Source organism: Acetobacteroides hydrogenigenes, assembly GCF_004340205.1.
Lineage (GTDB): Bacteria > Bacteroidota > Bacteroidia > Bacteroidales > ZOR0009 > Acetobacteroides > Acetobacteroides hydrogenigenes.
In genome coordinates this window covers 57,672-115,342 of the sequence record NZ_SLWB01000012.1, presented here as the reverse complement: position 1 = coordinate 115,342, position 57,671 = coordinate 57,672, and the positions used below count along the sequence as shown (strand labels likewise).

46 protein-coding genes (2 of these 46 cut by a window edge) are annotated in these 57,671 nt (G+C 45.3%); 25 read left to right on the top strand and 21 right to left on the bottom strand.

Annotated elements, in window-relative coordinates; genetic code table 11:
• From CLV25_RS11990 to CLV25_RS11955, 8 genes are all read right to left on the bottom strand, one after another.
• A protein-coding gene (locus CLV25_RS11990; RefSeq protein ID WP_131839896.1) for a 4Fe-4S binding protein crosses the window boundary here: on the bottom strand, window positions 1-8 show its start. It extends 1,249 nt beyond the left edge of the window; the window shows 8 of its 1,257 coding nt (coding positions 1-8); the start codon lies at window positions 6-8; its stop codon lies off the left edge, out of view.
• A 172-nt stretch (window positions 9-180) separates the two neighbouring features.
• The gene (locus CLV25_RS11985) at window positions 181-2,373 is read right to left on the bottom strand and encodes a S46 family peptidase (protein ID WP_131839895.1); all 2,193 of its coding nucleotides are present in this window, start codon (window positions 2,371-2,373) and stop codon (window positions 181-183) included.
• Window positions 2,374-2,459: 86 nt separating this feature from the next.
• Window positions 2,460-4,817, bottom strand: a complete 2,358-nt coding sequence (locus CLV25_RS11980) for a zinc-dependent metalloprotease (RefSeq protein WP_131839894.1) — start codon at window positions 4,815-4,817, stop codon at window positions 2,460-2,462.
• Window positions 4,818-4,823: 6 nt separating this feature from the next.
• Window positions 4,824-6,356 (bottom strand): hypothetical protein, encoded by a 1,533-nt coding sequence (locus tag CLV25_RS11975; protein ID WP_131839893.1) that lies wholly within the window; start codon window positions 6,354-6,356, stop codon window positions 4,824-4,826.
• A gap of 12 nt (window positions 6,357-6,368) precedes the next feature.
• Window positions 6,369-7,781: a RagB/SusD family nutrient uptake outer membrane protein gene (locus tag CLV25_RS11970; protein ID WP_131839892.1), complete on the bottom strand. Its 1,413-nt coding sequence runs from the start codon at window positions 7,779-7,781 to the stop codon at window positions 6,369-6,371.
• A gap of 12 nt (window positions 7,782-7,793) precedes the next feature.
• Window positions 7,794-10,802: a SusC/RagA family TonB-linked outer membrane protein gene (locus CLV25_RS11965; protein WP_131839891.1), complete on the bottom strand. Its 3,009-nt coding sequence runs from the start codon at window positions 10,800-10,802 to the stop codon at window positions 7,794-7,796.
• 21 nt (window positions 10,803-10,823) lie between these two features.
• Entirely contained in the window at window positions 10,824-11,951 is a 1,128-nt protein-coding gene (locus tag CLV25_RS11960) for a hypothetical protein (RefSeq protein ID WP_131839890.1), read from the bottom strand.
• 408 nt (window positions 11,952-12,359) lie between these two features.
• On the bottom strand, window positions 12,360-13,505 hold the full coding sequence (locus CLV25_RS11955; protein WP_131839889.1) for a helix-turn-helix domain-containing protein: 1,146 nt from the start codon (window positions 13,503-13,505) through the stop codon (window positions 12,360-12,362).
• A gap of 303 nt (window positions 13,506-13,808) precedes the next feature.
• Here CLV25_RS11955 and CLV25_RS11950 point away from each other — a divergent pair, with 303 nt between their 5' ends.
• The 5 genes from CLV25_RS11950 (at window position 13,809) to CLV25_RS11930 (ending at window position 16,825) form a co-directional block, all read left to right on the top strand.
• Window positions 13,809-14,390 (top strand): RNA polymerase sigma factor, encoded by a 582-nt coding sequence (locus CLV25_RS11950; protein ID WP_131839888.1) that lies wholly within the window; start codon window positions 13,809-13,811, stop codon window positions 14,388-14,390.
• 58 nt (window positions 14,391-14,448) lie between these two features.
• Entirely contained in the window at window positions 14,449-14,865 is a 417-nt protein-coding gene (locus CLV25_RS11945; RefSeq protein ID WP_131839887.1) for an anti-sigma factor family protein, read from the top strand.
• Between the two features lie 11 nt (window positions 14,866-14,876).
• Window positions 14,877-15,428: a Spy/CpxP family protein refolding chaperone gene (locus tag CLV25_RS11940; RefSeq protein ID WP_131839886.1), complete on the top strand. Its 552-nt coding sequence runs from the start codon at window positions 14,877-14,879 to the stop codon at window positions 15,426-15,428.
• Window positions 15,429-15,524: 96 nt separating this feature from the next.
• Entirely contained in the window at window positions 15,525-15,863 is a 339-nt protein-coding gene (locus CLV25_RS11935) for a hypothetical protein (RefSeq protein WP_131839885.1), read from the top strand.
• 233 nt (window positions 15,864-16,096) lie between these two features.
• Entirely contained in the window at window positions 16,097-16,825 is a 729-nt protein-coding gene (locus tag CLV25_RS11930) for a DUF2202 domain-containing protein (RefSeq protein WP_131839884.1), read from the top strand.
• A 264-nt stretch (window positions 16,826-17,089) separates the two neighbouring features.
• Here CLV25_RS11930 and CLV25_RS11925 read toward each other — a convergent pair whose 3' ends face one another.
• Window positions 17,090-17,890 carry a glycoside hydrolase family 16 protein gene (locus CLV25_RS11925; protein ID WP_131839883.1) on the bottom strand — a complete coding sequence of 267 codons (801 nt, stop codon included), beginning with the start codon at window positions 17,888-17,890 and terminating at the stop codon, window positions 17,090-17,092.
• 292 nt (window positions 17,891-18,182) lie between these two features.
• On the opposite strand from CLV25_RS11925, the gene CLV25_RS11920 reads away from it, so the two are divergent.
• Together CLV25_RS11920 and CLV25_RS11915 are read left to right on the top strand one after the other, a co-directional pair.
• The gene (locus CLV25_RS11920) at window positions 18,183-19,799 is read left to right on the top strand and encodes an ABC-F family ATP-binding cassette domain-containing protein (protein ID WP_131839882.1); all 1,617 of its coding nucleotides are present in this window, start codon (window positions 18,183-18,185) and stop codon (window positions 19,797-19,799) included.
• A gap of 141 nt (window positions 19,800-19,940) precedes the next feature.
• Entirely contained in the window at window positions 19,941-22,277 is a 2,337-nt protein-coding gene (locus CLV25_RS11915) for a GH92 family glycosyl hydrolase (protein WP_131839881.1), read from the top strand.
• A gap of 114 nt (window positions 22,278-22,391) precedes the next feature.
• Here CLV25_RS11915 and CLV25_RS11910 read toward each other — a convergent pair whose 3' ends face one another.
• From CLV25_RS11910 to CLV25_RS11895, 4 genes are all read right to left on the bottom strand, one after another.
• On the bottom strand, window positions 22,392-22,799 hold the full coding sequence (locus CLV25_RS11910; protein WP_131839880.1) for an endonuclease domain-containing protein: 408 nt from the start codon (window positions 22,797-22,799) through the stop codon (window positions 22,392-22,394).
• A 109-nt stretch (window positions 22,800-22,908) separates the two neighbouring features.
• A complete protein-coding gene (locus tag CLV25_RS11905) occupies window positions 22,909-23,280 on the bottom strand; it encodes a helix-turn-helix domain-containing protein (protein ID WP_131839879.1) in 372 nt (123 codons plus the stop codon).
• A 602-nt stretch (window positions 23,281-23,882) separates the two neighbouring features.
• Window positions 23,883-25,046, bottom strand: coding sequence for a MalY/PatB family protein (locus CLV25_RS11900; protein WP_131839878.1), 1,164 nt, complete (start codon window positions 25,044-25,046; stop codon window positions 23,883-23,885).
• A 205-nt stretch (window positions 25,047-25,251) separates the two neighbouring features.
• Window positions 25,252-25,533 carry a hypothetical protein gene (locus CLV25_RS11895; RefSeq protein WP_131839877.1) on the bottom strand — a complete coding sequence of 94 codons (282 nt, stop codon included), beginning with the start codon at window positions 25,531-25,533 and terminating at the stop codon, window positions 25,252-25,254.
• A gap of 167 nt (window positions 25,534-25,700) precedes the next feature.
• Between CLV25_RS11895 and CLV25_RS11890 the strand changes: the two genes are divergently transcribed.
• Window positions 25,701-27,527, top strand: a complete 1,827-nt coding sequence (locus CLV25_RS11890) for a TrkH family potassium uptake protein (protein WP_131839876.1) — start codon at window positions 25,701-25,703, stop codon at window positions 27,525-27,527.
• A 14-nt stretch (window positions 27,528-27,541) separates the two neighbouring features.
• Window positions 27,542-28,231: a potassium channel family protein gene (locus tag CLV25_RS11885; protein ID WP_131839875.1), complete on the top strand. Its 690-nt coding sequence runs from the start codon at window positions 27,542-27,544 to the stop codon at window positions 28,229-28,231.
• Here the strand turns inward: CLV25_RS11885 and CLV25_RS11880 are convergent, their stop codons facing one another.
• Complete coding sequence (locus CLV25_RS11880) at window positions 28,232-28,600, bottom strand: DMT family protein (protein ID WP_131839874.1); 369 nt, start codon at window positions 28,598-28,600, stop codon at window positions 28,232-28,234.
• A gap of 99 nt (window positions 28,601-28,699) precedes the next feature.
• On the opposite strand from CLV25_RS11880, the gene CLV25_RS11875 reads away from it, so the two are divergent.
• On the top strand, window positions 28,700-29,149 hold the full coding sequence (locus CLV25_RS11875) for a YhcH/YjgK/YiaL family protein (RefSeq protein ID WP_131839873.1): 450 nt from the start codon (window positions 28,700-28,702) through the stop codon (window positions 29,147-29,149).
• Between the two features lie 77 nt (window positions 29,150-29,226).
• Window positions 29,227-30,390 carry a serine hydrolase gene (locus tag CLV25_RS11870; protein ID WP_131839872.1) on the top strand — a complete coding sequence of 388 codons (1,164 nt, stop codon included), beginning with the start codon at window positions 29,227-29,229 and terminating at the stop codon, window positions 30,388-30,390.
• 41 nt (window positions 30,391-30,431) lie between these two features.
• Here CLV25_RS11870 and CLV25_RS11865 read toward each other — a convergent pair whose 3' ends face one another.
• Window positions 30,432-30,767, bottom strand: a complete 336-nt coding sequence (locus CLV25_RS11865; RefSeq protein WP_131839871.1) for a VacJ — start codon at window positions 30,765-30,767, stop codon at window positions 30,432-30,434.
• Between the two features lie 229 nt (window positions 30,768-30,996).
• Between CLV25_RS11865 and CLV25_RS11860 the strand changes: the two genes are divergently transcribed.
• The 7 genes from CLV25_RS11860 to CLV25_RS11830 all read left to right on the top strand — a co-directional run bounded on the left by CLV25_RS11860 (window position 30,997) and on the right by CLV25_RS11830 (window position 37,805).
• Window positions 30,997-32,409, top strand: coding sequence for an inorganic phosphate transporter (locus CLV25_RS11860; protein ID WP_131839870.1), 1,413 nt, complete (start codon window positions 30,997-30,999; stop codon window positions 32,407-32,409).
• Window positions 32,410-32,612: 203 nt separating this feature from the next.
• A complete protein-coding gene (locus tag CLV25_RS11855) occupies window positions 32,613-33,284 on the top strand; it encodes a hypothetical protein (RefSeq protein ID WP_131839869.1) in 672 nt (223 codons plus the stop codon).
• Window positions 33,285-33,732: 448 nt separating this feature from the next.
• Window positions 33,733-35,076, top strand: coding sequence for an aminotransferase class I/II-fold pyridoxal phosphate-dependent enzyme (locus CLV25_RS11850; RefSeq protein WP_131839902.1), 1,344 nt, complete (start codon window positions 33,733-33,735; stop codon window positions 35,074-35,076).
• A 27-nt stretch (window positions 35,077-35,103) separates the two neighbouring features.
• Window positions 35,104-35,334, top strand: a complete 231-nt coding sequence (locus CLV25_RS11845) for a 4Fe-4S dicluster domain-containing protein (protein WP_131839868.1) — start codon at window positions 35,104-35,106, stop codon at window positions 35,332-35,334.
• 28 nt (window positions 35,335-35,362) lie between these two features.
• Entirely contained in the window at window positions 35,363-36,451 is a 1,089-nt protein-coding gene (locus CLV25_RS11840) for a 3-methyl-2-oxobutanoate dehydrogenase subunit VorB (RefSeq protein ID WP_131839867.1), read from the top strand.
• A gap of 2 nt (window positions 36,452-36,453) precedes the next feature.
• Window positions 36,454-37,224 carry a thiamine pyrophosphate-dependent enzyme gene (locus CLV25_RS11835; RefSeq protein ID WP_394345241.1) on the top strand — a complete coding sequence of 257 codons (771 nt, stop codon included), beginning with the start codon at window positions 36,454-36,456 and terminating at the stop codon, window positions 37,222-37,224.
• Window positions 37,225-37,253: 29 nt separating this feature from the next.
• Complete coding sequence (locus CLV25_RS11830; protein ID WP_131839866.1) at window positions 37,254-37,805, top strand: 2-oxoacid:acceptor oxidoreductase family protein; 552 nt, start codon at window positions 37,254-37,256, stop codon at window positions 37,803-37,805.
• Between the two features lie 462 nt (window positions 37,806-38,267).
• On the opposite strand, the gene CLV25_RS11825 is transcribed toward CLV25_RS11830, so the two are convergent.
• From CLV25_RS11825 to trmD, 4 genes are all read right to left on the bottom strand, one after another.
• Window positions 38,268-38,966: a head GIN domain-containing protein gene (locus tag CLV25_RS11825; RefSeq protein ID WP_131839865.1), complete on the bottom strand. Its 699-nt coding sequence runs from the start codon at window positions 38,964-38,966 to the stop codon at window positions 38,268-38,270.
• Between the two features lie 302 nt (window positions 38,967-39,268).
• Window positions 39,269-40,447: an MFS transporter gene (locus CLV25_RS11820; RefSeq protein ID WP_131839864.1), complete on the bottom strand. Its 1,179-nt coding sequence runs from the start codon at window positions 40,445-40,447 to the stop codon at window positions 39,269-39,271.
• 113 nt (window positions 40,448-40,560) lie between these two features.
• The gene (locus CLV25_RS11815) at window positions 40,561-41,514 is read right to left on the bottom strand and encodes an NADP-dependent oxidoreductase (RefSeq protein ID WP_131839863.1); all 954 of its coding nucleotides are present in this window, start codon (window positions 41,512-41,514) and stop codon (window positions 40,561-40,563) included.
• 97 nt (window positions 41,515-41,611) lie between these two features.
• On the bottom strand, window positions 41,612-42,289 hold the full coding sequence (gene trmD, locus CLV25_RS11810) for a tRNA (guanosine(37)-N1)-methyltransferase TrmD (protein WP_131839862.1): 678 nt from the start codon (window positions 42,287-42,289) through the stop codon (window positions 41,612-41,614).
• A 470-nt stretch (window positions 42,290-42,759) separates the two neighbouring features.
• Here trmD and CLV25_RS11805 point away from each other — a divergent pair, with 470 nt between their 5' ends.
• The 6 genes from CLV25_RS11805 to CLV25_RS11780 all read left to right on the top strand — a co-directional run bounded on the left by CLV25_RS11805 (window position 42,760) and on the right by CLV25_RS11780 (window position 53,357).
• A complete protein-coding gene (locus CLV25_RS11805) occupies window positions 42,760-44,694 on the top strand; it encodes a DUF349 domain-containing protein (protein WP_131839861.1) in 1,935 nt (644 codons plus the stop codon).
• A 17-nt stretch (window positions 44,695-44,711) separates the two neighbouring features.
• The gene (locus CLV25_RS11800; protein WP_131839860.1) at window positions 44,712-46,334 is read left to right on the top strand and encodes a CTP synthase; all 1,623 of its coding nucleotides are present in this window, start codon (window positions 44,712-44,714) and stop codon (window positions 46,332-46,334) included.
• 16 nt (window positions 46,335-46,350) lie between these two features.
• Entirely contained in the window at window positions 46,351-48,216 is a 1,866-nt protein-coding gene (gene yidC, locus CLV25_RS11795) for a membrane protein insertase YidC (RefSeq protein ID WP_131839859.1), read from the top strand.
• A 474-nt stretch (window positions 48,217-48,690) separates the two neighbouring features.
• The gene (locus CLV25_RS11790) at window positions 48,691-49,287 is read left to right on the top strand and encodes a TetR/AcrR family transcriptional regulator (RefSeq protein WP_131839858.1); all 597 of its coding nucleotides are present in this window, start codon (window positions 48,691-48,693) and stop codon (window positions 49,285-49,287) included.
• Between the two features lie 37 nt (window positions 49,288-49,324).
• Window positions 49,325-50,269 carry a 3-oxoacyl-ACP synthase III family protein gene (locus CLV25_RS11785; RefSeq protein WP_131839857.1) on the top strand — a complete coding sequence of 315 codons (945 nt, stop codon included), beginning with the start codon at window positions 49,325-49,327 and terminating at the stop codon, window positions 50,267-50,269.
• A 382-nt stretch (window positions 50,270-50,651) separates the two neighbouring features.
• Window positions 50,652-53,357, top strand: coding sequence for an outer membrane beta-barrel protein (locus CLV25_RS11780; protein ID WP_131839856.1), 2,706 nt, complete (start codon window positions 50,652-50,654; stop codon window positions 53,355-53,357).
• A 132-nt stretch (window positions 53,358-53,489) separates the two neighbouring features.
• On the opposite strand, the gene CLV25_RS11775 is transcribed toward CLV25_RS11780, so the two are convergent.
• Window positions 53,490-56,006 (bottom strand): outer membrane beta-barrel family protein, encoded by a 2,517-nt coding sequence (locus CLV25_RS11775; protein WP_131839855.1) that lies wholly within the window; start codon window positions 56,004-56,006, stop codon window positions 53,490-53,492.
• A 120-nt stretch (window positions 56,007-56,126) separates the two neighbouring features.
• On the opposite strand from CLV25_RS11775, the gene CLV25_RS11770 reads away from it, so the two are divergent.
• Window positions 56,127-56,393, top strand: a complete 267-nt coding sequence (locus tag CLV25_RS11770; RefSeq protein ID WP_131839854.1) for an acylphosphatase — start codon at window positions 56,127-56,129, stop codon at window positions 56,391-56,393.
• 73 nt (window positions 56,394-56,466) lie between these two features.
• Here CLV25_RS11770 and CLV25_RS11765 read toward each other — a convergent pair whose 3' ends face one another.
• Window positions 56,467-57,671, bottom strand: the 3' portion of a protein-coding gene (locus CLV25_RS11765; RefSeq protein WP_131839853.1) for an alpha-amylase family glycosyl hydrolase. Its footprint extends 49 nt past the window's final position; only the last 1,205 of its 1,254 coding nucleotides appear in the window; the start codon falls outside the window, past its right edge — the gene reads right to left on this strand; the stop codon is at window positions 56,467-56,469.

Sequence of the window (57,671 nt, the reverse complement as noted above, 5' to 3'; positions counted from 1 at the left end):
ATTTTCATGGAACGTTGTTGTTAGATGCAATCTGTATGTTGGGTAAAATAAAGGCTGTCGGAAAGTCAGAAGGCAAAGAAGCGTCAATTCTACTAACGGATAACGAAGAGTGTTAAAGTTTTATCTGCTGCTTTTCTCCTGATCTTTTCGAACAGCCTTTATTCTTTACAAACTGCTAGCTTATTTTACAACTATCTCGCTTAGGATATAGTCTGATTTTGCAAATTTCTCGAGGAAGAAAAGGATGAATCGGCTATCTACGCTAATGTTGCGGCAGTTCTCCTCGGTGAACTGGTAGTCGGAGTAAGCTCCCTGCCAAATTCTATCGAAGTTGATGCCAATAAACCTACCTTTGGCGTCGATAACCGGGCTTCCGGAGTTTCCGCTAGAGGTGTGAGCACTTGTAAGGAAGCAGATTGGCAGCTTGTCGCCCTTAAAGTATTTTCCAAAATCTTTTTCCTCAACTAGCTTCTTTAGCCTTGCGGGCATCTTATAGTCGGCATTATCCGAATTCTTAACTCGCTTTTCGTACATCCCATCGGCGGTTGTGCAGTAGCTGTAGTTGATGCCATTGCTTGGGCTTACACCCTTAACCTTACCGTAGGATATGCGCATGGTGCTATTGGCGTCGGGGTACAGGTTATCCATGCCGCGCATCTCAATAATGCCCGTAAGGTAGCGGGTGTAGTAGAAGCCATTCTCGTCTTGTGCCTTCGAGCGCTGGCGGATAATCTTGTTTACGTTGGTCATGTAAAGGCCAATGGCCATCTTGTAGATGGGGTCGTTGGTAAGTATGTCTATGCCCTTAGTGCCGACGCTATCGAGGAACGATGAAACCTTGCTCGAGTCGGTAAGGATGGTCGAACGGAAGGCATCTTCGGCAAACTTTTCGAAGTTGCCGTTGTACTTTTGGCCTACCTCCACCATGTATTCGGGGTGGAAGTAGCTGGGCAGATTCTTGTAGTACATGCCCAACAGCTTGCCAAACACCTTTTGGTCGATGTCCGTATTCCAGTTGCTGTATATCTGGGGCAGCAAGGTTTTAAGGTGGCGGGCTTCGCCTTCAGCGGCTTTAGCCGATGTTTTACGACCGCTTTTTACAATGCTTACCAGCTTCTCGAACTTTCCGGCATAGGGCACAACCTCGGCACCACTAATTCCAGCCTCGTTAAAGTAAAGGTCGGCACGGTTGTACATGGACAGAATATTGTACTTGGCCCTTAAGCTGTCGAGTACCCCACCGTATTTTGCAATTCGCTCGGGCGATGCGTTAACCCACTTGGTAAATGCCTCTTCTTCGGCTTGGCGATTCTTGTCGATCCCGTTGACGGTTATCCCGTAAAGCTCGCCCTTCCACTTAAGGAGCTTGTTCATCATGGAGCTCATGCGGGTGGTGTAGCGAAATTTTACGTTGGCATCTGTAGCCATAGCCTCGCTCATGATCTTCATCTTTGCCTCGTTAATGGCAATTCGGTGCTGGTTGTCGTCCTTAACAATTTGCTCGAGCGCAAACGAAGGAATGTATCGACGTGATGTTGATGGAAAGCCTACTACCATTGCAAAATCGTTCTCTTTAACACCATTAGCGCTAATCGGAAGAAAGTGGTTTGGCTTATAGGGTTGGTTGGATGTGCGCCATTTTGCGGGGTTGTTGTCGCTGTTGGCGTATACGCGTAGAAAGGCAAAGTCGCCAGTATGCCTTGGCCATTGCCAGTTGTCGGAATCGCCACCGAATTTACCAACCGAAATTGGTGGCACGCCCACCAAACGTACATCCTCGAATACTTTGTATAGGGCAAGTAGAAACTGGTTACCACCCATAAAAGAGGTGATTCCTCCTTCGAGTTTAGTTCCTTTGGTTGCTTTTGCTACGATCTCCTTACCACGAATGTCAAGCTGGCGGTTATACTCGGCAGCGGAAAGGTTTTCGAGTCCGGCGGTTATCTCCTTAGTAACATCGCGGATTTCTACAAGCTGGTTTACCTTAAGCTCGAAGCAGCGCAGCTCGCGGGTGGTGGTGTCTGCCCAATACCCGTTGGCAAGCAGGTCGTGCTCGGCATTAGAGTACTGCTCAATATAGCGCATTACGCAATGGTAGTTGGTAACTAAAAGTCCCTTACCAGATACGAACGATGCTGTACAGAAATTTTTGAACCCCATTCCTTCAGACGATAGACCAACAACAGCATCCTTAATGCACTTTTTGTTGATGCTGTATATGTCTTCCTTCGTTAGCTTAAAACCAGCCTTTTTGATATCCTCCATTCGGTATTTGCTTAGCAACGAAGGAACCCAGAATCCCTCATCAGCCTTTGAAGGAATACTGAAAAGCAGAAGCAGTAAGACGGATAGTCCAATGCTAAAATGTCTCATAGTTTGAAATTGTTTTGTGGAAGATTAGGGTAAAGCTGCCCTGCGTTTTGCAGGATGCAGCTTTACCGGTGTTGGTGTAATGAATACTACGATTTCAAAATTTGGAGAAGGTATGCGACATGCTTCTTCTCCGTTGCATTTGTCAATTTTTCAGCCCTTAACGTTAACATTCCCTTTACACCTATGATTTGTGCGTTTATGGCAGCAGAAAGTATCGTACCCTTTTGTTCCTTATTTTCAGAAAGTGCTTTTAGCTTTTGCACGTAGTAAATCTGCAGGTTTTGGATATACCTATCGTTGGCAGCCCCTGCTTTAAGAATGCTGCTCGAAAGATCGTTGAGGTAGTGCTCTATGGTATAGGAGCATCCCAACCCTTCGTTGGCAATGATTCGAGAAGGGATGAAATTGCCCAACAGATCATCTACCACATCGTTCTGCTTTTGGAAAAGCATATCGGCTTTAGAACCGATGTAGGGGATTAGCGACTTTTCGTTTAGCCAGCTTATGCTACGAATTTCGTTTACTGCAAAGGCAAGCGCTTGGCGCTGTTTTTCAGCATCAACCACCTTTTGCTTGGCTTGTAGGTTGCCTATTGTTCCCGAGAATTCGTAAGCTCCTCCGATATAGCTGAGCGTATGCCCGAGCTCTTTAGAGTACTGCTTAAAGATAGCCGCATAGGCGCTTTCGTATATCTCTGGAGTTTCTGTTTCCTTGTAAAGCCATTTTGCAGTATTCCGAACAATCACCTTTAGGTTTTTTATACCGTAAGTCGATGCTTTTACGGCATCATCGCCAAGCGCATCGGCTTGCGAAGATGGATCTGGCATAACCCTAGCAACTGTAGTCCCTCCATATAAGTATTTTGGGTCGCTTCCGTTGTCCTTAAACCATTGTTCCAGTGTAGGCACCTCCTCGGCAGTTGAGCTGGCGCTTAGGATTGGCTGGTAGCCGTACTTTATGGAGAAGTAGTCAAAATCGCCCAAAATAGGAGGGGTGAACTTTACGCCCTTATCCTCTGGTTGTGCCACATAGTTGTTTCGGGCATAGTCCATGATAGATGCAGTAGTGCCATACCTTTGTGTGAAGGTTGCCGAGCGTAAAGAGTCTACTGGATAGGCATAAGATGCACGCATATTGTGCTGCAATCCTAGTACATGTCCCATTTCGTGGGCAACTGCATAGCGGATAAGCTCGCCCATGGTCGCATCGTCGAGGTTGAGGGTGCGAGCCTTTGGATCGGCCGCTGCGGTTTGTACATATCTCCATTCCTGCAGCAGCCTTATAACGTTGTGGTACCAGAATATATCGCCACGTACGATCTCTCCAGATCGGGGGTCGTAGTATATTTCTCCGCTAGCGTTGGCTTCTTCTACGGGGAGGTATCGGAAGCAGTTGTAGCGAAAGCTAAACTCGTCGAACGAAGACTCGTTTTGAGGATAGTCTTTAGCCTCGATCGCATTTCTAAAACCAATTCTTTCAAAAGCCCTATTCCAATCCTCGATGCCTTGCTTAACATACGAGCGCCATTTGGCTGGCATTACCGGGTCGATGTAAAAAACGATAGGCTTGGCAGGAACTACTAATTCGCCCTTCTTGAACTTCTCGATATCCTCTGGCTTCGGCTCAATGCGCCAGCGGGCTATAAACTGTTGGGTAGATACGGGTTGTCCTGATTCGTATATACGTTTAGACTTTGAGAAGAACCCTATACGATCGTCGTTGGCACGAGCTAGCATGGGGACTTTGGGCAGCAGGTAAAGCGAATAGCGGAGGATGATTTTTGAGGCATCTCTATCACTAACAAATGGCAAAACGGTGCTAACCTCTAGGGTTTGATCGTTTACGCTCATTCGTGCTATCTGTACTCCTTTTGCTTCTAGGCGTCCCGATTTAATTTTGCCATCGAGCGGAGATACGTACGGTATCTCGTCAGTAAAGAACTTGGTTACATCAACAATGTAAGATCTGTCCTTTGTTGTTTCCTCTATGTCGAAGAGCTGAAACTCTGGGGTTATATTATTCTTATCAATAGCCTTTGCTATTGGATCTTTCTCGTTAACAATGCGGTAGTCTTGGGGGTATTCGATAACAATTCTATTCCCTTTTTTTTGAAAACGAACTAGAATTGGGTCCTTACGGATCTGTCCGGCTGAAATTTGTTTGTTATTGCTAATTTGCTCTACACGTCCGGCAAACAGGAGATCGCGACCAAGTATGCTATCTGGAATAGATAGGTAGTAGCTATCCTTTATTTTAAGTACATTGATAAACCCAGCCTCTACATGTGCTTTGTCTGTAATAGAGGTGGCCTTATTCTCTGTAATTTGCTCTAGTGAAGATGTTGTTGTGGATCTGCCTTTTTTGGGGTTAGAACCTTGAGCGTAGGAACCTACGCTCAAGGTAAATAGGGCAAGTGTCACAACAGCGAGTCTGTTGATTATCATTTAAAATTACTTGTTAGGAGTAAATTTGTATCGAATGGTGTACTTACCATCGGCCTTGCTGTAAACCGTTGCATCTGCTGGTGCAAAGTTGGTATCGGCAGAAGAAAGGGTTACATCAATCTGGATGGTTGCAGGAGTGGTTGTCAGATCGTAGGTGCCAACGGCATTTTCAACCTTAATAGTTACTGGCTCAACGTTTGTTGAAGCAGCCAAGTTGCCATTTGTTGCACGCGAATCGGCATACCAGTTATATACGTTTTTGGTAGAAACCACAGTGTACTCGAACCATTTGAATTCTGGTTTTGCCTTGTATACCGTAAGATCTTGTGTTGGAATTGTTACGACTCCTTTAAGCCCATCTTTTTGTGTTGGAATGAACTTTAGGAAGCAATTACCATTGCCAATCATGGCCGTAGTCTTGGCATACTCAGCAAGGTAGTTAGCAGGAAAACAGCTGGCGATATTTAGCAGGTCGCCTGTTTGGATTTCCCATCTTTCGAGTTCGGGAATCGTAATTGAAGTAGACCATCCTTGCTTTTTAAACCAGTTGTGTACTTCTACATCCCAAGCATTGCGAATGGTTTTATGCTTGTTTATGTAGGGTTGACCGCTTGCAGTAGCAAATGCGCTTGTGGTACCATTCCAGCGATACCCCTTCATGTTGTATGCCGTTTTTGCGTCATACTGAGTAGAAGTGCCGTTGCTTAAGAAGAAGAACTTGAAAAGGTTGGCATCGGTAAAGAACGATGAGCCAAAGTTAACCTCAGGATTTATCAGGGTAATCTTTGCGGCGTTCTTTGTTTTATCAACAATGTAGTTTGGTGTATCGCCAGATATGCTAATGTCTACTGCTTTTTCTGCAACAATATCGGCACTCTTAATTTTTACCTTAAAGGAAGCTTCTAGTGCATTTGCAGGAATACGAATGCTACCGCTCTCCAATCCTTCGGTGGTAAAGTCTACTCCTTCGGTTGCTCCTGTAATTGTAATTGGAACAACTATATCCTTGGTCGAAAGCTCGGTAAGGGCCACCTTAACCTCAATTGCTTCGGCAAGCAGAGGGTTTGTTATCACCTCGTTGGTGTTTGCGAATGACACCTTAGTCAAGTTCGACTTTTGAGAGTCGAGAATGGTTAGGGTGAAGGTGTTCTTTGTTGGATCTACAATAAAACCGGCCGCTTGCTTTAAGGTGATGGTTAGGGTGTAGTCTTCGCTTGTTGTCGAAATTTTGGGTTGAAGGATAACTTCTCCCAATAGAGCACCAGCATCAATAGTAACAAACTGTGTGTCGCCAATTTGGTAGTTGGTTCCGGCAACAGCAGTTCCTGTAACCTCGATTGGAATTTGTACCTGTTTTTGTGTTGGTTCCGATAGGTTAACCTTAACGCGGATTTCTCCACTTTGGTTTTCGTAAACCTGAAGGGAACTTTGCTCGAACGAAACGGTTGGTGTAGTTGGATCGTCGTCCTCCTTTTTACATCCAATTGCCAGCACTGCAAAGGTTAGTAGCAGTGCAAAGATTTGTTTGGTAGTCTTCATATCACTTAGAATTTATTTAAGGTTCGGGTTATGCTCTACGGCATTCTTTGGGAATGGTAGGTATAGCTTGCTGCTAGGGAAGGGTATGTCCTTGTTTTGAACCCCATTAAAATCGGTTCTGGTTATACCTTTCCCCTTGCGAATAAAGTCGTAGTAGGTATGCCCCTCGAATGCGAGTTCTTTTCGGCGTTCTAGCATTATGGCATCAATTAGAGCAGGACCCGAAGGGTAAATAGGGGTAGCCAAAACATCTGCGCGAAGCCTTATGGTGTTAAGGTCGTTACGTGCTTGAACAACATCTCCGTTTTCTGCCGAAGCTTCGGCACGGATAAGGTACATTTCGCTTAGACGTAGAAAGGATATGTAGCGTTCTTTAAGCCCAATCGCCTTATACTTAGTTGTAACCGTGTCACGGTTGTCGCTAGGTAGTGGTACTATCAGCTTAGCGCGAACATCCGAAGCGGAATAAAGCTTTTTCAAATCGTTGCTAACGCTGAAGTGGACTGATTTTTCGGTATCGGGAACTCCAAAATAGGTAGAGATATTCTTTTGTGTAATATTCGAAAAATCGAATACAAAAATATCCTCTGTATTAACGGATGTCGAATTCCACGCACTTTCGTAGTTAGCGTTCGTAAGAGGTGCATAGCTGCTATTGGCAATTACCTTGTTGGCGTATATGGCGGCATTTTCCCAATCGTTTTTGTAGAGGTAAACCCTTGCCAATAGGGCTTGTGCTGCAGCTTGCGATACCCATGCCTGCTTAATGCCTGTGGTACGGCTGTTGTTCGCTAAAAGTAGCTCAGCTTGCTTTAAATCGGAGATGATTAGGTCGTACACCTTATAAAGCTTGCTTCGGGTTGGGTACTCGAAGGTTGGAATAGCTTTGTCCATTAAGACAATGGAGAGCTCATTTCCTAAGTTCGATGCAATGTATGGTTGGGCATAAAGATTACAAAGTGTAAAGTGCGATAGAGCCCTAAAGAATAGCGCTTCTCCGTAGCAGTTGTCCCTGCTCTTAGCGTCGGGATAGTTTACCGTTTTGCATGCCTCAATGATATCATTGGCTTGATTGATGACTTCGTAAAAAGGTTCGTAAAGTCTATTGGCTGCATCGTCGGTGTCATCGTACAGGTTGTTGAATTCGTACGATGGTTGCATACGCGAAGCGTATGCGATAGTCATCGTTTTTGCAAGCTTTAGGTTGCCGCTACGCGCCTCCGAGTATGGAATTAATGGCCCATTAAATAGCGAGATGGCATTGCTGTACATTCCAATAGTAGCGTAGTTAAGCCCCTCCATGTCCTTGAACATTTCGCTCTTCGAAATGGACATTGTAGGTTCTCTGTCGAGAAAGCTTTCGCAAGATGTAGCACCTGACAAGATGATTGCTGCAATTGCAATTCTATATATGACTTTTTTCATTGCTCTTTTAGTTTAGAATTTAAGGTCAAGACCAAAAGTTATTTGGCGAGCTTCGGGGAATGAATAGCGGTATTCGGCAATACCGTTTCCGCTTCCTCCCTTCTTATCCTTATACCAGTAGCCAAGGTTGCTTATTTGGAAGTTGAAACTGGCATTTTCGAGAAGCACTTTCTTGGCAATTTCTGATGGTATCCTATAGCTTAACGAAATCGTTTTAAGGCAAACATTGGTCAAGTCGTATAGGTAGCGGGTTGAACCGTATCCAACGTAGTTGTCGGTCGAAAGCTTTGGAACATCGGTAATCTGACCAGGTGTTGTCCATCGGTTAAGCTGGTTGATCGACTGGTTTTGAATTAGAATCTGACGTCCGTCAGAGTTCATGTACAGGTAGTTGTATGGAATTGCCTTGTGGCCTCCAATGTTGAAGGTTGTAGCAATGGTAAGCGTTACCCTTTTATATTCGAAGTCGTTGGTAAAACCTCCAAAAAAATCGGGACTAGCTTTTCCTACATAAACCCTGTTTTCTATACTGTTTGCAAGCTTGGCATCGTTTGTAATTGAACCGTCCTTTAAGTACCATAAGGTTGTACCTGTTTGAGGGTCGACACCTGCATACCTAGCCGTGTAAATGCCGCTCACATCTTTTCCTACCTTTAAGCCGGTAAAGGTGTAGCCGCTTTGCGCGAGTTTATCCAAGTTGTTCGAAAGACGGGTAATCTTGTTGGAATTGCTAGAGATGTTAAAGTTGGTTCTCCACTTAAACTCCTTGTCAAAGTTTCTAGTTCTTATTGTTAGCTCAATACCCTTATTTACCATGTCGCTAGTATTGGCTGAAACGGAGCTAAATCCCGATTCAAGAGCTATGTATAGTGATTGTATAGCATCGTAAATATTGTTGCGGTAGTAGTCTACCGAAACGTTTACTTTCGATTTTAGAATGGAGAAATCAGCCCCGAGGTTTAGCTTGTAGTTCTTTTCCCAACCTAAAGCAGGGTTTGGAGCCGTGCTAGGGCGCGAACCTCCCATACCGTTGTAAACGTACGATCCGCTATAGTTATAGGTTCCACGAGCAGAATATGATCCTATGCGTGAGTTTCCGGTGCTACCGTACGAAGCACGAACGTTTGCATAGTTGATGTATTTTTTAGGGAACCAATCCTCCTTCGAAATATTCCAGGTAGCTCCTATCGATCCGAAGAGCTCTGCCTGAACATCCCCTCCAAAAATTGATGATGCATCGCGTCTTGCATTGATGCTAACATTATACTTTCCTCCGTAGCTATAACCCAAACGGCTAAAGTAGGATAGGGTTCCTTCCGAGGATTCGCTTGCGTACGCCGAGGTATTCTCATCCGAACCAATACCGATAATTGGTAGCTTTTCAATTGGCAGCTTGCTTTCTGTTGCTCTTAAGCCGTTCGATTTCTTATCGGTTAGTTCTATTCCCGCAAGAGCCGAGATGTTATGCTTTTCAGCAAGCTGCTTATTCCACTCTATGCTAGTTGAGTTTATCCAGTTAAACTGCATTTGGTAAACATCTTTAACCCTACCTCCTGAGTTGGCTCCAGCTGCATTCTTTTTAGAGTCGAATATGTAGCTACGATTATTTGTGTAGTCAACTCCAAACAAGCTTCTTATGCTCAGGTCTTTGCTAAAGTGATAGTTTAGGGTAGCACTACCATTGGTATAGTAATCTTTCTTCTGATTCTTATTCTGCGCTAGGGCAGCAAGAGGATTGGCAATCTTGTCGAACGGAGGATTGTTGTTGAATGTACCATCGGCATTGTAGGGCGATAGGTTTGGCTTAAAGGCAAAAGCAGTGCCATATATGCTAAACGCATCCTTGTCCGACATCGAGAATCCAAATACAAGGTCGAAATCTGTTTTTTCGGATAGCTTTGTGTTCAGGTTCAAACGCGATGTAATACGCGAGAGCTGGTTACCTAGCGTAATGGTTTTGGTATTGTTGTAGCCAGCCGAAAAGCGGTAGGTTGTACTTCCTGCACCTCCAGATACGCTAAGGTTTGTCTGCGATGTTTGCGATTGACGTGTTACCAAATCGTACCAGTTGGTGTTGATGTTGGTGGGGCCTGCTTTTTCGGTGGCAGTGGCAAGATCTACGCCTGCATTCGTCTGCGCCTCAATTGCCAGCTTAACGTACTGATCGGTATTAAGAAACTTCATTTCGTTGATAATGTTACCAACGCTCATCTGATGCGAAATGTTGAACGAGGCTTTGCCGGATTGGCCACGTTTGGTCGTGATAAGGATAACTCCGTTGGCAGCATTGGCACCATATATTGCCGCTGTAGCAGCATCCTTAAGCACGGTAAGGGTTTCGATATCCTCGGGGTTTATTAGCGAAAGAGGGTTAGTTTGGGTGACATCGTTATTAAACTTCTTATCCATGTTAGGGTTAGAGGCATCGTTCATAGGCACACCATCGATGATAATAAGCGGTTGACTTGATGATACGATGTCTGAACTAGATACCTTAGAGAGCGCACCCTGACCTCGAACCTGAATGTTAATAGAAGCGGTACCTGGATCTCCCGAAGTGTTTTCGATGTATACTCCAGCAATACGTCCCTCGAGCATCTTGTCAACGCTTTCGGTTACCCTATCAATCTTAAGCTCCTTTGCCGAGATCTGCTCTACGGCACCAACAACGCTTTCTCTCGATCTTTTTGTACCATATCCCATTACAATTGCTTCCTCGAGCTGTATGTTTTCATCCTCGAGGGTAACAACTACTTCGTTTTGCTTGCCAATGGCAAGTTCCTTGGTTTTATAGCCAATCATGCTTATAATAAGCGTGGTGTTGGCATCGGATACTTTAATAGAAAAATCTCCATTAATACCCGTTGAAGATCCTATTCTCGAGCCTTTTAGGAGCACGTGTGCTCCTGGGATAGGCTGCTTATTCTTGTCGAGCACCTTTCCCTTTACATTCCTGACTTGCGCAAATGCTGTAACGGTAGCTACCAGCATGAGCAAAAGCATCAATGATCGCTTAGTCATTTAGATTTTGATTGTAGTTGGTTAATTCTTCTTTGCAAAAACGTATGGGTTTTCCACAGCCTTTTTCTTACCCTTCGACATATGGGTGAAGGATGGTCGGTTTAGGAGCAAAAACAGCTTTTCCTTATCCGAAGGTCTTTTGCTCTCAAATACTATTTCAAGCTCAGGACCCCTTGTATTCGTTGCTTTTATGCTCTGAATATGGAATCGTTCGATTTCAATGTCATTACGAAATGATGAAAAAGTGAGCTTTCTTCCGAAAGGAAATTTCTTCATCGCTAGCTTCAGCGTATCTAGCCTTCTGCTATCAGAGATGGGGGTTGACGATTCAAAATCGTCTTTTATGAAGATCTTGTTTAAAATTCTGCCGCGTTGGCTATCGGCGTTGGTAATATCGACCGTATTTACGGCATAGTCGGTGCTCACCTCTGTGAGCTTTTTCTTTAAGGGCATTACAACCGTTGGGTTTTCTATCCTTGCCTTTAAGGAGTCAATGTTAAGCCCTTTGTTTCCGAAGATATCGACATAAAGATCATTTTTAAAGGTGGATTCGATGTAGTAAACCCCCTTCATTGATTGCAGCTTGTTCTTTAGTATGAGCCCATCGAACGAATCGTAGTAGTTCTCGATGGTTAGCCTGTACCTAAAGAGGTGTTTGGATGAATCATCTGGATAGCCAACTGCGCTTTTTGCTTTGGTGTGGAGTATCTTGCGAATGCTCTTCTCGGTTACGGCGCTGTCGTTTGCATAAACGGTTAGATGCCTTTTTTTGGGGTTATACTGGATGCCGTAGAACCCTTTTTTGCGCTTGAACTTGTCGGATAGCAACTCAAACCCTACCGAATTTTGAATGGTCTTGTAGCTGTCGAATTCAAATGCATCTACATTCTTGCTGAAGGCCAAAACTTGCCATACGTCTCGGTAGACGTAAAGGTTCTTTTGGGAGATAAAGTAAACGGAGACCAGTATAAACATTAGCGAAGCTGCCAAAATTAGAAGTCCTGTGCGCTTCTCGATCAGCTTAACCGCATATCGCTTTTTGTTTAGGTCTTGCTCGTTTGGAGGACCTGTCCAACTATTAGGGGAACCTTCCGGAACGTGCTTGGCATTCCCCTCATCTTTTCTGTTTTTGTCTTGGTTCTCGAACATAGGTTTAGGAGTTTTCGGTAGCAAATAACGCACAACAACAAGCGGATGTCGTCTTAATTCAATATTTGATACCTGTTGTTTAGGTCTTAAAAAAATGATTTTGGCACGATGTAAAGTGCAATTAATTAGGCGTATAATATTAATTGATACCATTGCCTAAACGGAGAGGTGCTGCCTGTGGACAAATTTTAGCTTGGAAAAGCAGCTCTGCTTAATAGGACGTTTGAATCGACATCCTCTTTTGCTCCTATGAAACGATAGGCTGAGCTGTGAAAAGACGGGTTATGCTATAACACGAGGAAACGTTACTCCATAGAATTGGTGCGTGCTAAATGGATGGTTGTAGTACATGGCATGCTATATTCAATAGCATTCATTTACCGGTAGAAAGTTGTATAGAGGATGGGGCTACTCTTCCTTAGGGCTTAAGCCTAGCTGGGTAGCGTACTCGCTGGGGGTAACGCCCTTTTGCTGCTTAAATATACGGTTAAACGAGGCCTTAGAGTTAAAGCCCGACTCTAGCGCAAGCGATAGTATGGTGTAGGTTTTAAAAAGCGGCGAATTCATTTTCTCGATTACCATATCTACCCTGTACGTATTTATATACGAAGGGAATGACTGGTTGGTAAAGATCTTTACGGCCTGAGAAACAATGGCCGATGGTACCTTTATCCTTTCCGAAACCATGCTTAGGGTTAGCTCGGGCTCTAGGTAGAGCTGCTGCTCCTTCATTAGCTGTTCCACCTCGTTGAATATCCTTTCGAACTTAGGGTCGATTAGCGACTCGTCATTCTGTACCGTAGGGGTAGTGCTATTCTTCCTTTTAGGTTTCTCTACGCTATTGCTTACCTTCGAAAGAAGGAAGGCGTACTTGTTGCCAATGTAAATAAAGAGTATGGCGAATATGGAGGTCAGAATATTTATAACAAGCAGCTTGTCGGTAATCTGGTAAATGCTGAGCACCTGAACCAGCTCTAGCGCTACGATAAGGCCAAATAGGGTTACGCTTCCGAGTACTACCGTTGTAATCCACCATTTTGTTTGGGTGGATAGTCCTAAAAGGTACGAGTCGCTTTTCTTGGCTTTAAGGTATAGGGTAAGCGAATAGATTACATAGGCTCCTACAACAAGAATCTTATACCAGCTAATCAGCCTAAGGTAAATATTGTTGGAGCAGGTGCACGAGCCTTCGGCTGCGCAGCTGTACAGGTTCCATACGTCCTGCATCAGGAGTTTTGCGGCAATAAGAATTACAAAAGGGGTAAGGTGAATAAGCTCGGTTCGCCCAATCCTGTAATCTTTGTCGATCATGCTTTTTACGTACACCAGAAGCGTAGCCCCATGTATGATGTTTATGCTGCATATGCTTTCTACGACAAAGTGGAAGCGATGTATCAGCACCGACTTTTCGATAAGGTAGGTTATCTGCGAAACGATTAGCACTCCTAGCCAAAAGATTAGGATGTTTTCGGACAGCGTTTTCCCTTTCTTGCTGATAAAGGAAACAAAGAAGAATGAAAGAAGGGCTATGCTAACTATGTTGAGTTGTTCCATGGAGTTGTCCCTTACCTCTCGTGAAAAGTGCTCTATACAATTTAAACGTGTACAAATGTAAATAAATAAGAAGAGTTTGAAAGTTGTTGCGCATTTTAAAGTATGTTAGTTTTTTAATGTGTTTTTTACAAAAGGATAGCGGTTTTAAAAAGCAAATGTGCTTTAAAGCTATTGAGTTGCATTCTAATCTTGCCATTTGGTGCTGAATTTTTGCACTTTGCTGCAAGCTCCAAAAAGTTTTAGGAGGGCCGTAGGAAATCATCTCCTTTTGTTTCTAACTTGGTAAAGCAATTCGAACTTGATATGGATTTGAGGCAGGAGGCAGAGGTTGTTGAGCGAATACTAAAAGGCGAGCAGGAACTGTTTGCCGAGATGGTACGCGCGCATCAGTCTTTGGTGTTTACTACCTGCATGGGCTTTACGCACAGCCGCGAAGATGCCGAGGATCTTACCCAGGAGGTTTTTATTAGCGCCTACCAGCAGCTTGGCCGCTTTAAGGGCGATTCGAAGATATCTACCTGGCTCTACCGTATAGCCGTCAACGCATCGCTAAACCATATGCGCAACAGCAAACGCCGAAGCATATTCCAGCGTATAGAGGGGCTGTTTGTTAAGGATAAGGCCGAGGTGCAACCTCCGGTAATGCCGTTGGGCGATAATCCGGAGCAACTGCTCATCTCAGCACAGGAGAGCGAAGCCGTGCAGCAGACCATCGACTCGCTACCCGAAAGCCAGCGCGTGGCCTTTACCCTAAGCCGGTACGACGAGCTGCCGCAAAGCGAGATTGCCGCCATTATGTCGATCAGCGAGGGGGCTGTGGAGCAGCTGCTGCAGCGCGCAAAGGCCAACCTCCGTAAAAAGCTGGTCGCCTTCTACAAAAAGTAGCGCTGGTGGCGTAGGAAAAAAGAGGATTTAGGTTCTAACCCTATAAAAAGCAAAGAAAATGAACTGCAAGGAGTGCATCGATTACCTGGAACAATACCGTAACGGGGAGTTACCCGAAGCTACGAGCATGCTCGTAGGCGAGCATCTGTCGAAGTGCAGCCGCTGTGCGGCAAGCCTAAGGGCAGTGGCCGGAATCGAGCGGTTTGTTGCTCTCGAAAAAGGGCAGCAGCCTAGTCCGTTCCTTGCTTCGAGGGTTATGGCTCGAATTGGGAGCCTAGAGACATCGCCTTCAGCATCGATCCTTACCCGTTTTCGTCCGCTTGTTTTAGCAGCATCCGTTGCTGCTACCATTGCTCTGGGCATCCTAATAGGAAGCCTTTACCAAAACGGGACTCTTAAGGCATCGGGAAGCGCCGATATGGCCTTCATAGACGATGCCTCGCTGGAGTCCATACATTTGCTAACCTCCGAGTAATACCATTTGATATGAAATCCGAAAAAAGTAAAACGCTGGTATGGATAATCGTGCTGCTGGTGGTGTTTAACCTTACCACGCTGGCAACAATAGGGTACCATATCTACGATGCGAATAGGGGAGGAGCGGGCAGCCGTGGGGGTGCCGCCCCGGCCAAGGGCGAAGGCGTACAGTTTAACGGCCGCTTTTTCCGCGATTCGCTCAACCTCTCGCGCGAGCAAATGGATCGGTTTCGCGAGGTTAACCATCGCTTTCGCAGCGATGCCAACGAGGTAAACGTAAAGCTGCGTGGGCTTCGCCAGCGCATGATGCAGAATATGGCGGGACCAAAACCCGATACGCTGCTCCTTTACCAGCTGTCCGACTCTATTGGGGTGCTGCACGCTCGGCTGAAGCGCGACACCTACCAGTACTACCTTGGCATACGCGGTATTTGCACCAAAGATCAGCAGGTAAAGCTGAAGGCCATCTTCGAAACCGTTTTTGGATCGGAAGATTCGGCGGGCTGCTCCGGTAAAGGTACCGGGCAAGGCCACCATCGGGGGCAATGCCGCAATCAGTAAAACCGTAAATGGCTAGATTATAGTACGTGCTGCTTCTTAGGAAAAGCAGTACAGCCCTTGGTATGCTCAATTATTAACACTTTAAATAGAACAGCAATGAAAGCAAGAATTTTCTTAGCAGCAGCGGCTCTAGTAACTGTGGTTGCAGTTGCCAATGCCCAAGACACCAAGACTACCGCCAACCCAAAAGGAACCGGCAAGAATGGTCCTGCCTATGTCGATAAAAATAGCAATGGCGTTTGCGATAGCTACGAGAACGGAACCTCGAACCGTGCAAAGCGTAGCGGCAAGGGCGCCGGACATGGCAACCGACACGGTCATGGTAAGGGGAGTTGTTCTGGTCAACATCAGGGAAAAGGTAACGGCGCCAACTTTGTAGACAAGGACGGCAACGGAGTTTGCGATAACCACGAGGCTCGCACCGAGAAGAAGTAGCGAATGCCCATCGCCGCCTGCACTTGTCCTGCGTATTCTTCCCGATTCCTCCTAATGCAGGAATCGACCCTCGCTAGCGGTAGGCTAAGGATGCAATTCCTATCCTATAGTACGGTTTAATTTATCGTCAAACGTTATAGCCCTTGCGATGAAGCACCCTCTACTCTCGGGCGCGAGCATAGGAGCAACCGTCCGAAGGGCGCTCCATCCAACGGCTTAAAAAGCACTTTCGAATGAAACGGTTTTCAGTTCTTTTAGCTGCGGTGGGCATGGTGTTCGCTACGGCTGCTCTTACGAGCTGCGAAAAGGAGGCCAACGGTAGCGACCCCAAATTCGATACGCTACTCGAGGTTCAGGGCGATGGTACCAGCCTAATTCTGGGCTCGAACCTTAAAAGCGCCCTGGTGGCAACAGCGCCAGGCACCGCTTTAGAGCAGGAGATGCTGACCTTTATGAAGGAAGAGGAGAAACTGGCCCGCGATGTTTACATGGCTCTTAGCGCAAAGTGGGGAACTCCTATCTTTGCCAACATTGCAAAGGCCGAGGCAACGCACGCCAGCGCGGTTGTAACCCTAATGGAGCGCCTGGGCATGGCAAACACCGCTTTGCTTCCCGCTGGCGAGTTCGAGAATCCAGCGTTTACCGCCCTTTACGCCCAGCTTGTTGCCGATGGTAGCAGGTCGTTGGCCGATGCCTTTAGGGTGGGGGCCCTTATAGAGGAGAAGGACATCTTCGATCTGAAGGACGATCTGACAAAAACCTCAAACGCCAACATTACTATGGTGTTCGAGAATTTGCTGAAGGCCTCGTCCAACCACCTAAGGGCCTTTAATCGCCAGCTAACCTCGCTAGGCATTACCTACAGCCCTACCTACCTCGATTTGGCTACCTTCACCCAGATTGTAACCTCGCCAATGGAGCAGGGTAGGCGCTACCAGCTTAGATTTGGACAAAGCAGCTAGGCATTCTTCCTGCTGTACCATAGCGGAGCGGCTGCCTTCTATCGGGCAGCCGCTTCTTTTTGTTATCCACCGCACTTGCATTCGGTTTAAGGACGTGCTGTGCCGTTAGCGCTTCCCGTTGCTTACATCGGCATACAGGGCTGCACTTTTAGGTGGTATGCCGGTTTCTTTTTATGGGGTATAGGATCGCCGATAGGTTCGATGGTTTCGCATTCGTAGCTAGGCCCTACCCCAACCGCTGCTCACTTAATGCAAAAGCAGCTGTTACTCCTCCTTCTCAAACTCTTTGGGTAGCGCATAAAACTTAATCCAGTCGATTTCCATTTCAACGGGTAGCTGCGATTTATCGATGGGGCCTACCCAGCTTCCTCCCAGCTGCATGTCTAGTAGCAGGTAGAACGGTGTGGTAAACGGCCACTGACCCTCCTTTGTGGTCTCAATCCGTGGATATGCAAATGTGCGGCGGTTGTTTACAAAGAATACCAGCGAATCGGGGTACCAATCTACACGATAGGTATTAAACTCATTCATGTTTATTTTATTCACGCCTCCCTTGGGTGGGTTCTCTTCCTTGAGCACAAACGTATAGTAGCTGTGTACTGTCTGATATGCGATAGAATCGAAATTCAGGTGCTCCATGATGTCGATCTCACCTGCATTTGGCCATTTGCCCGTTTCTGGCAGCATCCAGAATGCCGGCCAGGCTCCTTGTGCTGATTGCAGCTTTGCAGAAATCTCTATACGTCCATACTTCTGAAAAAATTTCCCCTTGGTGTATACGCCCCCCGTTACCACAGGAACCGTATCGGTGGGGTTGGTATTCACCATACCGCGAAGAAGCAGCTTGCCATCTTTTACTTCGTACAAAGAATCTTGGTCCGACATATGCCTATTCCAGTCAGAGCCTCCGCGAGGAATTTTAGACCACTTCGAAGTGTCTATTCTTGTACCGTTAAAGTCATCCTGCCAGGTTAACTTCCATTTATGCTCCTGCTTTTGTGAGGATGCCGTAAATCCAACCAATAGCACAGCTGCCGCAATGGTTGCTCTTTTAAATAGTCCCATGGTGTTTATTTTGGTTGCGTCTATAATTAGAGGCAAACATACAAGAAAATGCGAATAGAGGGTTCGCTTAATGCGATAGCTTAGCGGCTAAATCTTCGTCATCGGGGCCTAGCTGCTGCAGAAAGCGCATTTTCCTTGTAGCCTAAGCGGTAAAGCAGCATCGGATTAACCTCTTTTATAGGATATTTCAGGTAAACTTAGGGGCGTTGTACTAGCATATTCGCAATAATAGAGCTAGTTTTGCGGCACTTTTGCCTAGCTATAGGCATTGATTAAAACTTAGGATAATCGAATGATTACAGTCTCAAATCTGGCGATTCAGTTCGGGAAACGCATTCTTTTTCAAGATGTGAATTTGAAGTTTACTCCCGGCAATTGCTACGGTATTATTGGCGCAAATGGTGCCGGAAAGTCAACCCTTTTAAGGATGTTAAGCGGTACGCTCGACTCTACCCGCGGAAAAATAGAGCAAGGGCCGGGCGAGCGTTTGTCGGTGCTTAAGCAGGACCACTTCGAATTCGACGAGTTTCGCGTGCTGGATACGGTGCTTATGGGGCACTCCGTTCTCTGGGGCATCATGCAGGAGAAGGATGCGCTGTACGCAAAGCCCGATTTCTCGGAAGAGGATGGAATTCGCGCCTCGGAGCTCGAGGAGAAGTTCGGCGAAATGGACGGCTGGAATGCCGAAAGCGACGCGGCCATGCTGCTAAGCGGCCTTGGCATCAAGGAAGACAACCACTACAAGCTCATGAAGGAGCTGAGCGGTAAGGAAAAGGTGAAGGTGCTTTTGGCCCAAGCCCTATTCGGCAAGCCCGACAACCTGCTGCTCGACGAGCCTACCAACGACCTCGACCTCGAAACCGTAATGTGGCTCGAGAACTACCTTTCGAATTTCGAAAATACCCTTTTGGTGGTATCGCACGACCGCCACTTCCTCGACTCGGTGTGTACGCACATCGTAGATATCGACTTTGGTAAGGTTAAGCTATTCCCCGGTAACTACAGCTTCTGGTACGAAAGTAGCCAACTGGCCCTCCGTCAGCAGGCCAACCAAAATAAGAAGGCCGAAGAGCGTAAGAAGGAGCTGTTGGAGTTCATCCAACGCTTTAGCGCCAACGTGGCCAAGAGTAAGCAAACTACCAGCCGTAAGAAGATGTTGGAGAAGCTCAACGTTGAGGAGATCCAGCCTTCGACCCGTCGCTACCCCGGTATCATCTTTACCCCCGAGCGCGAAACGGGTAATAGCATCCTCGAGGTTAAGGACATCAACAAGGTGGCCGAGGATGGTACTGTGCTGCTTAAGGATGTTCGCTTCACCGTAGAGAAGGACGAGAAGATCGTCTTCCTTTCGAAGAATCCGATGGCAATGACCGCCCTCTTCGAGATTCTCAACGGCCATATGCAGCCTGATTCGGGAACCTACGATTGGGGTATCACCATCACCACCGCATACCTACCGCTCGAAAATAGCGAGTTTTTCCAGAATGAGATGAACCTTGTAGAGTGGCTCGGCCAGTACTCGGCGGATACCAGCGAGAGCTTCCTCCGCGGCTACCTCGGCAAGATGCTCTTCTCGGGCGAGGAGATCTACAAGAAGTCGAGCGTACTTTCGGGAGGCGAGAAGATGCGCTGCATGATCTCACGCATGATGCTTCGCAACGCCAACGTGATGATCCTGGATAACCCAACCAACCACCTCGATCTGGAGTCGATTCAGGCCTTCAACAATACGCTTACCAACTTTAAGGGTAACGTGCTGATGTCGTCGCACGACCACGAGTTCATCGAAACCGTGTGTAACCGTATCATCGAGCTTACGCCAAACGGCATTATCGATAAGCAGATGGACTACGACGACTACATCACCAGCGACAAGATTAAGGAGCTACGCGATAGCATGTACCAGTAGGAATAAACAATCCGAATATATCAAAAGAGGAATCATAAGTGGTTCCTCTTTTTTTATCCATTGACGGTATTTGTATTACATTTAGGTCGTCATATTTACGCTTAGTAAAGATGACGCTACTACTATTAAAATACCTACCGTATGAAACCTATCCTTAGAAAGCTATTCTTGCTGGCTGTAGCCTCAGCATTTGGCGGATTGGCTATGGGTCAGAATCTATCTAGCTACGTCAATCCCTTCATTGGCACGAAAAGTATGGGGCACACCTTTCCGGGAGCATGTGTTCCTCACGGAATTGTTCAGCTAAGTCCTGATACCGATACCATACCCCATAACGTGAATGGCGCCTACCAAAAGGATGTCTACAAGTACTGTGCAGGATATCAGTACGACGATAAGACCATTGTTGGGTTTAGCCACACCCACCTTAGCGGAACAGGGCATTCCGATTTGGGAGATATTCTTATTATGCCTTTTACTGGTCAGCCCAAGATGAATCCGGGCGAAGCCGGCAAACCCCGTTCGGGCTACCGATCGGCCTTTTCGCATACCAACGAGCAGGCTCGTCCGGGATACTACTGCGTGCTGCTCGACGATTACGGCATTAAGGCCGAGCTAACTGCCACCGAAAGGGTGGGCGTACACAAGTACACCTTCCCCAAAGGAGAAAGTCAGAAGATGATACTCGACCTTATTCACGGCATTTATGGCTACGATGGCAAGGTGCTTTGGGCTAATGTTAGGGTCGAGAACGACACCCTGCTAACGGGATATCGTATTACCAATGGCTGGGCACGTACCAACTACACCTACTTTGCCATCTCCTTCTCCAAGCCTATCGTGTCGTACACGCATGTGGATAGGGAGAAGCAAAAGTACTCGGGCTTTTGGCGTAAGTTCCGTAGCAAGGATAACTTCCCAGAGATGGGCGGACGAAAGATTGTGGCCTGCTTCGACTTCGGAGAGTCAACCACGCCACTAGAGGTAAAGGTTGCGCTATCGGCAGTTGGTACTGCAGGTGCGGTGAATAACCTAAAGGTGGAAGCAGCAGCAAAATCTTTTGATGCGTTGGCCGCCGAGGCAACCCAAAAGTGGGATAAGGAGCTGTCGGTTGTTGAGGCTAAGGGCAACAGCGACCAGCTGGTCATGCTCTACACCTCGCTTTACCATACGCTCATCAACCCTTCGGTTTATATGGATGTTGATGGACGCTACCGCGGCATCGATCACGAGATACATCAGGCCGATGGCTTTACCAACTACACCGTATTCTCCGTTTGGGATACCTATAGGGCACTTCATCCTTTATTCAACCTTATCAATAGAGATAGAAACAAGGATATGGTGGCCTCAATGCTGGCCCACTACCAGCAGAGCGTGCATGGTGCGCTGCCCGTTTGGTCGCATATGGGCAACGAAAATTGGTGCATGATTGGCTACCATGGCGTATCGGTTGTTGCTGATGCTCTTGTTAAGGGATTGGTAAACGATCAGCCGCTTGCGCTAAAGGCGATGAACAGCAGCGCCAACATTCCCTACTACGATGGTATTGACGATTACCGCCGCCTAGGTTACGTACCCTTCGATAAGAGCGGGTCTGGATCATCCATCACCTTGGAGTATGCCTACGACGATTGGACCATCTACCGCTCAGCTCTGCTGATGGGCAACGACTCGTTGGCTAAGGTTTTCCGTAACCGTGCCATGAGCTACAAGAACGTGTTCGATCCTTCGTTGGGCTTTGCCCGTGGAAGAATGTCTGACGGTTCGTGGAAGAAAGATTTCAGCCTACTCAGCACGCATGGCGAAGGCTTCATCGAGGGTAACTCTTGGAACTACTCGTTCTACGTACCTCACGATGTTCGTGGGCTGATGCAGCAGATGGGTGGTGACAGGATATTTGTGCAACGCCTCGATTCTCTTTTCAGCATGCATTTACCCGACGAGTTCTTTGCTCACACCGAAGATGTGACGCGCGAGGGTTTGCTGGGCTGCTACGTGCATGGCAACGAGCCAAGCCACCATGTGGCATACCTATACAGCTGGTCGTCGCAGCCTTGGAAAACGCAGTACTGGGTTCGCGAAATCATGAACCGTATGTACCGCAACACCATCGATGGTTTGTGCGGTAACGACGACTGCGGCCAAATGTCGGCTTGGTATGTTTTTTCTGCCATGGGATTCTACCCCGTATGCCCCGGCTCTAACCAGTACATCATTGGTGCGCCATACCTGCCCTACATGAAGGTGAAGGTGGGCGAGGGGAAGTTTATCGAGATTCGTGCGCCAAAGGTGAGCGATGCCAACCGCTACATTCGCTCGGTGATGCTCAATGGTAAGCCATACGCCAAGGCCTACTTCACCTACGACGACCTGAAGGATGGCGCTGTTATAGATTTTGAAATGGCTAGTAAGCCAAACAAGAAGCGTGTATTTGGCGCCAACGAGCGTCCTTACTCGCTGTCGGAAGAGAAATAGAAACTTTATAGGAATATGGTAGAGGCGCGATTCATCGCGCCTCTTACTATTATAGCCCTTGCTAACGTTCGTTCGATATAAGAGTTTGATATTCTCGGTAAGAATGCACAGGGCTCATTCCCCTCCTTCACAAGGAGGGGTGCCCGAAGGGCGGGGTGGTTGCTTTTTTGATTTAATACACTCCTCTATTGCATCAATAATCATCTCTTGATGGGTATAAAGAATATTGTTCTCAAATCGCAAAGTGACAATTCCTAGCCTCGTTAGGTATTCGTCCCTTGTATGGTCTCTGGCATTGCCAGCATCGGTAAAATGGGGCTTTCCATCAAGTTCAATTGCAATTTTTAGCGCAGGGCAGTAAAAGTCTAAAATGTAAGGACCAACGCCATGTTGCCTCCTAAATTTGCATCCGTTAAGCTGCTTATTTTTGAAAAGCTTCCATAATGAAGCCTCGGCAGGTGTCAGGTTTTTTCTTAATTCCTTCCGATAACCTTTGGTCGATTTAGGGTTGTATTCCGCCATTGATCGTATCCTTTATTTAACCACCCCCGGCTTCGCCGACCCCTCCTTGGAAAGGAGGGGAGTTCGCTCTTGGCAAGGTTGCTGCATAAAAATGATGGATTGCATTGGCCTATTCTTCTTTCACCTTTGCAGTCTTCCTCACCTTCTCCAAAATCATCTTCTCAATCTCGTCCATCTGTTCAACAGGTAAGCCCTGAACCAGCTTTACCAGCCCAACGGCGGCATCTTTGCGTCGAATGGACTGTAGGGCGTGCCCATCAATGTCGTTTTCGGGTTTTGATGGCGTCCATTCGAACAGGTCGTTTGGGGTACAGTTCAACTTTAGGCATATTCGCTCAAGGTCGTTTACATCGATCTTTTGGGTCAAACTTCTGGATAGGTAGTAGGCCTTGGTGTGCTTATAGCCATGCTTCTTCAGGTAGGTGTAGGCGTTGTCGATTCCTTTTAGCGCAAGCACGCGCGAGATATTCATTTTTAGCATATCGTTAAGGTTTTAGGGGTTACTTCTGCTAAAGTACAGATTTATCCTTTTTAACGGTTCTTTTCTCCGGAAAAAATGGTAGGTATTGTTAATCGGGTAGATGTTGCAGCGCATGAATTAGTAAGCTTAGTTGGCCAGAATAACAATGCATAGTTGAATTTGATAGGGCTAGTTTTCGTAATGAACATTACAGGGTGGTATTTAGTATGTTTAGTTTACTAAAACGTCAATACATGGCTGAAATTAGTAGGATTGGTTTCCGGTATAAACATTACAGGGGTGCATTTAGTACGCTTGGTTTGCTAAAACGTCAATACATGGCTGAAATTAGTAGGATAGGTTTCTGGGATAAATATTACAGGGGTGTATTTAATACGCTTGGTTTGCTAAAACGTCAATGCATGGCTGAAATTAGTAGAGTTAGTTGTTTAGATGAATATTGCAGTTCGTAATTCGATACGGTTAGCTGCACGAAAGAATGCCGCAAGCTAAATCAAGGTGCAGTAGCTCCGCGAAAGAACAATGCATAGGGGGAGGTAAAACGTAAAGCCCAACAAGATGTAGCATCCTATTGGGCTTTACAGAAAAATACGATTATTGGCTTACAGTACCCTACTCATTCTCTCTACGGCCTCCTCTACGTAGGCGCGGGGGCAGGCTAGGTTGATGCGGCGGAAGCCACGACCGTTGGAGCCAAAGGCGCTACCGCTGTTGAGGCCAACCTTGGCCTCGTGGATCAGCTTCTGGTCCAGCTCGTCGTCGGTGAGGCCGTAGGCGGTAAAGTCTAGCCATGCTAGATACGTCCCTTCGGGCTTATAGCAGGTTACCTTGGGCAGCTTTGCCTTAATCAGCTCGTCAAGGCGAGAGACGTTGCCCTGAACGTAGGCAATCAGCTGATTTAGCCAGTCACCGCCATTGTTGTATGCAGCCTCAAGTCCTACAATTCCGGCAATGTTGCCCAGGCCGATGTGCAGCTGGTGCTCCAAGACATGGAGATATTTTACGCGTAGCTCCTTATTTGGGATAACGGCGTAGGCCGTCGATAGCCCTGCCAGGTTAAAGGTTTTGCTGGGCGCCATAAAGGTGATGCAGGTAGCGGCAAAACGCTCGTCGAGGTTGGCGATGTGCAGGTGCTTCTGCTGTGGCATGATGATGTCGGAGTGGATCTCGTCGCTGATGATGGTAACGCCATGCTTCAGGCACAGCTCGCCGATGCGGCGCAACTCATCCTCCTCGAATACGCGGCCCACGGGGTTGTGCGGGTTGCACAGGATAATGGCCTTGGCGCCCGAGAGCTTTTGGTCGAGGTCGTCGAAGTCAATAACGAAGCGTCCTTCGTTAACCTTAAGCGGGTTTTCCACCAGCGTGCGGTTGTTCTGACGTACTGCATCGAAGAAAGGAGGATACACCGGCGTTTGGATGACGATTTTATCGCCGGGATTGGTGTAGGCGAGCACGGCTACGTTGAGGCCGGGCACCACGCCCGGGCAGTGGGCTATCCAGTCGCGCTCTATATCCCATCCGTTGCGGCGCTTCACCCAGCCAACGATGGCCTCGAAGTAGGAGTCGGGGCGCAGGGTGTAGCCTAGCACCGGATGCGCCAGCCTATGGGTAATGGCATCGATAACGAATTGGGGCGAGCGGAAGTCCATGTCGGCTACCCACATTGGTAGTACGTCGGGGTTGCCGAAGACGCTCTGGCGGGCATCCCACTTGATGCTGGAGGTGCTGGTACGGTCCACCACCTCGTCGAAGTTGTAGGTCATGGTTATGTTTTTTTGATTTGCGATGTTCGAGATGCGATTTGAGATTTGCGATTTTTGAAATGTGATATGCGGCTTGCGTTTGTCACACATCACACATCACACATCACACATCACACATCACATCTCTCATATCGTTCCCCGCAAAGAAACAAAAAAAGGGAGAGCTGATGCTCCCCCTTTTCTATTTGGAGTTATGAAAAGTCGGTTACTTGTTAAGCTGGCTGACCTTGTTGAACATGCCATCAACCTTCTCGAAAAGTTCATTCCAAATGGCCTTATAGTAGGCTTTAACGATTTTAGGATTATCCTTTCCATCGGGAGTGTTGGCACGGCTAATAAGCTCCTGACGAAGCTCGATTGCCTCGTTGATGATATCGATCACTTCAGCTTGCTTTGCTGGGTGAAAGTAGGAGAAGGTATAACAATCGGCAACAACTTCGCTTACTAGATAGTCGATGTCCTTTTTTAGTCTTCTTACGCTTGCCATACTGTGTACGTATTTGTTAGTTATCGTGCAAAAGTAGCATCTTTTTAGTACAAATTTCAGCCTTTTGGCGTTTTTTGAAGTTTATAAATGAAAATTATTGCAGGCATGGTTAGTTGTACTATTTTTTGTTCCTTTGTTGCTGTTGTGTGCGAATCATACTGAAATAAATGAGAAAACGCTTCAAGAATACGTTTTGGCGGAGGCTTGAGCTGCTTGCCAGCTTTAGAAGGAACGTAGATAAAGTTGGCCTCTTGATCCTTTTATTCATCAGCATAGCCAGCATTGCGCTCGTTGTTTACGAAGTGGGCTTTAACCTCAACCCCTATTTGTACGCGCAAACGAGTAGGTTCTACTTTGTTGCGCTACTCATCTTTTTAGTTAGCTACATTGTTCGGTTTTTTAGCCAAGGTTTTGGCGAGAGTAAGGAAACACGGCACTATATCGCCTGGAGCCTTTTTGGCCTTCTCTTTTTCTTGCTGCTAATTGCCTACATCAAGCCCGACGAGTATATTCGTACCAAGGCCCCCCTTCTGGCTATCTTCAAAAGTCCGGTGTTTACCTACGTTTTTATTCTAATCCTATCGGTTATGGAGCTATCCCGCTCTACCTTTGGGTTCTTAAAGAAGGAAATTAACACCTCGCTGATATTCGTGCTTAGCTTTTTCTTCATCATCCTTGTAGGTACGGGCTTGCTTTTGCTCCCCAATTCTACAACGCATGGCATTTCTCTAGTTGATGCGCTTTTTACCTCTACCAGCGCGGTTTGCGTAACCGGATTGGTGGTTGTTGATACGGCAACTGCATTTACCCCTCTTGGGCAGTTCTTCATTCTTCTGCTTATTCAGATTGGGGGTATTGGCGTTATGACGCTAACCTCGTTCTTTGGTATATTCTTGGTGAATAAGCTCTCGTTTAAGAATCAGATAAACCTTGGGGACTTTATTAGCGAGGAAAACTTGGGCGAGATATTCCGAACGCTGATGAAGATTGTTCTGGTAACCTTCATAATCGAATCGATTGGGGCAATTTTCATCTACTTCTCCGTACGGGGGACTTTAGGAGATGTTAATGAGGGCTACTATTCGATTTTTCACTCGATATCGGCATTCTGCAATGCCGGCTTCTCAATTTTTACAGATAACCTTTACGATGTTCGGGTTCGCTACAACTATGGGCTTCATGCGTACGTATCGCTGCTTATTGTATTTGGAGGTATAGGCTATCCGATCCTATTTAACTACATGCAGCTTCTCAAGCATGTGTTTCGTAACATGGTGCGGCAGGTGCTCGGACTACAGCGTCGCTACCATCACCTACCTAAAATAATAAATCTGCACACCAAGTTGGTGGTGTATACTACGCTTATTTTGCTGGTTGTTGGTACGGTGTTCTTTGCATTTTTCGAGTACAACAACACCCTAAAAGGGCTGCCCTGGTATGGGGTGTTAGCCGAATCCTTTTTTGGATCGGTAACGCCTCGTACTGCTGGATTTAATACCGTGAATATGGCACAACTCTTGCCGCAAACCGTGCTTCTTACCATGTTCCTTATGTGGATTGGAGCATCTCCTGTATCTACCGGAGGTGGTATTAAAACTACAACATTTGCAGTCGCAGTGTTTAATGTTATCAACATAATGAAGGGAAAGGAACGGTTGGAAATAGGTGGGCGTGAGATAACCAACAATACAGTGTTGAGGGCTTTTGGGGCTATCCTCCTTTCTATTTTTATGATTGGCCTATCCACTTCGCTAATTAAGCTGTTCGAGCCTCAGATAGATATGATGGCAATCGTTTTTGAGTGTATTTCGGCGTTAAGTACGGTAGGGTTGTCGTTGGGCATTACCCCTTCGCTCGACGAGGGCAGCAAAATTGTGCTTATAGCCACCATGTTTATAGGAAGAGTGGGGGCGCTTACCTTCTTGTCGGGTTTTGTTAGGCACACAGCGGAGCTGGATTACCGCTATCCTAAAACAAGCATATTTGTCAACTAGAAATTGTTCATACCATGAAGTATATCATTATAGGGCTAGGAAATTATGGTTCGGTATTAGCCGAGCGCCTTACTTCGATGGGGCACGAGGTAATTGGAATTGATTCGAATAGCCACAGAGTTGAGGAACTAAAATCGAGGATTACTAGCACCATTTGCATGGACATCAATGAGGTGCACATGCTAAAGGTGCTACCCCTTAAAGATGCCGATGCGGTAGTGGTAGCAATTGGGGAGAATATTGGCACCTCTATCCTAGTTTCTGCCGAGCTAAAGCAACTAAAGGTAAACAAGCTTATAGGACGCGCTATCTCGAACTTACATACTACCGTACTCGAGGCTATTGGAGTAGATGAGGTGGTAACTCCAGAAAAGGATTCGGCCGAAGATTTTGCGCTTCGCTTAGATGTAAAGGGGCTTCAGGATTCGTTCCCTGTTGCCGAAGGTTATAGGGTAATTTCGATGACAGCACCGCCTGTAATCGTAGGCCAAGCTGTTGGTGAGCTGCTCTTGGGCGATAAGTTTAACCTTAAGCTGGTTACCATTGTTCGAAAGGAGCACGTAACCAATATTCTTGGGTCAAAATCGGTAGTGGAAAAGGTTATACACCCAATTGGTTTGGGAACCATTATAGAGAAGGAGGATGTGCTTTACCTGTTTGGTGATTCGAAAAACCTGCAAACCTTCTCGAGATTCTTCAGCTAGCTACTTCTTGAAAATAAAGAATACGGCCAAAACCAGAAATCCAAACCCTATAAGATGGTTCATCTTTAGGGTTTCGGTTTTGAATACCAGTAGGCTAAAGGTCATAAACACAACAAGCGTAATAACCTCCTGTAGCACCTTCAACTCTACCAGCGAAAAGGGTCCCCCGTTTTGGTTAAAACCAATTCGGTTTGCCGGAACTTGAAAGAAGTACTCAAAAAGAGCAATGCCCCAGCTTATCAGGATTACAGCAAAAAGAGGAAGCGCTTGAAACCAGCTATATTCCTTAAATTTTAAATGTCCATACCAGGCAAATGTCATGAAGATGTTTGAAAGAACCAGCAGCGATATGGTGAGAATGACCTTCATTGTGTGTTTTGGTTTTGGGGGGCAAATATACTAACTTTGGCTCAAAAGTATTTTAAAGGTGGCGTAAGCCAAGTGCTATAAACACAAAAACAAGAACGCATGATACTTGATTCAATAGAGCAGCTGCAGAACTATACGGCTTTCCTTCCTGCAATAGAGAAGGTGGTGGCCTACATGAAAACGATTGACCCAAAAAAGTTGCCTGCCGAAAAGGTTTACATTGATGGGGAAAATGTATTTGTTATTCCTTCGGTAGCAAAGGGTAAAGGAGCTGATGAGGCAATGCTCGAGGCGCACAACGTTTATGCGGATCTTCAGGTGTGCTTAGGTAGTGGTGAAACGTTTGGATGGAAAGATCGCAATATGTGCATTAAGCCTACAGGTGAGTATAGCAGCGAAAGCGATATTATCTTTTTTGAAGACCAGCCAACAACGTATGTTTCTGTCGCTAGCAACGAGTTTGTGCTGTTTATGCCATGGGATGCGCATGCACCTCTCATTTACGATGGAGAGATTGTTAAGCTTATATTTAAGATAAAAGTAGGGTAAAGTACCTATAAAAACTAAAAGAGGAGGTGGTAATATCATCTCCTTTTTTAGTTTTGTGCCCACTTTATCATTTGCCAATGAATTTAGTTAGTAGCGTACCAGAATCACCCTACATATTACGATACCTTGCATATGCAATTGCCACTAAGGCAAAGCAGTCCGTTTTTGATTTTCAGTATTTCCCTTTCAGGGTTTTAAAGAGCGATAGCGAAGAGGCAGAGCTGGAACGCAACCTTATCCCCTCGACAGGAAGCCTGCCTGTAAGCCAAAGCAGTACCAACCAGACGGTAGATAACCTTGTAAGAACTTCGGATACGCTCTCCTTTTTAGTTTTAAAGGATGGCAAGCTTGTGTACGAATACTATGCTGATGGAATAAACGGCAAAACCCCAATGCTCTGCTATTCGATTACCAAAAGTTTATTTTCCAGCTACTTGTCGCTGCTAGCAGCCAATGGTGTTATATCGTTCAATGATTTGCTTGGGCAGTACCACTGTCAGCTGCCAGATTTTGTTGCTAATCGAACTTTTCAAAGTTTGATGAACATGGAGTCGGGGATTCGCTATACGCATGGTAAGGGGCCGTTTACCGACATGGTTAAGTTTTGGTTGTCAACCGATATTAGAAGGTCTTTGAAGGAGATAAGTCCTTCGGTCGACGGATCTGGATTTTTTTACTACAACGATATTCACCTGCATCTGCTGAATAGGATGGTAGATAGCCGAATTTCAGATCTTTTCGTTGATATAAACCATAACTTTTGGCAGCGTTTAAAGCCTACTTCTAATGCGCTTTTTTGCATAGATAGCCATCAAAAGAAGTATCTCAAAATGGATGGAGGTATGGTGGTTGCTCCATATGATTTGGCCAAATTTGGATTGCTCTATGCAAATAATGGTTTGATTTATAATAGTCAAGTTCTTAGTGAGGATTGGTGTCGTAGCCTAAAAACCTCTGATGGGGTGCGGACAGATTCGGATTTTTGGGATTTATACCGGCAAATGAACCATAGCTGGTATCCGATTCTTAAGCAGGGGCGTACCTACTACAAGAATTTTTGGTGGGGCCTTAAGCAAGACAACGCTCCAAACGACATATACGCAATGGGAATATTGGGTCAGTTCGTTTATGTTTCTACAAAGAACAATGTTGTTATTGTTAGGCAGGGAAATAGTTGGGGCGTAAATGGCTGGTGGCCCTACATGTTAGAGGAGATTGCTTCAAAAATAGAAGACATATAATAGTAGAAACAAGGGGTAGCTTGTTGTCTACCCCTTTGAATTTATAGCTTTTGTAGTGGACTATTGGACATATCGTAGATTAACGAGTGGGCTTCTATAGTGAACCAATCTTCAAAAACCTCCCAGGTTCTTTCTTTTGGCCATAGAGACTCATCAGAATACCAGTCAAGCAGCTCGTTTTTGAAAATTTGGTCGTAATTTTTCTCGAGATATTCAACAATTTCATCCTCATTTTCAAATTCTGGAATCAGGTAGACGTTAAAATCACCGCTTTCTTCAATCTCTTCTAGGTCAAACTGCTCGTCTACGGATAAAAGCCAATCCCAAAAAGGCTTCTGGGGTATTACGGCTAGTGCGTTCCTGTTAACAATCTTCATTTTAAACTGTTTTTATAGTGAGATGTTTCTTCGTTTTACGCATTCGGAGTTTGATCGTAATTCAAAGATATTCATCTTTTTTGTAGAACAAATGTAGCGAAGAAATGTGAACTCTTCAAAGTGGAATGAGGCGAAAATAGTTTTGTTCATAGATTAAAAAAAGGTGCAATTAGTTGGCGGTGTTATTATTCTTTGCAAAATTTGCCCCGCTTTATAAAAACACTTTTTTATGCTTGGAATAGATACGGTGCATTTTATTATGCTAGTATTGTTGGTGATTGCAACAGCAGCCTTCGAGTTCATCAACGGTTTTCACGATACTGCAAATGCGGTAGCAACGGTTATTTATACCAACTCGCTCAAACCCAAAACAGCGGTTGTATGGTCTGGTTTGATGAACATTCTAGGCGTGTATGTAGGGGGGATTGCAGTGGCCATGGGGATTATGCACCTTATACCTGCCGAGATGTTGGCAGATCACAACGTTTATAAGGCAATGGCGTTAATTTGGGCAATAATTATTACTGCAATAGCGTGGAACTTCTTTACTTGGTACTACGGTATTCCTTGCTCGAGCTCGCATACGCTTATTGGGGCTATATTTGGCGCAGGCCTTTCGTATACCTTGCTGCATCCCGATTCTTCGGTTGTCTTAAACTGGCAAAAGATCATCGATATCGGATTAGCCTTGCTGATTACTCCAGTGCTGGGCTTCGTACTTGCTCTTACGTTGATGTATATTCTGTTTAAGGTGGTAAAGAAGAAGAAGATATTTAAGGAGCCGAAGGAGAAAAAAGCACCTCCTTTTTGGATTCGTTCTCTAATGATCATTACCTCTACAAGTATTAGTTTCTCCCATGGTTCTAACGACGGACAAAAGGGAGTTGGCCTAATGATGATGATACTTGTGGCTCTAGCACCTGCATACTTTGCTCTTGATAATTCGAAAGACCCCAAGGATTTGGTGGGGAATATTCAGCGAGTAGAGTACGTTCTAAATCGCATCGATACAACAAGATTAAGCTACGCCGAAAAGCAAACGGTTAGTGTTTCAGTTGCCAAGTTTAATGCTTTGGTTGCCAATTTATCTAAGGTAGATAAGTTTAGCGAGCTGCCTCATACCATGGTTGCCGATGCTCGAGTTGATCTTACCGCTGCAGCAAAGAAGCTTAAATCGTTGGAAGAAGACAACAAGGCTGCTTTTGTAAATGTGAGCAAGCACGATCTTAGGCGATTTAAGAACGATTTAAAGCGAATAGATGGTTATGCCGAATATGTTCCAGTCTGGGTTATCCTTTTGATATCGCTTTCGTTGGGTTTAGGAACAATGATAGGTTGGAAGCGAATTGTTGTTACAATCAGCGAAAAGATTGGCAAAACGCAGATGACCTATGCCCAGGGCGCAACCTCTGGAGTTATTGCAGCCTCAACCATTGGGCTGTCTTCTGCTATAGGTTTGCCTGTTAGTACCACTCATATCCTATCGTCGGGCATTGCCGGTTCGATGGTGGCAAGTGGTGGAATTAAGAACCTACAGACCAAAACGCTTAAGAATATCGGCATTGCTTGGGTGGTTACTCTTCCAGTCTCCATTCTTGTTTCTGGTTTGCTCTATTGGTTGTTCTTTTCAATTGCTAAGTAATGTTCGAAAAGTTTAAAAAGCTAAGTTCTACCGAGAAGGGGATGATTATAATGATAATCATTCTCCTTTTTGGTATTTTAATACGATGGGGTTATGTTAAGCATAACGCTCAGAAAGGATTTGACAAGTATTTTAAAAACGAAGAAAAGGTAAAACGGTAACGTTTTACCTTTTCGCATTTTCCACTAAATCTAAAACCACCAATGAAACGTCATGATTTTTTGTTTGTTATTTTAGTTCTGGTGCTGTTTGTGCCGTTTATGGTATCTACGCCTCTTTACGAATTTTACTGTAGGTTCAACCTTGAGCATGGACTGGCAATGAGTTTTCTGAAGTTTGCCATTTTGGCAACGCTGGGTGAATCTCTGGGATTGCGAATTAGGAAAGGGGTTTACGACTACAAAGGATTTGGTCTCCTTCCACGTGCAATCGTTTGGGGCTTTTTAGGCATCGCCATTAAGATTTCCTTCTTGATTTTCCAAACAGGAGCCGTAAACTTTCTTGGCTATATTGAAATTACCCTTGGCGATTCTTTTGGATATAAGCTTTTGCAAGCCTTTGCAGCTTCTGCCTTCATGAATCTTATTTTTGCGCCAGTGATGATGACGCTTCATAAAATAACCGATACGCATATTGTGGCAACAGGAGGAACCTTAAAAGGCTTCTTCTCTCGTATTGATGTTGCTGTAATACTACAAAAGGTTGATTGGCATACAATGTGGGGCTTTGTCCTTAAAAAAACGATTCCGTTTTTTTGGATACCAGCACATACCATAACCTTCTTGCTTCCTGCAAGTTTACAGGTGCTTTTTGCTGCTATTTTGGGTGTCGTGCTAGGTGTAATACTTGCGTTTGCTGCGAATAAGTCGAAGTAATTAATGATATTTCGCTATATTTGAATTCGGAAAACTTTACGACGAAGGAAAACAGGAAGAGGTCTACGTAGTTCTGTTAGCGGAATATAGGAACCCAAAAGATTCTTTCTTTTACGTATGATATGGAAACGGCTTCAGGTTTAAAACCTGCAAGTCGTTTTTTTTTGCTTTAAAGATGGTTTTTGTGCTTATAATATTTAAAGTTGAGGTGGTTTTGAGTTGATAATTGTAAGTAAAAGAAGGTGATTTTAAATGAAATGTAACTGGCTTCTGGGAAAATTGTTATATTTTACCGTTGATTTATTAGTTGTCACCTACAATGTGATACCATATGCGGTTGAAATGTTTATAAATTATCTGTTAAGCCAAGAAAAAACTATTAAATCGTTTTTATTTATTAAAATATTCAGTAAAATTGTCAACCTGAAAAATGAATCATTCTGAAGCTATGCATCAAACTCCTATAGACATTGAAACCGTTGATCGGTTAAAGCGCGAGTCGGGTATTGCAAATGTAGGCAAATCCTCTATACGCGAGCTTGTTAAATTGGTTGTGCAAATCGAAAAAGCAACCAATTCGCAGTTCGTGAAAATGGAAATGGGGGTTCCTGGATTAGCAACACCTGCTATTGCTATTGAGGCAGAAATTGAGGCTTTAAGGAGTGGTGTTACGGCTGTTTACCCTTCGATAGAGGGAATTGACCCCCTAAAAAAGGAGATGTCGCGTTTTGTAAAGAACTTTCTTAATGTCGAGGTTCGCGAGGAAGGATGCATTCCTACAGTAGGATCGATGCAAGGAGGGATGGCTGCCTTTATGGTTGCTAACAGATGTGATAAGGCTAAAGATACCGTCCTTTTTATTGATCCGGGCTTCCCTGTACAGAAAAACCAGCTTAGAATGCTTGGTATGAAGTATGAAACATTCGACGTTTATAACTACCGAGGAGAAAAGCTGCGCTCGAAGCTGGAGAAGTACTTGCAGGAAGGCAACATCTCTTGTATCATTTACTCGAATCCGAATAATCCAACTTGGGTATGCTTAACCGAGAAGGAACTGCAAATTATAGGCGATCTTGCAACCCGTTACGATGTTGTGGTAGTTGAGGATTTAGCATATTTTGCGATGGACTTTCGTGTGGATATGTCTAAACCTGGAGTGCCACCTTACCAGCCTACTGTTGCAAAGTATACCGATAACTATCTGATGCTCATCTCGGGGTCGAAGGCATTTAGCTATGCCGGACAGCGTATTGGCTGTGTGGTGATATCGGATGTGCTCTTTAAGCGTCGTTTCCCAGATCTAAAGCGGTTTTTCCCTAATGATGAGTTTGGAAAGGCTATGATTTTTGGACCTATCTACGGGTTATCTTCCGGAGTTGCCCACTCGGTTCAGTACGGTTTTGCTGCACTTCTGAAGGCTGTAAACGATGGTAAGTACAACTTCGTTGAAGAAACGCGCGAGTACGGCGAGAAGGCTAAGATCCTTAAACAGATATTTGAGCAAAATGGGTTCCATATTGTTTACGACAGGGACGAGGATAAGGTGCTTGCCGATGGGTTCTACTTTACGGTTGGATACCAGAATCTGACGGGAGAGGAACTTCTTGAAGAACTACTCTACTACGGTGTAAGTGCCATCTCGCTAAGCACCACAGGAAGTAAGCGCGAGGGTATTCGTGCTTGCGTATCCCAAGTGGCTAGAAGCCAGTTTGGCATCCTGGAAGAGCGCTTGAAAATGTTCAACGAAAATCATAAGGTAGATAAGGCTGTGGCCCAATCTACCGCACTATAAACGAACAATCCAACAAAATAACTGCATATGGCAAAAATTCGAGGAGCGATTGTTGTCGACATGGAGAAATGCAAAGGATGCTCTCTTTGCGTTGTCGCTTGTCCAACTAAAGTTATTAGCCTTGCGCAAGAAGTAAACGGTAAGGGCTACAACTACGCTTACATGGAAAATCCAGAAAGCTGCGTAGGATGCACTAGCTGCGCACTAGTTTGTCCCGACAGCGTTATTACAGTTTACAAGGTCAAAGTTGAGGCCTAATTTACCCTAACTAGAATAGCAAAAGAATATGAAAGAGCTAAGGCTAATGAAGGGGAATGAGGCTATTGCAGAAGCTGCGATTCGTTGCGGTTGCGATGGCTACTTTGGATATCCAATTACCCCACAGTCCGAAGTAATGGAAACTCTTATGGTTCGTAAGCCATGGGAGGAAACAGGAATGGTTGTTTTGCAGGCCGAAAGCGAAACATCGTCCATTAACATGCTCTATGGTGGAGCTGCTACCGGAAAAAAAGTAATGACATCGTCTTCGTCGCCAGGCGTTAGCTTGATGTGCGAAGGTTTGACATATTTGGCAGGTGCCGAGCTTCCTTGCTTGGTGGTGAACGTTGTTCGTGGAGGCCCCGGCCTTGGAACGATCCAGCCTGCACAGTCGGACTACTTCCAAGCCGTTAAGGGTGGCGGACACGGCGATTACCATATGATCGTACTTGCCCCTGCTTCGGTTCAAGAAATGTACGACTTCGTTGATCTATCCTTCGAACTTGCATTTAAGTACCGTACCCCAGCCATGATCCTATCTGACGGCGTTATTGGCCAAATGATGGAGAAGGTTTACCTTGATGATTTCAAGCCACGTTGGACAAAAGAAGAGATCATTAAGAACTATGGCGATTGGGCTTGTACCGGCAAGACTGCCGATCGTGAGCGCCATATTGCAACTTCGTTGGAGCTGGAGTCTGCTCGTCAAGAGGTATTCAACCACAAGCTGCAAGCTAAGTACGCTGTGATTCGCGAGAAGGAAGTTCGTTGCGAAGAGATCATGTGCGAGGATGCCGATTACATCATCGTTGCGTACGGATCATCAGCTCGTATATCATCGAAGGCCGTTGAGCTTTGCCGTGCAGAAGGAATTAAGGTTGGTCTTCTTCGTCCAATCACCCTATTCCCTTATCCTACCAAGGAAATTCAAGCACACCTTTCGCACGTAAAGGGATTCCTTTCTGTAGAAATGAGCGCCGGACAAATGGTAGAGGATGTTAAGCTTGCTGTAAACGGACAGGTTCCTGTTTACCATTTCGGTAGGTATGGCGGTATGATCCCTTCGCCAAACGAGGTGGTTGATGCAATTAAGACTAACTTCTTAGGAGGAAAATAGCGATGGCAGAAATTTCAATTCAAGATATCGTAAAACCAGAAAATTTGGTTTACGAAAAAGCAAAAGTGCTTACCGATAATGTAATGCACTACTGCCCCGGATGTACCCACGGCGTTATTCATAAGCTGATTGCCGAGGTTATCGACGAAATGGGCATTCAGGAAGATACCATTGGCGTATCGCCTGTAGGATGTTCGGTGTTGGCCTACAACTACCTCGACATCGACTGGTTGCAAGCCGCTCACGGTCGTGCTCCCGCATTGGCTACCGCTGCTAAGCGTCTTAACCCAGAAAAGCACGTGTTTACCTACCAAGGCGACGGCGACCTTGCCTCGATTGGTACTGCAGAAATTATGCACGCCTGCAACCGTGGAGAGAACATCGTGGTGATCTTCGTTAACAACGCCATCTACGGTATGACCGGTGGACAGATGGCTCCAACTACCCTTATCGGACAAAAAACGGCTACCACTCCTTACGGACGTTCGGTAGAGCTTAACGGACACCCTTTGCGCATTACCGAGCTTATTGCTCAGCTGCCCGGAACTTCGTTTGTAACCCGCCAGAGCGCCCAAACGCCTGCCGCTGTTCGCAAGGCAAAGAAGGCTATTCGTAAGGCTTTCGAAAATGCAGCTGCCCGTAAGGGAACCTCGTTCGTAGAGGTGGTAGGTACTTGCAACTCGGGTTGGAAGCTATCTCCAGTAAAATCGAACCAGTGGATGGAGGAAAACATGTTCCCATACTATCCGCTTGGCGATCTTAAAGACGAATAGCCATTTCTAACATCAAAAGTTCAAAAGCAATGAAAGAAGAAATCATTATAGCTGGATTTGGTGGACAAGGCGTTCTATCAATGGGTAAAATTCTTGCCTACTCGGGCATCATGCAGGGCCAGGAGATTACCTGGATGCCTTCGTACGGCCCTGAGATGCGCGGTGGTACCGCTAACGTTACCGTAATCCTTAGCGATGATCGTATCAGCTCGCCTATTGTTCACGAGTACGATACGGCCATCATCCTTAACCAGCAATCAATGGACAAGTTCGCCGAGCTGGTAAAGCCCGGTGGCGTGCTCATCTACGATCCAAACGGAATCGTTCACCATCCAACCCGTACCGATATCAACATCTACCGTATTGAGGCTGCCGAGGAAGCTGCCCGCATGAACAACGCAAAGGCGTTTAACATGATCGTGCTTGGAGGATTCCTTAGCGTGAAGCCAATCGTGAAGATGGAGAACGTGCGCAAGGGACTCGAGAAGTCGCTTCCAGCTCGCCATCACCACCTCATTCCAATGAACGAGGAGGCCATTCAACGAGGAATGGATGCAGTAAAGGCTGTTAATGTGCTCTAGCAGCAAATGGTTATTATAGGTAAAGAAGCGGTCCTTTGGGGCCGCTTTTTTTATGGGGTAGGGTCGATGAAGTCAACAACGTAATTTCGGTGGTCGCCGTATGCTTTTCGTAAGCTACGAAAATCTCCAAGGGGGCACCGTACGCTTTTCGTAAGCTACGAAAATCTCCTAGGGGTCGCCGTACACCTTTCGTAAGCTACGAAAATCTCCAAGGGGGCACCGTACGCTTTTCGTAAGCTACGAAAATCTCCTAGGGGTCGCCGTACGCTTTTCGTAAGCTACGAAAATCTCCTAGGGGTCGCCGTACACCTTTCGTAAGCTACGGAAATCTCCAAGGGGGCACCGTACGCTTTTCGTAAGCTACGAAGAACTCCCAGGGATCGCCGTGCGCTTTTCGTAAGCTACGAAGATTTCAAGGTGATTTCCTTAGTATATACGCCAATAGAGTTTTTAAAGATAACGTTAGGGTATCTGCTTGACGATGCCGAAATTCTTCGAGACATCAACAACGGGGTTTCCCTTGTAGAAGAGCGTTCCAAAGACGCTGATGGTGCCGGTAAGCTTTTCCACCGCATTTATTCGAGCCTTACCGGTTCCTTCTATGGTTACCATAGCCTTTTGGGTTGCCAAGTTGTACCCGTCGAACATGCCGGACCCCTTCATGCGTAGGTCGAATGTTTTGGATTTCCCCGTGGCCTTAATGTAGGTTGCCCCGCTGGTTTCTACGGCAAGGTGGTTGCATACGAGCGATAGGGTTAGCTTGCTCGAGCCTTTGAGGGTTACCGTTAGCATGTCGAAGGTTAGGGGCCGAGGCGATGCGATATCGGCATACCCATCGATAAAAAGGTTGCTGATGCTCTTAAACGATAGGCGAAGGGTGGGTATTTCGGCGCTTTTAAGGCGCATGCGGCGGTCGCGCTGCTTGGGCATTTCGATTAGGAGCAGCCCTTCGCGGACCGATACCTTAACGCGCTCCAAAATTTGATCTTGTCCGATAATGGTAAGGGTAGGGCTGCTTGCTTGATCCATGTGGATGTTGTAGCTGCCTACTACGGCTATCCGGTTAAAGCTGGGGAGTTTGATGGTTTTGCTGGTGACGTCCGATGCCTCTACGAGTATAGGTAACGTCAGTATTGCGAGGAGTGTGAGCAGTCGTCTCATGGCGGTTGGCTTTCCCTAAAAGTAAGAAAAAAAGGAAGGAAAGTCACCTTAGGAGTAAAAAAAGTAATAGTTCAGTATCATCGGTATCACGATGCACGTATCACGTATCACGAGGCTTACGCCAACTATACTTGACAGCCTAAAAGATGGTTTTGATCGGCTTTCTTGTATCCTGTGCCTTGTGTCTTGGTACCATAGGTGCAAAAAAATTGCCCAGATACTGACTAAGGTATCTGGGCTTGCAAGATCGATATCCTAAGATATCTGGGGTATAAATTGGTTCTGCAAATATAGTAAAAAAACTATTTGGCCACCTGCTTACTGGTGCTAAGTGCTGTTAACAGAATGTACGCCAAGCAAGCTAATGGAACTGCAAATCCGGCGACGATGCTGTTGCTGTAGTCAGCCACCAATCCGAAGAGAAGTGGAACAACGGCACCCCCGATGATGGCGGTTACCATCAATCCCGAAATCTCGTTAGCCTTTTCGGGCATCGAGTCTACGGTAATCGAGAAGATTAGCGGGAAGATGTTGGCAAAGCCGAATCCGATGATAAAAATCGAAACGAAGGCTACGGTTGCGGTTGGCGCAAAAAATAGCACAAGGTTTCCGACAATCGATAGGATGGTGGTGATAACCAGGAAGCGCTTTGGCGACATCCAGTTAAGGATAACCGAGCCAAAGAAACGGCCAGTCATGATGGCGATAAAGAAGAATAAGGTTCCGAGTAGTCCCAGCTTCTTGATGTCGTAGCTGAATACGTCGGCAAGGTAGTTAGGCAGCTTAGACGACATCGAAACCTCGGCACCAACGTAGAGGAAAATGCCCATCACCATAGCTAAGATAAACTTGTTGTTGAGCAGCGAAAGGCACGACTTGAAGGTTGCAGGCTTTGCATTCTCGTCGGGCTTGCTTTCGTGGATGTGCGCGAAAAGGATGTAAACGATGGTTAGTGCAATAAACGCTGAATAGATTGGGAAGAGAATCTTCCAGTCTAGCCCCCAGTACTTAGCGGCAATAAGCGGAACCAACGATCCCGATAGCGAACCGATAGCCTTAACGAACTGTCCAAGCGAAAGGTTGCGAGAGTACTTCCCTTCGGGTGATACGTCGCGCATAATTGGGTTTCCGGCCACTTGAAGGCTTGTAGCACCTGCTCCAAGCATCAGAATGGATACTAGCAGCACCACAAAACTCGAGAAGTTGCCAATAATAGGGAGTATCAGCCCAAGAAGTGCAACGGCAAGACCGAAGATGAGAACTTTCCTTTTTCCGACTCTATCCTGGATAATGCCAAGTGGAATAGAGAGAAGACCAAACATGATAAAACCCATGAAGGTTAAAAGGCCTGCCAAAAAGTTGGATAGGTGAAAATCGCTTTGTACTTGGCTGGTTAGAGGGCCAACTACATCTCCAAAGCCCATGCAGAGGAATGCAAGGAAGATTGGCAGAGCAGATAGATTGCTGCTTTTCTGATTCATTGTCTTTTGCTTTAGTGTTTGAATTTTAGCTACGAAGATAAAAATCCCTATCGATTAATGAATCGTCGATAGGGACTAAAATGCGTATTGTTGTCAGTGTTTTTTACTTGGAGCTAATCCATCGCAATAATGATCTTCCCTTTAGTATGTCCTTCTGATATTTTTTCGTGCGCTAGGGCTGCTTTTTCCAAGGGGTATTCGGCTTCCACGTAAACTGTAAGTTCGCCTTCTTCTACCATTTTTCGAAGGTTGTTAAGGGTCGAAGAGTTTGGCTCTACAAAGCAGTAGCGGTAATCTATCTCCGGTTTTGGTAGGAGAGAGGGCTGTGGTAAGTTTTCTAGTATAGAAACTACCCTGCCCGTGCTTTTTACAATATCGAAGCATTGCTTAAAAACATCACCGCCAACGGTGTCGAAGGCAAGATCTACTCCTTCAGGGAATAGCTTTCGCACCTCTTCTGCCACATTCTGCGTGATGTAGTCGATGGTGTGCTTTGCTCCCAGCTTTTTTAGGTACTCATGATTTCGCTTGCTTGCAATGGCAATAACCTTGGCGTCCTTTTGGGCAGCGAGCTGAACGGCAAACGAACCTACTCCTCCTGACGCTCCCCATATTACGATAGCCTCATTTTTCTTCAGTCCACCATGGGTAAATATAGCCTGATGGGCCGTAAGTCCAGCCAACGGAAGGGCTGCTGCATCGTTAAGGGGTATGTTTTTGGGCGCTTTGGAAATGTACACTTCTGGAACCGTAATGTATTCGGCATAGGTTCCGTGCTGAATGGTTGGCCTACGGCAGTAGCCAATTACTTTTTCTCCAATATCGAATCGGCGGGCGCCAAAGCCATGCTCAACAATTTTACCCGAAAAATCCCATCCAGGAACTATGGGAAAAACACAGGGAACTCGGTTTACGAGCAACCCATTTCGGATTTTTACGTCGACAGGATTAACTCCTGCTGCCGTAACCTTAATCAGAACTTCACCTTCTCTGGGTTTCGGTATATCTCGCTCTACAAGCCTTAAAACCGACGAAGACCCAAATTCGGTATACTGTATTGCTCTCATGTTTTTTTACTTTAGAACATGAGAGAAGCGTAAATGTTGGCAACAAAAAGGCCGCTAGCTTAATTTAGTAGCGGCCCTATACTAATTAAAGGAATGCCTAGTCGTTAAGCAGATCGGGGCGGAGCAGCTTGGTACGGCTCAGAGCCTGATCCTCCTGCCATTTGCTTATTTCCTTAAAGTTTCCTGAAAGTAAAACAGCAGGAACTTCCCACCCGTTGTATACGGCAGGTCTTGTGTAAACTGGGGGGGCAAGCAGCCCATCCTGAAACGAATCGGTTAGCGCCGATGTCTCGTCGGATATTACGCCAGGTACAATACGAACAACGCTGTCTACGATAACTGCAGCAGCAAGTTCGCCGCCCGAAAGAACGTAGTCACCAATCGAAATTTCGAGCGTTACCAGATGCTCGCGGATGCGATGGTCTACACCTTTGTAGTGCCCGCAAAGGATGATGATGTTCTCGAATGTTGCCAGCCTATTCGAAATACCTTGCTTTAGCGTTTTTCCATCTGGGGTTACATAGATAACCTCGTCGTAATGGCGTTCAGCTTTTAGCTTTTCGATGCATCTAAAAATAGGATCGCACATCATTACCATGCCGGCATCGCCTCCAAAAGCATAGTCGTCTACGCTTTTATGCTTATCTGTGCTGTAATCTCTAATGTTGTGGATGACGATTTCCACAAGCCCTTTTTGCTTTGCTCGTTTTATTATGGAGTGGTTAAACGGACTTTCGAGGAGCTCGGGATGGATTGTCAGAATATCAATTCTCATGGTAAATTTTTTGCAAATTTAATTTACCGTTGCATATCGGCAAAGCAACTCGTTATGACTCGCAAAAAGAATGTTAATTACATCGGCTCGCTGGGGGACTTGAATAATAGATGCAGCATGCTTAATTTTGGTTGTTAGGTTAGTTAGGGTCTAAATCAAGGATGCTACTTTGCGGTATGGCCTGTTTTAGACAGGAAGATCGGGTTATAGGCTAATGACGATTACATAGTGCCAATAGCTTTTGTAAACTAAACTAGCCAGATTTGGGTGGATAACCTACTCTGTGCTTAATTATAAGAAGTTGAAGGGTGTTGTAAGTAGTTCTATTTAACAGTCATCTGCTAAAGCCAAAGACCTTTAGGTAAATTATTATTTCGTTTAGCCTTGCTAAATGCTATATTTGCACTTTGGTATTCGAACGAATGCGAATGCAATTGGTAAGAATTTGATGAAACACCAAATTTAATGTTATGGAATCTGAAAGAAATGATGCTCTAGTTCCCGAGGAACAGCTCAACAACCATGTTGAGGATACTGTAGATGCTACCCCTGCTGCCGAAACTGAAGTAGTAGAAGAAGAAGTAACTGAACCTCGTCATAGTGTTGATTTCTCGGAAGAGGAGGCTATGCTTGCTGCTGAGGAAATTGATCTTGGAGAGGAAGAAGAAGGGGAAGATTCAGCCCACCCTGTTGTAGACTATTCTGGATTTTCCCTTCAGGAACTTGTAAAAGCCCTAGAAGCAATTGTTAGCAATGGTTCAGAGGCTTCACGTCGTGAAATAGAGGCCATAAAGATCGCGTTTTATAAAACGCTGCGTGCCGACGTTGAGGCTAAGAAGGCGGAGTTTGTTAAGAATGGTGGCGAAGAAGCCGAGTTTAAAGCTCCAGAATGCCCCGAAGAGCCGATTATTAAAGATCTTATTCTAGCCTATAAAAATGCAAAATACCTTAAGAGTAAGGAAATAGAGGCTGAAAAAGAAAATAACTATAAGGAAAAACTTCAGATACTTGAAGAGTTAAAGGCTCTCTCCGAAGGGTCGGAGGCTCATAACCACACGTTTCAAGAGTTTAGGAACCTTCAAAATAGGTGGAAAGAGATTGGGCAAGTTCCGCAGTCGCATGTAAAAGACCTATGGGACAACTACCACTATCTTGTTGAGAAGTTTTATGACTATATAAAGATCAATCGCGAACTACGCGATCTTGATCTTAAGAAAAACTACGAAGCAAAAATCCTTCTAAGCGAAAAGGCTGAAGAACTGCTACTTGAACCTTCGGTGGTTTTGGCATTCCAAAAGCTTCAGAAGCTTCATGAGCAATGGAGAGAAGTAGGCCCTGTTGCAAAAGAGTTTAAGGAGACCCTATGGGAAAGGTTTAAGGAGGCTACCTCTAAGATTAATAAAAAGCATCAGGAGTTCTACGACCTACAAAAGGATGAGCAAAAGAAAAACTTGGATGCGAAAACGGTTCTTTGCGAAAAGGCAGAGGAACTTTTGACGATCGATCCCAAATCGACTAAGGATTGGAATAAAAGATCGAAAGATTTGATTGAACTTCAAAAGGTTTGGAAGACTATTGGTTTTGCGCCTAAGAAGGAGAATTCAAAGATATACCAACGCTTCCGCGAAGCCTGTGATGCTTTCTTTGTTAAGAAGCGCGAGTTCTACACCCAACTAAAGAGCCAGATAGAGGTAAACCTACAGGCTAAAGTAGAACTTTGTGTTAAGGCCGAAGAAATATCTTCATCGGCCGATTGGAAAAAGGCAACTGACGAACTTATTGCATTACAGAAACAATGGAAAGAAATAGGGCCTGTCCCTCGTAAGCACTCGGATGAGGTTTGGAAGCGTTTCCGTGCAGCCTGCGATTCTTTCTTTACCAGAAAATCGGAGCATTTTTCGGGTATCGATAAGCGCTACGAAGAAAATCTTAGAGCAAAAGAAGCCATAATTGAAGAAATTAAAGCATTTGAGCCTTCAGAAGACATCCCTTCCAATTTTGAATCGTTGAAAGAATTTCAGCGCCGTTGGGCAGAGATCGGCTTTGTCCCAATGAAGGATAAGGAGCGTATTCAAAAAGAGTACCGCGAGATTATCGATGCTCAATTTCAAAAGATTAAAGGAAGCGATGCTGAGCGTAAGATCGTTAAGTTTAAGGGCTGGGTTGAATCGAATACTGGTAGAGGAGATAAAAAGTTCCGTGCAGAACGCGATAAACTTATTGGTAAAATTCGCCAGCTCGAATCGGATATCAGCGTATGGGAAAATAATATTGGGTTCTTTGCCAAATCCAAGAATGCCGATGCATTGATTAAAGAAGTAAATAACAAGATAAATAAGGCAAAAGAAGAGATTGCTCTTATAGAGGAAAAAATCAACCTGATTGATTCTCAGCTACCCGAATAGATTGAAAAAGAACGATAATGGCACAGACTAAGTACATTTTTGTAACTGGAGGTGTAACATCCTCATTGGGAAAAGGAATTATTTCGGCATCGCTAGCAAAGCTATTACAGGCTAGAGGATACTCGGTTACCATTCAGAAGTTAGATCCATACATCAACGTTGATCCAGGGACTTTGAACCCTTACGAACACGGTGAATGCTATGTGACAGAGGATGGTGCAGAAACCGATCTCGACCTTGGGCATTACGAGCGTTTTACCAATAAGCCAACCTCTCAGGCAAATAATGTAACTACCGGAAGGATATACCAGTCGGTAATAAATAAGGAGCGCCGTGGAGAGTATCTTGGGAAAACGGTGCAGGTTATTCCTCATATTACGGATGAAATTAAGCGTTGTATTAAGGTTTTGGGAACCAAAAACAAGTACGATGTTGTAATTACTGAGATTGGGGGAACGGTGGGCGATATAGAGTCACTTCCATACGTAGAGGCTGTTCGTCAGCTTCGCTGGGAACTCGGTTCTACAAACTCGTTGGTGATTCACCTCACGCTTGTTCCGTACCTTGCTGCTGCAGGAGAACCAAAGACAAAGCCAACGCAGCACTCTGTAAAAATGCTGCTTGAAACTGGAGTACAGCCAGATATACTGGTACTTAGAACCGAGAAGCCTCTTACTGTTGAAATAAAGAAAAAGGTAGCTCTTTTCTGTAATGTTGATAAGGATTCTGTGATCGAATCGGTTGATGTTCCTACTATCTACGAGGTGCCTCTTGAGATGCTTAAGCAGAAGCTTGATCTTACGGTACTTCGTAAGCTAAATTTACCTTCGGACAATGAAGTAGAACTGTCTGACTGGACACGGTTGGTTGATAGTATTAAGCACCCTAAGCATGAGGTTAGCATTGCACTTGTAGGTAAGTATACCGAACTTCATGATGCCTACAAGTCAATTGTAGAGGCATTTATCCATGGAGGAGCCTCAAATTCGTGCAAGGTTAAGATTAAGTGGGTAAATTCCGAAAAGATAGGCGAAGATAATGTTGCCACTCTTTTAGGTGATGTTCAAGGCGTTTTGGTTGCTCCCGGTTTTGGGCATCGAGGTATCGAAGGTAAGATTTCGGCCATTAAGTATGCTCGCGAAAACCAAGTTCCATTTTTTGGAATATGCCTTGGCATGCAGTGCGCTGTAATCGAGTTTGCCCGTAACGTGCTCAAAATGGCAGAGGCTAACTCTACCGAGATGGTGGTGTCGACTCCATATCCTGTGATCGACTTAATGGAAGATCAAAAAGAGATTACGGATAAGGGCGGTACCATGAGGCTTGGTGCTTATCCTTGTGTTCTTGTTAAGGACTCGTTGGCGTATAAGGCGTACAAGTTGGAGGAAATCTCTGAAAGACATCGTCATCGCTATGAGTTTAATAACCAATACTTGGAGCAGTTTGAGGCTGCCGGCATGAAGCCTGTTGGAACAAATCCTGACACAAACTTGGTTGAGGTTGTAGAGATTCCTTCGCATCCTTACTTTGTTGGGGTCCAATTCCACCCAGAGTATAAGAGCACGGTGGCTAACCCTCATCCGCTTTTTGTTGCTTTTGTAAAAGCAGCATTAAAGTACAAGAACGAAAAGTGTAAATAAAGAACAACGTATTTAAATGGATAAAAAAAGTATTATCGGCTTGGTGATAATAGGTGCAATCCTTATCGGATTCAGCTACTACAACAACCGACAAATGGAAAAGTATCAAAAAGAGCAGGCGGCTATCGATTCGGTTGCTCGGGCAAAGATGCCTAAGGATGCTTCCAAACAAGCGGCTCTTGCTGCTCAAGATCAGCTTCAAAAGGAGAATGCTATAAACGACAGCCTTGAAGTTGCTGCTATTTCAGAAACGGTTGGGGCTACTATGGCTACTGCTGTGAGAGGTACTGAGGAATTCTATACTTTGCAAAATGATAGAGTAAAAGTTGTATTCTCGAACAAGGGAGGACGAATTGCTTCTGTTGAGCTTTTAAAGTATAAGCGATATAACGGAGATAAGCTAGTTCTTTTTACCCCGGAAAGAAGCCAGTTTGACCTAAACCTATTTATTGGTCAGAGCATCTCTACTTCAAGGTTTTACTTTCAACCTGTAAACGTTGCTAAAAATGCGGCTATTTCTTCTACAGATTCGGTTAAGAGTGCTGCATTTCGTTTGTATACCGATGCATCGAGCTATATAGAGTACGTTTACACCCTTAAAAAGGGAAGCTACATGGTTGACTTTAAGGTAAACTTTGTAGGATTGGAACGCAAGCTTCCTTCAAATATGACCAGCTTAGACATTAGCTGGGCTATGGATGCTCCTCAGCAGGAAAAGGGCTTTAAGAACGAGAATAACTATACGGCAATTAGCTATAAATTCCCTGGGGAAGAAGGGGATATGGAGGAGTTATCTCCAATGAAGGATGCTGTGAGCGAAAAGGTGACAACCAAATTGCAATGGGTTGACTTTAAGCAGCAGTTTTTTTCCTCTATTCTTGTTGCTAAAAACAGTTTTACATCAGGAGACTTAGCACAAACTACACATAAGCCAGATTCTGGGTTTGTAAAGAACTTTAAAGCGACGCTTCAAGTTCCTTTTACTGCAGCAACAAAGAATCTAGATTTCTCTTTCTACTTTGGTCCAAACCTTTTCAACGAGCTTAAAAAGCACGATTTGGGCTTCGAAAAGGTTGTTCCTCTAGGTTCGTGGATTATTCGTTGGATTAACCGCTGGGTAGTGATTCCTGTATTCGATATGCTAGAGTCGCATATTGCTAGTTTTGGTATAATCATTCTTATTCTTACGATCTTAATAAAGCTGGTTCTGTTTCCGCTCACCTACAAGTCGTACCTTTCGATGGCGAAGATGAGGGTGCTAAAGCCAGAGGTTGATCAGATTAATGCAAAGTATCCTAAAAAGGAAGATGCGCTTAAGAAGCAGCAGGAGGTAATGGCCCTTTACCGTAAAACTGGAGTTAACCCAATGGGTGGATGTTTGCCAATGCTACTACAGCTGCCAATCCTTTTTGCGATGTTTAAGTTCTTCCCTGCATCATTTGAGCTTCGTCAGGAGAGCTTCCTTTGGGCTGATGACTTGTCTGCGTTTGACTCTATTCTGAAGCTGCCATTCGAAATTCCGTTGTATGGTGGTCACGTTAGCTTGTTTACGCTCTTAATGGCAGTGTCGTTATACCTGACATCGAAGATTAATATGGGGCAAATGGCCGATACTAACCAGCAAATGCCTGGGATGAAGTTTATGACCCTTTATATGATGCCTGTGATGATGCTGCTCTGGTTTAACAACTATGCGGCTGGTTTGAGCTACTACTATCTGCTGTCGAACCTTATAACCTTAGGACAAACCTACATTATTCGCCAAACGGTTGATGATGAGGCTGTGCATGCTAAGCTAAAGGAAAATAGCAAGAAGCCTGTTAAAAAGTCTCGTTTCCAACAAAAGTTGGAGGAAATGGCTAAGCAGCAAAAAAGAAGGTAGAGATTATCTAATAAATCTAATAAATAGAAAAGGTCACCCTAAGGGTGGCCTTTTATCGTGTAATGCATGTTCCTGATGGTAGGATATGGTGGATAATAATGCTCTGCAGACGCTTTATTAGTTTTTGTTTTCTTGTTACATGGCGCTAATACTTCATCTTATGTTACTCAACTTATAGTTAAGTAGAAATATTGCTGTATGTTAACATTATTTTTATATGTGATCATTGCTGAAACTGTTGAAAAATAGAAGATTGACGTATTTCTTTATGCCATAATCCACGTTCGCAGTAGATTAGACGAACGTGGTTGGCTGTTGCACATGTTCGTTATTTTAAGCCTTTGCTATTCTTTTTTGGGGAATTTGTTTCATAGGCTAAGCTAAAAAAACGCATTTTGGGTTCATTTTTTTGTATAATTAAAAACAACCACTATATTGCACGATCTTTAATTAAATGGGTAAATCCTTTTTAATATGACAGCAAAATTCAGCAAGACACGCGAAACCATTTTGGATGTTTCCCGGAATGTTTTTGGGGAAATGGGCTACTATAACGCCACAATTAATGATATTGCGCTTGCATGCAATAGGGGGAGACGCACCATATACACCTACTTTAAGTCGAAGGATGAGATTTACAATGAGGTAATAAAGGTAGAGTCTGCTAAGATGGCTGCAGAGCTGCAAAGTTATTTCTCAAACATCATCGATCCACGCGAAAAGCTAAGGATGTATATCGTTAAGCGTATGGAAATCATACGTAACCTAGTTTACGCCCATACTGCTCTGAAAACTTGCTTCTTTAAGGAGAAGGCACACCTGGATCTGATTCGTCGCGAATTTGACAAGGAAGAGGTTAAAATTCTTTTGAGCATTCTTGATGAGGGAATTCGTCGAAATGTTTTTCAGGTGCTAAATATGAGCTTAACCGCCCACAATCTATTGGTTACGCTAAAAGCTTTCGAGTCTAGCTTTATGGAAATGAATCCTGACGAGGCTTTAAAGCAACGGCAACTCGATATTATTAGAATTGTTATTTTCGGCGTTTTCAACAATAGTAGCCTGAGGTAGAAGGGTTGGCGGGTGGTCATTTTTTCTTAAACTAAATATGTACATTAATGCAATTGGCCACTATTTGCCATCAGAGGTAGTTCCAAACAGCTACTTTAAAGAGGTAAATGGTTTGAGCGATGAGTGGATTTTTCAGAGAACGGGAATAAAGGAAAGGCGTAAGGCATCGGCTGAGGAGAATTCGAATTCTATGGCTATTAGCGCAATAAGCAACACTGTTGCGTCTATTTGCTATCCTATAGAAGAGGTTGATCTGGTAGTAGGTGCAACCTATACCCCCTACGATACGGTAGGTACAATTGCCCATGTTGTTCAGCGGCACTTCGACATCACAAATGCTGCGGCTCTAACCATAACTTCTGCTTGTTCGTCGCTAATTAATGCAATAGAAATTGTAGAAGGATACTTTGCAATGGGCAAGGCAACCAAAGCGCTGGTTGTTGCTTCTGAGCATAACACTTACTACAGCAACGATAGCGATGAGAAATGTGGCCACTTGTGGGGCGATGGCGCTGCAGCTGTATTCCTATCTAAAGATCGGTTATCGGAGACTGATATGCTTGTAGAGGGTGTTGTTACGCATGGTTTGGGGCATATTGGTCGAGGTCCCGAAGGGGTGTTGTTACTCCCGAAGGAGTGCGGCATTGTAATGCCTTACGGTAAGGATGTGTTTGTTAATGCCTGTACTTTCATGATTCAGGGATTAAAGGAACTGCTGGATGCTAAAGGGCTATCGTTTGGTGACCTAGATTATATAGTTCCACATCAGGCAAACATGCGTATTATTACCCAGATAGCATCAATGCTAGATTTTCCTCTCGAAAAGATATTCGCCAATATCGAATTGTTCGGTAATACTGGCTGTGGAAGTACAGCAATTGCGCTTTCGCAGAACAAAGATAAGTTTGTTAAGAACGATTTACTTGGAATAACCGTTTTTGGAGGAGGCTATTCTAGTGGGGCAATGCTGGTTCGTGTATAAAGCATTGGATATAAAAATTGGCATGATACATGGTGTACCGAAAGGCTACACCTTTTTTTGTGCTCACTCGTTAATATTGATCCTTTAAAAGCCCGCGAGTACTTGTGAAAAAGCTGATGAGTTCTTGAATGAAGGTACGAGGTTGTTTTGCCTTACTGTTGATTTCGTTCGCTTTAAAAGGTTTGTCGGTTGATTTTTATGGTACGAGTTCTACTCCATTTGTATACAGGAAGCATTAAGCAACTAGGGGCAGCATCCGTTCGTTAAATAGGCTATATTACCTATTGCACTCATGGCTAGTATGGGGTAATATACGTTTGGTTTACCTTCGGCATATTGGGTAGTAATTGCTATATTCGCTACCAAACCTTTACTTTATCTGATGTGGCGATTTCTTGGGCTGTTAGCGCTTAGTTTTACGGCTGCAATTCCCGCTCTATCGCAGGGGAAACTTAGTGTTGTTGGATATGTTTCGGATTCAACAGGGAAAAAAGCGGTAGAGTTTGCTGTGGTTGCGCTGCTTTCCAGCCGTGATTCTAGTGTTGTTGGTTCGGCGGTTACCGACGTTAATGGAGTTTTTGAGGTGCGAAATGTTGTGCCAGGTAGGTTCCTAGTTCGGGTATCCCACATGTCCTTTGAGTCGATGGCCAAGCGCATAGTAGCGCGAAGCGAAACCGGAGTTTTTAATGCTGGCAATATTCGGTTAGCTAGAAAGCAAATAGCCCTCGATGAGGTGGTGGTGGTCGGAAAGAGTACTCCCATTCGGATTGCAAAAGATACCCTGGAGTTTAATGCTGGATCGTATAGACCCCGAGAGCAGGATGTGGTGGCCGATGTGCTGCGCAAGCTTCCGGGCGTTACGGTAGCCAAGGATGGTTCGGTAACCATAAATGGTAAGCCTGTAACGCAAATTATGGTCGATGGTAAAAAGTTCTTCCTTAACGATCCATCGTTAGCAACGCAGAACCTCCCTGCCGATATTGTTGATAAAATTCAGGTCGTAAATAAGAAAAGCGATCAGGCCGAGTTTACCAAGGTTGATGATGGCCAAACTGAAAAGGTAATCAACCTAACACTAAAAAAGGAGAAGAAAAGGGGGATATTTGGTTCGTATAGGCTTGGAGCAGGATCGAATGATAGCTACGATTTGGGTGCGCGGATTGGTGGATTTAGAAACGCTACACAGGCGGTTGCTATGGGGAACTACAACAATATAAACCGACAGGGAACGGGTAGCGGTGTTGCTTTCCCGAATGCCAGCCGGCAGGGGATTCTAACCTCCGGAAATGCGGCCTTAAACCTCAACTACGAACCCAACTCTAAGCTGAATGCAAATGGGAGCTACCGTTTTGGTTATGGTAGTTCCGATAGGGAAACGAACTCCAATAGGCAGACCTTTGAGGATAAAGGAACCTTTAACAGCGATAGCTACTCCTCTGGCAACTCCTTAAGCCGTTCGCATAGCATGTACTCGCGCATCGAGTATCGGCACGATACAACGCTCTCGCTTATCATTACGCCCAACGTGCAACTTTCTACTGGCGATTCGTACGATGAGGGGAGTTCGCATCTCTTTGACGAAAACGCTGCGCTGGTAAACTCGGAGGAGCGCACCTCCTCGCGTATTTCTGAATCTGTAAACTATGGATTAGGACTTTTGGTGCAGAAGCGGCTTAAGCATCCCCGCCAAACGCTTTCGGTTAGTATGGATAGCCGTGCTAATGATAGCAGCAGCGATGTTCTTACCTTTCAGAAAAACTACTATGCTGTAAAGGATTCTACCAACATCCGTAACCAAAGCATCGATGTTGATGGCGGAGGTGGCTCGTTTTCTTCTCGACTAGCCTATACGCACCCTATTGGAAAATACCTTACGGCAGAGTTTAGCTACCGCTTTCAGTACGGGACTTCGAGGAGCACGAATGCAGCATTCGACTTTAATCCTTCTACCGGAAACTACGATGTTGAGAATAGCCTCTACTCAAAAAACTACAGGAACAGCGAGTGTAAGAATGCTGCTGGTGTTTACCTGAACTTTGCAAAAGGAGCGCTAGTAGCCAACATAGGCGCTAATGCTAACGTAGTTAACCAGGATTACCGAAACCAGATTGGGTTTGTGTGGTTGGATACGGCTCTTGTTTTTCGGAATATTTCTCCTTCGTTGGTTGTGTCGTTTAGCCATAAAGAAAGCCACGATGTACGCTTTAGCTACAATGGGAATACCCGTCAGCCGAGCGTAGAGCAGTTGCACCCTGTTCAAAATCCAAGTACGCCTAACAGCATACAGTTGGGCAACTCATCGCTAAAAGAGGAGTTCAACCACAACCTTTCGCTTAGCTATAGCTATTTTAATAAGGAAACTTTCTTTTCGTTTAACAATAGCCTTAGCGGAAGCATCACTTCCGATGCAATAGTAGGGAAAAGCTACCGTGATGACTTAGGAAAGTACTACCATCAGGCTGTTAATGTCGATGGGCGCTATCAATTAGGCAGTTTTACTACTGTTGGGAAATCAGTGCTTGCAAATAAGCTGCACCTGTCAGTATCGGTGGATGTAGACTATAGCCGCACGCCGGGCTTTGCCAATTTGGTAAAGTATTTCTCTAATCAATTTGCAGTAGAAGAAGGGCTAAAAGCTTATCTGACGCTTGATTTTCTTGAGGTTGGGGCTGATTGCAGCTACTCCTACAACTTAGTTCGCTACGAGGGGCTTTCTGGCTATTCTTCGATTCAGTACACGCGTAAGCGTTATTCATCTCTTGCCGTAGAGGGAAGCATAACGGCTCGTTTACCGGGCAATTTTGAGGTTAAGTCTACACTAGATGCTTCGCGCAAGTATGGCGATTTGTCTAGCGGTGGCGACAAATCCTACCTGTGGAATGGTGCGATAACCAAGAAGTTTCTTAAGAATAAATCGTTGTCTCTTACCGTTATGGCATTTGATATTCTGAATAAGTATAAGCCTTATAGCAGAAACGTATCTGCCAGCTATATCGAAGAGGTGAGGTACAAATCCATGTCTCAGCTGTTTATGGCCACGCTATCCTATACCCTAAATAAGTTTGGTGGCGATGTGAGAAGGAAGTAGTATGCATAATATACGTTGCTTCTTAGATTTCGATTTTGTATGAATATTCGACCTTGCTAGCATGTAAATGCTTAGCAAAAGAAAAAAGCGGAAACCCGTAGGGATTCCCGCTTTTCTATGTTAGAACAAGGCTTACATCATTTCTTCGTCCATGCTATTTTGATCTTGCTGCTTTTGTGGTTTACGCTTAAAGTCGTTAATGCGGTAGGTAAACCCTAGGAAGACGTTTGGTGTCTGCCTCCAGCTCTTAGAGTAGGAGGTATAGTTAGGTCCAAACCCATCAGTGATATACCTTCCGGTGTCAAATATATCGCTAACCCTTAGGCTAACGTCGCCTTTCCCTTTAAGTATGGAGTAACGAGCTCCCATGTCTACGGTGTAGCTCGCATGAGATTTTCCTTGAGAAGCACCGCCCATTCCACGGAATCCTCCAGCCCCAGTAGTAACAACTGGTGATCTGTAGTTGTACATGGCTTGTAGGCTAAATTGCTTGCTTAGGAACCAGTTTGATGTGGCCCTTAGCGTCCACGAGTCGGAGTCCTTTGTCTTATTGTCAAGCACGCTGCTGTTGTCGGTAAGCTTTGTGTGGAAGTAACTGTAGCTCCAGTTGGTATTCCACCACTTAAAAATGTTGATGTTTGCCGCAGCTTCGGCACCATACGATTCGCCGCTGTTGAGGTTAACAAAGGTGGTGAAAGAGCGAAGGGCATCTACCTGCTGGCGTATAGTGGCAACAATGCCGGTTGTTTTACGGTAGAAAGCGGTAAGCGATACCGAATTCTTGTTGAAGATGCGAGTGTATCCAACTTCGAACGAATTGATGTACTCAGGATCTAGGTCGGGATTTCCCTGTGATGTATTGAGCGTATCGGCACGGTTAACGAATGGGTTTAGCGACCACATTCTTGGTCTGTTGGTGCGTCGGCTATAGTTAATGCCGAACTCGTTGTTATCGTTGGGTGCATACTTTACGAATGCCGAAGGGAAGAAGTCGAAGAAGTTCTTCCTGAACGAGGTATTTTCGGTCTTCTGCTCGCCATGGGTGTCGGCATTTTCGGCACGAAGCCCTGCTTGAGCCTTAAATTTGCCGATGCTAATACCGTAGTTTGCGTATACAGCATTTACTGTTTGGCGGTAGTCGAAATCATTGGTGTATTGAGGCTGTAGAACGGGTGCCGTATTTTCGGCGTAAGCTTTTGACAGATCGTAGGTCGATTTGCTTAGGCTGTTCGATAGCATATAGCCAACCTCTACGCGTCCCATTTCGGCCAAAGGAAGAACGTAGTCTGTACGGAACATGGTTCTTACGTTGTCGTTATTGCTATTGGTAAGCTGATGGGTGTAGGGGGTTAAAGGTTTCGTAAAATTATTTTCTGGCGTCTTTGTGTTTTGCTCTATGGAGGTTTGCTCCATCTCGTTGTTTCCCCTATCGATGTTAAACTCGGCAGTAAGCTCTTCGCCTTCGCGGGCAAAGGTACGCTTGTAGGCTAAGTCGTACTCAAAGCCACCTTTGTTAGAGCCTTTGTTCTTGGTGTATCGATTGTAGTCGTACATCTTCACTCCGTTGCTATTGGTGTAGCCTGTTGCTTCATCGTTAGATCTCATGCTTCTGGGCTCAAGCGTAAACGAGGTGTTCAGCGTATTTTTATCGTTGAGGTAGTAGTCTATTCCCGCTTGAATGTTCTGCATCCTCATTTTATTGTCAGTAGTCGTGTTTCTTTGCTGGAAGGTGTTGGTTCCATTAAAGGTGCTGTTCGACCATGAGTCTTGGTAGCTCTCTCCATTGAATGAGCGAAGCGTGTAGTTGGTGAAGAAGTTAACCTTATTCTTGCGGTAGTTTAGGGTTGCCGATCCCATCCACTTGTTGTTGTAGCCGGCATTTAGGTTTACCATGCCGTTTAGTCCGCGCTGTATGTTCTTCTTTAGGATAATGTTGATGATACCCGACATACCTTCGGGATCATACTTGGCCGAAGGGTTGCTAATAATTTCAACGCGCTGAATAAGGTGTGCTGGCATTTGGTCGAGGCTTACAAGGTTCGAAGGTCTTCCATCAATAAGAATGGTAACGCTCGATCCTCGCATGGATACGTTGCCGTCGAAATCAACTGCAACAGCAGGCAGCGATTGCATAATGTCTAGTGCAGTTCCACCTGTGCCGTACATGCTTCGGTCGATGTTGTACACCTTCTTGTCGAGGTTGTTTTGCACCTCGTTTTTACGGCCAACTACCGTTACCTCTTCTATGTTTTTTGATGAAGGGTTAATGTCTATTTTCCCCACATCGGTTGTTGGTTGGTTTGCCTTCACATCCTTAACTACCGATGTCGAGTAGCCGATGAATTTAACCTTTAGCGTGTATATTCCGTAAGGTATTCTATCTATGGAAAACTTTCCTGCATTATCGGAAATGCCTCCGGTAACAAGCGTGCTATCCTTTGCCCGGTAGATGGCAATGTTGGCGTATTCGACGGGCTTACTGGTCGATTTGTCGATAACGGTTCCCGTTATCTTGGTAAGCTTAAGCGATCCTGCTGGGTTAGCTCCATGGCTTGCCCCCGACCCACCCGAACGCTGCTGGGCAGCACTGCTTAGGGCAGATCCTAAGATGAATGCTAGGATTACAATTTTAAAAGTGTTCGAACTCATTAGTCGATTTTTGATTTACGTATTGGCTTTACTCGGATTTAGACACCATTCCCATTGTAGAATTGCATGGTTTTGGCCTATTTTTGTTAAGACTTTGTTAATCGTAATGTGCTAGTAGCTATGGTAAGCAAGCGTATTGTTGTAAGTGGGCGTGTTCAAGGTGTCGGGTTTCGTTATTTTGTTGAACGAAGGGCGCAGGAACTTGGTGTTGTTGGCTTTGTTCGTAATCTTCCGAACGGAAAGGTTGAGGTGGAAGCCGAAGGCGACGATGTGGCCGTAGAAACGCTTGTTGACTACTGTAGAGTTGGACCTGCCAGAGCGCTTGTTGATAGGGTAGAGGCGCACTCGCAGCCATTGGTTGGCTACACATATTTTGGGGTACGATAGCTAGTGAACAGTGAACAGGGAATAGGGAATAGGGAATAGGGAGTAGCACGTAGTGCGTTTTGTTGTTGGCTGCTTAACTGATGCTGTTAACTAGTACGATGTACTGCCAAGGCAGCATGCGTATCCCTCTCGAGGCTCCGTGTACGGAGCCCTTCAGGTAGTCGGTTGTGGGGTAAGGTGGAGTGCTGGCGCTTGCCGTATTGGAGCTAAAGTTGAAGAGCCCTATAACGATATCCCCCTTCTTTTTGCGTTCAACCGTAAATGTTTTGCTTTGTCCGTTGAACTGGTAGCCAAAGGAGCCTCCCCATTCGGCATTCCAAAGTGCTTCGTGCTCCTTTTTTAGTGCGGTTAGCTTCTTGTATAGCTCCTCGAAGTTGCGGTTTACATTCCACTCGATGCTGTCCTTGTCGAAGAACTTAAGGCGGTGGCTAAGGGCTGCCTCCTGTCCGTTGTAGATAAGGGGCATTCCGGGGATAAGGAACGAGAATACGGCCATCTGCCTAGCCGCAATCCCCATTCGTTCGAACTCGGTTCCGTTCCAGCTATTCTCGTCGTGGTTCGAGGTAAAGATGAGCCTCATGTCGTTTGGGGAGAATAGGGTGTGCTGCTTCTTGAAGCATCGATCTAGGTCTTCAACGGTATTCTTACCCTGCACAAGGCCGTTCATTGTATGGTGGAGATCCCAGTAGTAGGTGGCGTTGAAGGCTTTTCGGTGCAGTAGGGGGTCTTCGCTTTCGGCAAGCATGAATAGGCGATGCTCCTTGTCGATCTCTTGGCGGATGTACTCCCAAAATTCGACGGGCAGCAGGCTGGCCATGTCGCAGCGGAAGCCGTCGATGTTGGCCGCGGAGATCCAGTACTTCATGCAGCTGGCCATGCCCTGCCACATGTGGCGGTTGTTGGTGTCGAGTTGGGCTACGTCCGTCCAGTCGTAGGGGACGCGAATGTTTCCTGCGCTATCCCTCTTGTACCAGTCGGGGTGTTCGGTAATCCAAACCGCATCGCGCGAGGTGTGGTTGGCTACCCAATCGATGATTACCCGGATTCCGTTTCGGTGGGCTTCATCAACAAAAGCCTTGAAATCGTCGAAGTCTCCAAACTCGGGGTTGATGGCCGTATAGTCCTTTACGGAGTAGTAGCTGCCCAGCGTTCCCTTCCGCTCGAGCTCTCCGATAGGGTGGATCGGCATTAGCCATACGATGCCAATGCCGAGGTCTTTTAGGCGAACTAGATGCTGTTGGGTGGCCCTAAAGGTTCCCTCGGGGGTGAATTGACGAA

Excerpts from the sequence above, each read along its gene's own strand:
- CLV25_RS11895 (WP_131839877.1), bottom strand. The coding sequence starts at position 25,533 with ATGGCAAGCGTAAGAAGACTAAAAAAGGACATCGACTATCTAGTAAGC.
- CLV25_RS11850 (WP_131839902.1), top strand. The coding sequence starts at position 33,733 with ATGCATCAAACTCCTATAGACATTGAAACCGTTGATCGGTTAAAGCGC.
- CLV25_RS11975 (WP_131839893.1), bottom strand. The coding sequence starts at position 6,356 with ATGAAGACTACCAAACAAATCTTTGCACTGCTACTAACCTTTGCAGTG.
- CLV25_RS11900 (WP_131839878.1), bottom strand. The coding sequence starts at position 25,046 with ATGACCTACAACTTCGACGAGGTGGTGGACCGTACCAGCACCTCCAGC.
- CLV25_RS11770 (WP_131839854.1), top strand. The coding sequence starts at position 56,127 with ATGGTAAGCAAGCGTATTGTTGTAAGTGGGCGTGTTCAAGGTGTCGGG.
- CLV25_RS11940 (WP_131839886.1), top strand. The coding sequence starts at position 14,877 with ATGAAATCCGAAAAAAGTAAAACGCTGGTATGGATAATCGTGCTGCTG.
- CLV25_RS11815 (WP_131839863.1), bottom strand. The coding sequence starts at position 41,514 with ATGAGAGCAATACAGTATACCGAATTTGGGTCTTCGTCGGTTTTAAGG.
- yidC (WP_131839859.1), top strand. The coding sequence starts at position 46,351 with ATGGATAAAAAAAGTATTATCGGCTTGGTGATAATAGGTGCAATCCTT.
- CLV25_RS11805 (WP_131839861.1), top strand. The coding sequence starts at position 42,760 with ATGGAATCTGAAAGAAATGATGCTCTAGTTCCCGAGGAACAGCTCAAC.
- CLV25_RS11970 (WP_131839892.1), bottom strand. The coding sequence starts at position 7,781 with ATGAAAAAAGTCATATATAGAATTGCAATTGCAGCAATCATCTTGTCA.
- CLV25_RS11885 (WP_131839875.1), top strand. The coding sequence starts at position 27,542 with ATGAAGTATATCATTATAGGGCTAGGAAATTATGGTTCGGTATTAGCC.
- CLV25_RS11930 (WP_131839884.1), top strand. The coding sequence starts at position 16,097 with ATGAAACGGTTTTCAGTTCTTTTAGCTGCGGTGGGCATGGTGTTCGCT.
- CLV25_RS11890 (WP_131839876.1), top strand. The coding sequence starts at position 25,701 with ATGAGAAAACGCTTCAAGAATACGTTTTGGCGGAGGCTTGAGCTGCTT.
- CLV25_RS11845 (WP_131839868.1), top strand. The coding sequence starts at position 35,104 with ATGGCAAAAATTCGAGGAGCGATTGTTGTCGACATGGAGAAATGCAAA.
- CLV25_RS11820 (WP_131839864.1), bottom strand. The coding sequence starts at position 40,447 with ATGAATCAGAAAAGCAGCAATCTATCTGCTCTGCCAATCTTCCTTGCA.
- CLV25_RS11880 (WP_131839874.1), bottom strand. The coding sequence starts at position 28,600 with ATGAAGGTCATTCTCACCATATCGCTGCTGGTTCTTTCAAACATCTTC.
- CLV25_RS11965 (WP_131839891.1), bottom strand. The coding sequence starts at position 10,802 with ATGACTAAGCGATCATTGATGCTTTTGCTCATGCTGGTAGCTACCGTT.
- CLV25_RS11955 (WP_131839889.1), bottom strand. The coding sequence starts at position 13,505 with ATGGAACAACTCAACATAGTTAGCATAGCCCTTCTTTCATTCTTCTTT.
- CLV25_RS11785 (WP_131839857.1), top strand. The coding sequence starts at position 49,325 with ATGTACATTAATGCAATTGGCCACTATTTGCCATCAGAGGTAGTTCCA.
- CLV25_RS11950 (WP_131839888.1), top strand. The coding sequence starts at position 13,809 with ATGGATTTGAGGCAGGAGGCAGAGGTTGTTGAGCGAATACTAAAAGGC.
- CLV25_RS11780 (WP_131839856.1), top strand. The coding sequence starts at position 50,652 with ATGTGGCGATTTCTTGGGCTGTTAGCGCTTAGTTTTACGGCTGCAATT.
- CLV25_RS11945 (WP_131839887.1), top strand. The coding sequence starts at position 14,449 with ATGAACTGCAAGGAGTGCATCGATTACCTGGAACAATACCGTAACGGG.
- CLV25_RS11800 (WP_131839860.1), top strand. The coding sequence starts at position 44,712 with ATGGCACAGACTAAGTACATTTTTGTAACTGGAGGTGTAACATCCTCA.
- CLV25_RS11875 (WP_131839873.1), top strand. The coding sequence starts at position 28,700 with ATGATACTTGATTCAATAGAGCAGCTGCAGAACTATACGGCTTTCCTT.
- CLV25_RS11910 (WP_131839880.1), bottom strand. The coding sequence starts at position 22,799 with ATGGCGGAATACAACCCTAAATCGACCAAAGGTTATCGGAAGGAATTA.
- CLV25_RS11840 (WP_131839867.1), top strand. The coding sequence starts at position 35,363 with ATGAAAGAGCTAAGGCTAATGAAGGGGAATGAGGCTATTGCAGAAGCT.
- CLV25_RS11790 (WP_131839858.1), top strand. The coding sequence starts at position 48,691 with ATGACAGCAAAATTCAGCAAGACACGCGAAACCATTTTGGATGTTTCC.
- CLV25_RS11920 (WP_131839882.1), top strand. The coding sequence starts at position 18,183 with ATGATTACAGTCTCAAATCTGGCGATTCAGTTCGGGAAACGCATTCTT.
- CLV25_RS11905 (WP_131839879.1), bottom strand. The coding sequence starts at position 23,280 with ATGCTAAAAATGAATATCTCGCGCGTGCTTGCGCTAAAAGGAATCGAC.
- CLV25_RS11865 (WP_131839871.1), bottom strand. The coding sequence starts at position 30,767 with ATGAAGATTGTTAACAGGAACGCACTAGCCGTAATACCCCAGAAGCCT.
- CLV25_RS11925 (WP_131839883.1), bottom strand. The coding sequence starts at position 17,890 with ATGGGACTATTTAAAAGAGCAACCATTGCGGCAGCTGTGCTATTGGTT.
- CLV25_RS11860 (WP_131839870.1), top strand. The coding sequence starts at position 30,997 with ATGCTTGGAATAGATACGGTGCATTTTATTATGCTAGTATTGTTGGTG.
- CLV25_RS11960 (WP_131839890.1), bottom strand. The coding sequence starts at position 11,951 with ATGTTCGAGAACCAAGACAAAAACAGAAAAGATGAGGGGAATGCCAAG.
- CLV25_RS11935 (WP_131839885.1), top strand. The coding sequence starts at position 15,525 with ATGAAAGCAAGAATTTTCTTAGCAGCAGCGGCTCTAGTAACTGTGGTT.
- CLV25_RS11775 (WP_131839855.1), bottom strand. The coding sequence starts at position 56,006 with ATGAGTTCGAACACTTTTAAAATTGTAATCCTAGCATTCATCTTAGGA.
- CLV25_RS11980 (WP_131839894.1), bottom strand. The coding sequence starts at position 4,817 with ATGATAATCAACAGACTCGCTGTTGTGACACTTGCCCTATTTACCTTG.
- CLV25_RS11870 (WP_131839872.1), top strand. The coding sequence starts at position 29,227 with ATGAATTTAGTTAGTAGCGTACCAGAATCACCCTACATATTACGATAC.
- CLV25_RS11825 (WP_131839865.1), bottom strand. The coding sequence starts at position 38,966 with ATGAGACGACTGCTCACACTCCTCGCAATACTGACGTTACCTATACTC.
- CLV25_RS11985 (WP_131839895.1), bottom strand. The coding sequence starts at position 2,373 with ATGAGACATTTTAGCATTGGACTATCCGTCTTACTGCTTCTGCTTTTC.
- CLV25_RS11835 (WP_394345241.1), top strand. The coding sequence starts at position 36,454 with ATGGCAGAAATTTCAATTCAAGATATCGTAAAACCAGAAAATTTGGTT.
- CLV25_RS11855 (WP_131839869.1), top strand. The coding sequence starts at position 32,613 with ATGAAACGTCATGATTTTTTGTTTGTTATTTTAGTTCTGGTGCTGTTT.
- CLV25_RS11830 (WP_131839866.1), top strand. The coding sequence starts at position 37,254 with ATGAAAGAAGAAATCATTATAGCTGGATTTGGTGGACAAGGCGTTCTA.
- trmD (WP_131839862.1), bottom strand. The coding sequence starts at position 42,289 with ATGAGAATTGATATTCTGACAATCCATCCCGAGCTCCTCGAAAGTCCG.
- CLV25_RS11915 (WP_131839881.1), top strand. The coding sequence starts at position 19,941 with ATGAAACCTATCCTTAGAAAGCTATTCTTGCTGGCTGTAGCCTCAGCA.